The sequence below is a fragment of the Streptomyces sp. NPDC040405 genome, from assembly GCF_055595765.1.
Window position 1 is genome coordinate 530,996 of record NZ_JBVIVI010000001.1, and the last position, 44,832, is coordinate 575,827.

The window sequence follows — 44,832 nt, forward strand, 5'->3', positions numbered from 1 at the left end:
AGGGGTGTGGGGTGGAAGGCCTGTTTTGGGACGGTCCCCAGAAGCAAACAGTCCCCCCCCCGTCGCTCCCCCGCGTCCAGCCGGGGGGGGGGGGGGGGGGGGGGGAGCCCCCCCCCCCCCCCCCGGCCCGGCGGCTCCTCAAATGCGTTGCCGGGCAAGGCAGGCCGAGGCAACATCTCCCGGCATGGGACAACCTGCCGAAACGCTCCGCAGCGGCCGGGCCGAACTGCGGCGTTGGCGCGTGAGCGATCTCGATGCCTTGAGCCGGACGATCGCGGAGTCGCTCGATCACCTCATGCCGTGGATGCCCTGGGCCGCCGACCAGGACCGGCAGCGGACGGCCGCGTTCCTGGAGCGGAGCACAAGGGAGTGGGAGACCGGCGAGGCATACGGCTACGCCATCACCACGGAGGGCACGGTGGTCGGCAGTTGCGCGCTGATGCGCCGGATCGGCCCCGGCGGGCTCGACATCGGGTACTGGCTCCACCCCATGTGGACGGGCCGGGGCCTGGCCACGCTGGCGGTGGCGGCGCTGGTGCGTCAGGGGTTCGCGCTGCCGGGGATCGACCGCATCGAGATCCACCACGACGAGGCCAACCGGGCAAGCGGCGCCGTCCCGCGCCGGCTGGGCTTCACCGAGGTCGAACGCAAGCGGAGCCCCGGCGGCCCGGCTGCTCCTGGCGAGGTGGGAATCGATGTGGTCTGGCGTGTGCGCACCGGGGTGCACATACCCATCGCTTCTGATGAGTAGAAGAACCAGCTCTTGGACTTATGGCCACGCACCCCGACACCCTGAAACACATGGAGACAACGGGGAACATCAAGGACGCGATCGCGGCCGAACGACGCGAACTGGCCGACCTGTTGGACACCCTGACCCCCGCCCAGTGGGACGCCCCCTCGCTGTGCGCCGGGTGGCGGGTGCGGGAGGTGGCGGCGCACATGTCTCAGGGCTTCCGCTACGGGATGCCCCGTACGCTCCTCGAACTCCTCAAGGCGCGCGGCAGCCTCCACCGCATGACCGACCGCCTCGCCCGCCAGGACGCGGCCGCCACCCCTCCCGCCCAACTCGCCGCCCACCTCCGCGACAACGCCGACCACCCCTGGAAGCCCCCGGTCGGCGGCATCACGGCGGCACTGGGCCACGACGTGATCCACGGCCTGGACATCACGGTTGCCCTGGGCCTGGACCGTCGCGTCCCCGAGCCCCGCCTACGCCCCCTCCTCGCGGCCGTTGCCCCCAGAACCCTGAAGTTCTTCGGCGCCGACCTCACCGGCGTCCAGCTCCGCGCCGATGACCTCGACTGGTCGTACGGCACGGGCTCGCGTGTGACCGGCGCCGCCCAGGACCTGCTGCTGGTCGCCTACGGCCGCAAGCTCCCGCCGGGCCACCTGCGCGGCGAACCCAGCGCGCGCTTCGTCACCGCCTGAGCGGCGCCTCGTAGAGGAAGTCGTAATAGTCCTCACTTCCGACGAGGACGGAGGTGAAATACACGGGAAGGCCGCTGGGAAGGCGAGGGACTTCTTGAGAGGTCTGCCGGGTGAATCCCAGCGAGACGCCGGGAATGTGCGAGTATTCGCCATCCCCCGGATCGACGGTCCAGCCACGGTCGGCCGCCCGTCGAAGAATATCGTCGGCGGGCATCTGGAATACGTCGTCACCCTCCAGGAGCACCCGCGTACTCGATTCCCGCCCTTCGCCGGGCCACCACACCTCAACCGCCGTGACGAGTGCCTGCCCCTCCAGCAAAACCTGAATGCCGACGTGATCACAGCTCGTGGAGATATCCGCGGATTCCCGGTGACGACGGTGATGCACCTTGGGCTCTCCCCAAGAAGAGACCGCGGCCACCGCCTCGTCCAACGTCATGCCGAGCCGTACGGGCGCCACCCCGCGCGGTGGATCCAGCACAAGGTCCATCGATGGTTCCCCCGTCACCTTCCGCTTCGAATGTCCTGATATCAGAGAATGGGTGCGTTCGCATCGAACCGGGCCCTTTCTCCACCGAGATCGGGGAGACAATCCGAGAGGAGTTCCCCAGTCATGGCGGAGAGCAGGAAACGGGCACACCCATAGGGATGACGCTCCCACTCGGGGCCGCGTCCTTCGTTGAGCATAGTGGACCAGTCATTGGGTATTTGGCCGGGCTTCGCCCGAGCCAGTAAAGGTAGGCCCCGCTGCCTTCGACATAGGCCCAGGGGATGAGACGGGCACCCTTTCGCGCCAGTTCGACAGGCATCGGCTCACCAACCTCCCAGAGTCCGGCGAGCACTTCCGCACGTCTCGCGGTGAGAGAAAGGAGGTTGTAGTCCTCAACAGGGCAATACGGGTCGAGCAACCATATGGTCTCGTTGAAGACACCTCCCCCGTAGATATGGACGAGCTGCTTGCAGTCGCCGGGCAGCTCCGTCGTGAGTTGTCGCTCGATGGGCCGCCAGTCGCGCAACAGCGGGGTGGAGGGCGGTGTGATGAGCTGGGTGACGCTTTCGACCGCAGGATGCATGGGCCTCTCGTATCACGCCACTTTGCCATGCCCGCTTCACATCCAAGGGGAGCTGCTGGGTACCATCGGCCGTCACACGGGGGACGGGGTTACGGACGATGAAGCAGTTCATGGCGGCGCGCCGCCGGGTGGCGTGGGCCGGGGTCGCCATCGCGGTGGTCGTGGCGGCGGGGTTGGGGACGTGGGCCACGGGTTCGTGGCCGTTCGACGGCAGGGGCACGTACTGCTGGGGGGCGTGGGAAGAGGACAGCGGGCCGGAGTTCCTGAGCGGTGAGGCCGAGCGTACGTCCGAGGAGACCGCGCCGACCGCGGAGCGGCCGCGTGGCCGGTGCACGGTCGCGTTGCATGCCGAGGAAGTCGGCAGCGACGGTGAGAAGAACGTCGACACGACGGAGATCAGGGTCGGTTACGGCTCCGCGCCCGAGGGTGCCGCGCGGCGTATGACGTGGATCGGCGGGTATCTCAGCGGCCGTGCGATGCCGCTGCCGGACGGGCTGCCAGGGGTCACCGACGGGAAACACGCGCTGCTGGTGCTGCCCGAGCGGTGCGATAGGCGGGACGGGCGGCCGACCGCCGTCACGCTGGACGCGAAGGCGGAATCGACCTGGAGCGGCGGCACGTTGCCGGCGGACGCGGGGCTCGGCGATGCCCGTTCCGTGGCCGAGCTGCTCGTAGCGGCCGCCAACCGGGGCATGGAGGCGGCGGGGTGCGCCGGGGCGAAGCCGTTGCGGGTCGTCTCGCCGGTGCTCACCCTGCCCGAGGAGGTGGAGTCCTACCGCTCCCCCATGTGCCGGATCAGGGGGCTGGAGCTGGGCAAGGCGGCGGAGTACCTGGAGTACCAGGTCGGCGCGGTCACCCGGGACCTCCAGTTGTGTTCGGTGCGGACCAGGCCCGGCGGGGACCGGTACTTCGACGCCGTGATGGTCGCCCAGCCGCGGCTCGCCGCGCTGTTCGACGGCGCCACGGGCAGCAAGGCGCCCGCGCGCGGGTGGCGCGGCACGGGGGTGTTCGCCGACGACTACAAGGTCGTACGGGCCGACTGCGCGGGGCGCCCCGCCACCTTTCTGATGCTGGCCCCGTCCCTGCGACGGCAGACCGCGCCGCACTTCGTCGCCTTCACCAACGCCGTGACGCGACGCATCGGTTGCGCGCCCGTCGCACCCGGGGGGTCCGGTCGATGACCGACGTGGAGAGCAGCGACGTGGAGAGCAGTGAGGACAGCCGGTCGTGGTGGCGGCGTCTGACCCGTGGGCGGCTGCGGCTCGGCGTGACCATGGGGGTGGCCGGGGCCGTCGCCGGGGCGTTGCTGGGCGGCGCGGGGGTGGCCTGGCAGGCGGAGGCGGGTCCGTTCGCGGACGACCGGGCCTGCTGGGGTGCGCTCGACCGGGACGACGTGGCGGCGCTGTTCGACGGCAAGACGGACATCAAGACGTCCGAAGTGCCCATCACCTCGGGTCGCGGCGGCAGCGAGGGCCCGTCGGGCATCTGTCGTCTCACCTCGCCGCGCGGCTCGCAGGTCACCGCCCAGGCGCACCGGCTGGACCCCCGGTTCGGCGGCGCGGGCGACCGGTGGGCCGATGAGTACCTGTCCTCCCGGCTCACTCCGCTGGGCGGCGGGCTGCTGGGCATGGCCTCGGACTCCCGGGCGTGGCTGGCGGTGCCCGAGGGCTGTGTCGGCCGGCAGAGCGATATCGACGGCCCCGTCGTGATCGACGTGGACGGCGGCTGGACCATCTACGACGACGGGGTCAATACCGCGGCGCGCGATCAGCTCGCCCGCGCGGTGGTGAAGCTCGTCAACGGCTACATGGCCGACCGGGGGTGTTCCGGCACCCTCGCCGACCCGGTGGACCCGTTGCCGAAGCCCCCGCGGTTCCTGGACGAGAAGCCGGACGCCCTGTGCGGCATCAAGGGGCTGCGCCTCCCCGGCGCGGACAGGCACGATGCACTGGAGCGTCCCCTGGTGACCCGGGGCGCGGGCCCGGTGCGCACCTGCGACCGCGATGTGCTGTTCGGCCACCCGAAGCTGCGGCTGATGACGGTCGAGGACCCCCGGCTGGCCGCGCTCTACGGGTCGCTGTCGCTGGACGGCGCCGCCCACCGGATCAAGGCCCGGGACCGTGACGGGGTCGGCTTCGTCCGCGACGACCTCGGCCTGTTCCAGGCGGAGTGCCAGACCGGCCCGGTCACCTTCCTGGTGCGGGCGGACGACGGCACCCGCCCAGGGGACATCCGTGCGCTCCTCCCCCGCTACGTGGCCGCGGAGGCCGACCGCATCGGCTGCGGGCCGCTCCGGATCACCGTCCCCGGGGACGCCTGACGGCCCACGGCTTCGCGGGCGGGACCTGCCGCACCGCGGGGCCTGTCGCTTAGGCTCGGCTGCGGGCCTTGATCACGGCAGGGCGTGGGACGGAGACACGGGACGGAGGCGGCATCGCATGGCCGTACCGCAGGGACGCAGGAGCAGCACCTTCACCCGGCTGCTACGGCACGGCTTCACCGACCCCTCCGCCGCTCAGCGGCTGCTGGACTCGCCCGAGATGGTGGGCGTGCGGGCCGACTCCGTGCTGTTGGACGCGCTCGGGGGGACCGCCGATCCGGATCTGGCGCTGCTCGGGCTGGTGCGGCTGGTGGAGGCGCTGCCCGAGGAGGCCGGGGACGGGGAGGAGGCGGGGTCGCGGCAGGCGCTGCTGGACACGCTGGTCACCGCCAAGCCGCTGCGGGACCGGCTGCTGGGGGTGCTGGGGGCGTCCGAGGCGCTGGGCGATCATCTGGCGCGGCATCCACAGGCGTGGCATGCGCTGGTGACGTACGAGCCCGCGGATCTGCATCCGACGACGCCCGAGTTCGAGCAGGCGCTGGCCGAGGGGATCTGGGGCGGGCCGGGGGCGGGGATGCCGCGGCCGGACGCGCTGCGCGTCGCGTACCGCCGGGCGCTGCTGGCGATCGCGGCGCGTGATGTCTGCGGGACCACCGATGTCACGCAGGCGGCGGCCGAGCTGGCGGATCTGGCGACGGCGACGCTGCGGGCGGCGCTGGAGATCGCGGCCGAGGAGCAGCCCGAGGACGCCGCGGCGTGCCGGCTGGCGGTGATCGGGATGGGCAAGTGCGGCGGGCGCGAGCTGAACTATGTCTCGGACGTCGACGTGATCTTCGTGGCGGAGACCGTGGACGGCGTGGAGGAGGGCAAGGCCGTGCAGGCGGCCTCCCGGCTGGCCTCGCGGCTGATGCGGATCTGCTCGGATGTGACCGTCGAGGGCACGATCTGGCCGGTGGACGCCAACCTCCGGCCGGAGGGGCGCCGTGGGCCGCTGGTGCGGACGCTCTCCAGCCATCTGGCCTACTACCAGCGGTGGGCCAAGACGTGGGAGTTCCAGGCGCTGCTGAAGGCCCGGCCGGTGGCGGGCGACGGCGCGCTCGGGCAGGCGTACGTGGACGCACTGGCGCCGCTGGTCTGGCAGGCGTCCGAGCGCGAGAACTTCGTACCCGATGTCCAGCAGATGCGCCGCCGCGTCGTCGAGAACATCCCGGTCTCGGAGGTCGACCGGGAGCTGAAGCTGGGCCCCGGCGGCCTGCGGGACGTCGAATTCGCCGTGCAGATGCTGCAGTTGGTGCACGGGCGGTCGGATGAGTCGCTGCGCAGCGGCACCACGCTGGACGCGCTCGCCGCGCTGGCCGCGGGCGGCTATGTGGGGCGCTCGGACGCGGCCGCGCTGGACGAGGCGTACCGCTTCCTGCGCTCCATGGAGCACCGGATCCAGCTGTACCGGCTGCGCCGCACCCATCTGGTGCCGGAGGACGAGGCGGATCTGCGGCGGCTGGGCCGGTCGCTGCACTTCCGTACGGAGCCGGTGGCCGAGCTGGGGACGGCGTGGCGGCGGTACGCGCGCGAGGTGCGGCGGCTGCACGAGAAGCTGTTCTACCGGCCGCTGCTGGACGCGGTCGCCCAGCTGGAGCCGGGCGAGGCACGGCTCAGCTCCCGGGCTGCGGGGCAGCGGCTGGAGGCGCTGGGCTACGCGGATCCGAGCGGCGCCCTCCGTCACCTGGAGGCGCTGGCGTCCGGTGTGTCCCGGAAAGCGGCAATTCAGCGTACGCTGCTGCCCGTGCTACTGGGCTGGTTCGCCGATTCCGCAGACCCGGACGCCGGGCTGCTGGGCTTCCGCAAGGTCTCGGACGCCCTGGGCAAGACGCCCTGGTACCTGAGGCTGCTGCGGGACGAGGGCGCGGCCGCGGAGAATCTGGCACGGGTGCTCTCGGCCGGGCGCCTCGCCCCCGATCTGCTGCTGCGCGCCCCGGAGGCGGTCGCCCTGCTCGGCGATCAGGAGGGGCTGCGGCCGCGCGGGCGCGAACATCTGGTGCAGGAGGTGCTGGCCGCGGTGGGCCGCGCGGCCGGGGCCGAACAGGCGGTCGCGGCGGCGCGCGGGGTGCGGCGGCGCGAGCTGTTCCGTACGACGGCGGCGGATGTGATCGAGAGCGCCCGGCTGGCCAACGGGGCCGTACGGCCGACGGTGAGCTGGCCGCCGCCGGGCGGCGAGGACACGGGCACCACCGACATCAAGGCCGGGCCGTCCTCCGCCGTGCCGTCGAAGGCGCCCGAGGTGCCCCGCGCGCTGCGCGACTCGGAGCCCCACGTTCCGGCCCGCCCCACCGGCCCCGCGACGCACGCCGAGGAGCCGACGGCGGACGCGGCGGCGCTGGCCGACATGGTCGGGGACGCCGTCTCCGACCTCAACGCGGCGACCATCGCGGGCGCGCTGCGCGCCGCGGTCCGCGACACCTGGGGCGACGAGCTGCCCACCCGCTTCGCCGTGATCGGCCTGGGCCGCTTCGGCGGCCATGAGCTGAGCTACGGCTCGGACGCGGACGTGCTGTTCGTCCACGAGCCGCGGGAGGGCGCCGACGAACAGGAGGCGTCCCGGGCCGCGTTCGCCGTGGCCAACGAGATGCGGCGGCTGCTCCAGCTGCCCACCGCCGATCCGCCGCTGCTCATCGACGCCGATCTGCGCCCTGAGGGCAAGTCCGGCCCGCTGGTGCGCACCCTCGGCTCGTACGCCGCGTACTACCGGCGCTGGTCGCTGGTCTGGGAGAGCCAGGCGCTGCTGCGCGCCGAACCGGTCGCGGGCGACCCGGACCTCGGGGCGCGCTTCATCGAGCTGATCGACCCGCTGCGGTATCCGGCCGAGGGGCTGGGCGAGGACGCCATCCGCGAGATCCGCCGCCTCAAGGCGCGGATGGAGTCCGAGCGCCTGCCCCGCGGCGCCGATCCGACCACCCACGCCAAGCTGGGCCGCGGCGGTCTCAGCGATGTGGAGTGGACGGTTCAGCTGCTCCAGATGCGCCACGGCTGGGCGGAGCCGGGGCTGCGCACCACCCGCACCCGGCGGGCCCTGGCCGCGGCGCACGCGGCCGGGCTGATCGGCACCGAGGACGCCCAGACCCTGGACGAGGCTTGGGTGCTGGCCACCCGGGTCCGTAACGGCGTGATGCTGGTCCGCGGCCGCCCGGGCGACACCTTCCCCAGCGACTCGCGCGAACTGGCCGCGGTGGGCCGCTACTTGGGCTACGGCCCGGGGCATGTGGGCGAGATGCTGGACGACTACCGCCGCACAACGCGACGGGCGCGGGCGGTGATGGAGCGGCTGTTCTACGACTACGAGGACTGACGCCCCGTCGCCCGGCAGGGCGCGTCGCGCGGAGCGCCGGGAGGCAGCAACCGGCGCTCGGCGGCGGTGAAGTCGCGGCCGACGGCGGCGCAGAGGCGGCGGAAGGCCCGCTTCGGGTCGAGGTCCATGGTGTAGGTCCAGCCGTCCCCCACCGTGAGGAGGCGGCCGTTGCCGACGGCCACGGTGACCATTTGCTTGGGGAAGGGCAGTTCGGCGACCGATCCCCCGGTGTCGACGTTCCACACGGTGAAGCGGGAGTCGGCCGCGCTCTGGGTGATCAGCCGGTTGCGCGCGCTGAAGCCGACCAACTCGTCGTTGTCACCGATCGGCAGGGGCTGGTTCAGCGCGGTGCCCCGGTCGACGTTCCACACTCGTACGAAGTGGTCGGCGTTCTCCGTCGCCAGGCGCTCCCCGTCGCGGGTGAAGGCGATACTCACCTTGTAGTGGCCGCCGAGGGGCGCCCCCACGACGGGGCCTACCGAGAGGGTCTTGAGACGCTTGCGTGCGCGCAGATCCCATAGCTGGACTTCTCCGTCCCGCAATCCGTCCCGGGTGACCACCGCCATCTGGCCGGGGTGGCCGGGCCTGGCACGGAGTTGTCCGAAGGACGCGAAGGGGTCGGAGGCGTCCTGGGGCCCGACTCGCCCCACATTCACCGGCCGGTTCAGGGGTTTCCCGGTGGCCGTGTCCATCCGTAGCAAGGTGCCCCGCGTGGTGAGAACGGCGACCTCGGTTCCGCGTATCGGCTCCACGGTCTCCAGCTCCTCCGCCGGTCCGCCGGGCAGGACGCCCGCCAGATCCAGGGCGACGCCGCGCCCTGGATCGTCAGTGGAGATCACCTGGAGGCGCTGAGTTTCCCGGCCCCACAGGACGAGCCGTCGTGAGTCGGCCGTCCACAGCGGCGCCCAGCCGTACAGTCCGGGTGCCGAGGGCAGCGTCACCGTTCTGCTCGCTCCCGCACCCCTGGGAATGATCTCCAGCCGTTCCCCGGACACGCTGGCCACGCGCTTGCCGTCGGGGGACGGCTCGTCGTGCGCGTCGGCCACCTCGCCCCCCGGGTCGAGCCGGGGCAACGTTGCCGGTACGGCCCTCGCGGTCATGAGCGCGTCCCCGGCTGCGACGTAGACGGACAGCGTCCCATCGGTGCGTGCCACGGCACCCACGGCGTGCGTCTCGGCCCCGTCGGCGGAGGAGGGCACCGGCACGGTGGTCGCGTACGCAGTGCCGGTACGCAGCGCGGTCAGGGTCAGTACGGCGTAGTACCCGTCGTCGGAGGTCTGTGCCAAGACGCTGTACTCGGCGGTGGCATCCGGTTCCAGGTCCGACGCGGCGGGGGCGTCCGCCACGTATCTGGCCGTGCGGCCGACCTTCAGCACCCGGGAATGGCGGTCCTTACCACCCACCTGGACGAGTTCGCCGCCTCCCCTGATGCCCCCGTAGCCGACCCCGGGCACGGTCCGCACCAGACGGCCCGTACGCAGGTCACGGAGTTCCGCCCGAGAGCCGTCACTTCCGCGGAGCGAGCGGGTGGACACCACCGTTCCGGGATCGGTGGTGAAAGCGGCGTCCGAGTTGTACCCGTCGGGTATCACGGCCGGTCCGGTGGGCAGGCGGCGGCCGGTCCGTACGTCCCAGGCCGAGAACCCGACGCCGCGCTCGTCCTGCGACGTCAGCGTTCTGAGCAGCCGTCGGCCGTCGCTGCTGAAGTCCAGGGTGATGTGGTTGACCTTGAGGCCGGACTCGTCGTCGGTGCGCAGGACGCGCGGTCCGGTGCGCTTTCGCAGGTCCCAGACGCGTACGTCGCCGTCCGCCGTGCCGATGGCGTAGCCGCGGCCGTCCGGGCTGATGGCATCGCCGATGTCGGTCGCCGGGACGCCCGGCAGCCGCCACGGGCGGGGGCGTCCCTCCGGCAGGCCGGTGACCACCGTCACGACGGTGCGCTTGCTCCGCTCCGGGACCGAGTGGATGACCACCGTACGGGCGTCCGGCGTGGCCGTCATGCGCGTGGAGCGGCCCGGCCACAGCGCGGGGTGGCTGCCGGTGAGCCGCTGGCCCCGGACGTACTGGCGCAGCAGGGCCGCCGACGCCTGCGGTGTGCCATCGGTGCGCCACGCGGCGAGGGCGAGTTGCAGGGAGGTGGCGGGCTGGTTGCCCGTGCGGCGGGTGGCGGCCTCGGCGAGCAGGCCGGACGCCTCGGTGCGGCGCTGCTGCTCGATCCGCTGCTGTCCGCTCCAGGCGACGAAGGACAGCGCCGCCGCGACCAGGGCCAGGGTGGTGAGCCCGGCGGCCACGATGCGCCACCGCCGTCTGCCGCGTCGCTCGTGGTGGCGGCTCAGCTCGATGTAGCGGCGTTCCGCCGGGGTGATGTCCTCGGGCTGCCGGGCCAGGCGGTCCGCCGCGGTCCTCAGGGTGCCGCCGCGCAGCAGGTCCGCCGGTTCCTCCCCTTGCTCCCGCCAGCGCCGCAGATCGCCGCGGAGCCGTTCCTGCCACACCCGGAACTCCTGGGAGTCCACGAGCCAGCGGTGGAGGCGCGGCCAGAGTCTCGTCAGCGCCTCGTGGGCCAGGTCGACGATCTCCTCGCCGTCGGGTGCCCGGCCGTGGACCACCAGCTTGGTGGGGCCGAGCCGTCGTGCGAGGGCGCGCAGGTCGGGTTCGAGGTCGGCCGTACGGGCGGGCAGGCGCGAGAAGCCGCCGCTGTCGGCGGGGCGGGTGAGCTGGGCGAACAGCCGCCGGGCGGTGGGCTCCTCGGCCTCGGTGAGGTGTTCGCGGAAGACGTCCTCGGCGTAGCCGACCAGGGCTCCGGGCACGCCGCCGAGGGCGTCGTAGGCGGCGTGGGTGAGCATCGACCGGCTGCGCCGTTCCCACAGCCGGGTCAGGGCGAACTCGACCAGCGGCATCCGCCCGGGCTCTTCCGCGGCGTCGGCGGCTATCCGCTCGGGCAGCCCCGGCTCGAACCACAGGCCGGGGACGGCGTCGACCGGGGCGGTGATCGCGCGCAGCAGGTTGTGCGAGGACAGCGGGGCGAGGAAACGGGTGGCGTCGCTGAGCACGTCCGCCGTGCGCGGGGTCACCAGGGTGTCGAGGGTTTCGGGCCGGGCGGTGACGACGATGCGCACGGCGCGCTCCTGGGCGGCCGAGCCGCGTGGCCCGGCCTCGCTGCCGAGGGCGATCAGGAGGTCGAACAGCTCGCGGGCGGCGGCGGGTTCGGAGGTGGCGTACTCCTCGAACTGGTCGACGAAAAGCACATGCCCGCCCGGCCCGCCCCGAGCGGCCAAGCGCAGCCCCAGCCCGGCGGCCACGCCGTCCGCCGCATGCCGAACGCCCGGCGCGGGGATGGCGTCAGGCTCAGGGGCAGCGCCCGCCGCATGCCCGCCACCCGGCGTGGAATCGGCACCCGATCCGGGGACGGCGTCCGCCGCACGCCCGGCACCCAGCCCAGGAACCGCATTCGGCCCGGGACCGGCGGCCACCCCATGACCGGCACCCGGCCCGGAACCGGCATCCTCCGCTCGCCCAACCGCCGCGGCCCCCTGGAGCAGTTCGGCCAGCTCCGCCGCCCTCCGCAGCCGTTCCACCTCACCGGCGTCCGGCTCCAGCAGCGGGATCACGGTACGGGCGAGGGCGGCCGCCGGGCGCGCCCCGGGGACCGGGCGGAGTTCGGAGACGGTCGCCCCCGCCGCCCGTAAAGCGGGCAGCAGACCGGCCCGGACCAGGGAGGACTTACCGCATCCCGACGGGCCGACGACCACGGTCAGCATCCTGCGGTCGAGGGCGTCGCGCAGTCGGCGGGCGTCGTCCTCGCGCCCGTGGAAGTACTCCTCGTCCTCCTCCCGGAACTGCGACAGTCCCCGGAAGGGGCAGCGCGGGCGCAGCACCCGCTCGTCGACCAGCGACGCGGACGGGATGAGATAGGCGGTGGTCGAGGCGTCGCCCCGCTGGACGGCGACGGTCATGCCGACGACGCCGCCCTGTTCCTCGTCCCACACCGGGGAGCCGCTGAAGCCGGGCGATACGCGGCGGCCCGCCGACTCGGCCTCCATCTGCAGCCAGCCCGCGCTCTGCGGCCCGCGCAACGTCCCGGCCGCCCATACGCCCTGTTCGGCACCCCGGGGATAGCCCAGTACGCGGAAGCCGTGGCCCCACACCTGGGTGCCGTCCACCAGGGGCACCGGACGGGCGCCGGGGACCGGGCGGTCCAGTCTCAGCAGCGCGACGTCGCCGCTGCCGTCGTCGGCCCACCGCCAGGTCACGACGGTGGCGCGGGCGTCCGGTACGGCCCCTTCCGCATCCCGTAGCAGCGGGAAGTCCAGCGCCACCGCACCGGCCGGGGGCTCCTCGGGGACGTCGGACCGGTCGAGGGCCCGGGCGACCACATGGGCGCAGGTGCACACCACGTCCGTGTCCACGAGGAATCCGGCACCGACCACGGCCCCGGACGGTGTACGGATCCGCACCAGCGCGGACGTCAGGACATCCTGTTCGCGAACAGCCGTCACCTCATGCCCCCGGCCCCCGTCGTGTCAGCCCCGCGCAACCCCATGGCTGCGGCGCGTCACGGACTTCACGGTAGCCGACCCCGCCGCCGCCGTCGCCACTTCGGCCCGACGGCGGCAGGGGTGACGTGGCATCAGCCCGGCGAGCCCGCCCCGGCCCGTTCCCCCTCGCCCTGAGCCGGGGGCTTGACCGCGATGACGGGGACGGGGCTCTGCAGCAGCAGCCGCTGACTCACGCTGCCCAGCAGGGCCTTGCCCACCGGGGAGCGCCGCCGGATGCCGATGACGAGCCGGTCGACGCCGGGGCGGGCGTCGATCTCGTCCAGGACGGCGTCGACGGGGTCCCGGTCGCCGGGGCCGCTGCGCTCGACGAATGTGATGGTGAGGTCGTCGGGCAGGCCGGAGTGGTCCAGCGCCGACAGGCGCAGGTTGACGACCACCAGATCGGTGCCCAGCAACCGGGCTTCGGCGATGCCCGCGAGCAGCGCCTGGTCCCCTTCGCGGCCCTCGGCGACGGCAGTCATGACGGTCATGTTGGGTGAACCCTTCTCTCAAGCTCTCAAGACGGGGCAGGCGGATCAGGAGTAGCGCGCGCGGAAGTCGTCCTCCAGCTCCTCCAGCGAGCGGTCCTTGGTCTCGGGGACGCAGGTCCCGATGAAGATGAGGGCCAGCACGCCGAAGGCGGCGAAGCCGAAGAAGGTATTCGAGATGCCCAGGGCCTTCACGACGGGCGGGAAGCCGAGGGCGACCAGCGCGTTCGCCATCCACAGCACGAAGATGCTGATGCCGATGGCCATGCTGCGGATCTTCAGCGGGAACATCTCGGAGAGGATGAGCCAGACCAGCGGGCCGATGGTGGCCTGCATGGAGAAGACGAAGAGCACGACGAACACGAGGATGAACCAGGCCTTCAGGCTGCCGTCCGGCATCAGCAGCGCGGAGAGGCCGACGAGCAGGTGGAACGTCGTGGTCAGGGCGAACCCGCCGAGCAGCATGGTGCGCCGCTTGATCTTGTTGATGACCGCCAGGCCGACGGTGATGCCGATGACGCTGAAGGCGCCGTTCAGGGTGTTCGCGATGATGGCGGAGTCGCCCGAGAACCCGGCGTCGCCGAGGAGTTGCGTGCCGTAGTACATGACGGAGTTGATGCCGGTGAACTGCTGACAGATGCCCAGCGCGGCCCCGATCAGGATGAGCACGCGGACCCAGCGCACCCCGAGGTCCACCGCACCGGCGGTCTTGGCGGCGCGCTCCTCCTCGGCGAGCCGGTGGACCTCGGCCATCTCGGCCTGGGCGCGCTCGGCGGTGCGGACCTGGGAGAGGACCGCGAGCGCCTCCTCGTCCCGGCCCTGGGCGACCAGCCAGCGCGGGCTCTCCGGCAGCCGCAGCATGCCGATGAACAGCCCGATCGCGGGCAGGACGGCGACCAGGAGCATGAGCCGCCAGATGCCGTCGGTCTCGCCCCAGATGTTGAAGATGAGCGCGTTGATGACGAACGCGGCGAACTGGCCGCTGACGATCATCACCTCGTTGCGGGTGACGATGCTGCCGCGACGCTCGACCGGGGCGATTTCGGCCAGGTAGACCGGCACCGTCGCCGAGGCGCCGCCCACGGCGAGCCCGAGGATGAACCGGAACAGGGCGAGGACCTGCCAGTTCGGCGACAGCACACAGCCCAGGGTGCCGAGCATGAACACCACGGCCAGCATGATGATGTTGTGGCGGCGGCCGTACCGGTCGGACAGGGCTCCGCCGATCATGGCGCCGAAGGCCGCACCGAAGACCAGGATGCTGACGACCACTCCCTCGGTGAACGCGGTCAGACCGAGATCGTCGGTGAGCGGATCGAGCGCCCCGTTGATCACGCCGGTGTCGTAACCGAACAGCAGGCCGCCGAAGGTCACGATGACGGAGACCAGACCCAAGCGTCGCGAGTGGGGGCCCGGTGCGTCCGGAGGCAGTCCGTGGGAGGCGGGGCTTGGGCTGGTCCTGGTCATGCCTGTGGCTCCTCTTGGCGCGTTCGTGAGGGAGGTGGGGCAGGGAGTCCTGGAATCAGGGAGTCTGGTTCGGCGGCGGGGCAGCGGTGGCCTCGGCGGGTGCGGTTGTCCCGGTGCCGAGTGGGTGCGGGCAGGGTTCAGCCGCTGCGGACAGCGCCCACTCGTCGTGTGTGACGAACCGCCGGGCGCTTGTTCGTACTACTGGTACGTACTAGTTCCCGGTACTATGAGCCGCGGGGTTATCCATGTCAATACATGAAGACATGAAGGCGGGAGGCGCACATGCGGGATCCAGGGGTCACCGACCGTCCGGGCGAGCGCGGATCTCCCCCGGGGCGCCCGAAGCGCCCCACCATGTCCGACGTCGCCGCGCGCGTCGGAGTCTCACAGGCCCTCGTATCCCTGGTGTTCCGCAACCAGCCCGGCGCGAGCGCCCTGACCCGCCAGCGCGTATTCCAGGCGGCCGAGGAGCTGGGCTACCGCCCCGACACCGCCGCCCAGCTGCTGCGCCGCACCCGCAGCCGCCAGCTGGGCGTGCTGTTCACCATGCGCCACCCGCACGACGTGGGCCTTGTCGAGGCCCTCTACCCCGCCGCCCAGAAGCACGGCTACAGCCTCGCGCTCAGCGCCATGGTCGCCACCCGGGACGAACGTCAGGCCGTGGAGCAGTTGCTCGGGCTGCGCTGCGAAGCCATCATCATCATCGGCGGCGAGTCCAGCCCGGAGCACCTGGCCACGGTCACGGGCCACACGCCCCTGATAGAAATCAGCCCGTGCACCCGGGCCGCCGGGGTGGACGTCGTCCGGACCGCCAACAGCAAGGGCATACGCCAGGCCGTCGACCACCTCACCGGGCTCGGCCACCGCGCCATCACCCACATCGACGGCGGCTCGATGCCCGCCGCCGACGAGCGGCGGCGCGGATACCGCACCGCCATGCGGCGCCACGAACTGACCGAGCACATCCGGATCCTCCCCGGCGACTACACCGAGGAGTCCGGGGCCCGGGCGGCCCGGGAACTGCTCCGGGAGGGCGAGCTTCCCACCGCGGTCATCGCGGGCAACGACCGCTGCGCCCACGGCGTGCTCAACACGTTCCTGCGCGCCGGGCTCACCGTGCCGACGGACGTGTCCATCGTCGGCTACGACGACAGCCAGCTCGCCCAGCTGTCCTTCATCGACCTCACGTCCGTGCGCCAGGACGCCGCCGAGGTGGCCCGGCTCGCCGTCGAGGCGGCCGTCGAACGGCTCGACGAGGGGCGCACCGTCGACCGGGACATCATCCTCAACCCCACCCTCGTCGTCCGCGGCAGCACCGGCCCGCCCCGCGTCCGGTGACCCGGCGCGGGGCGGCGGCCGCGGATCACAGCACCGGCAGGCTCTTGCGCAGCTCGAAGGGGGTGACCTCGGAGCGGTACTCCTCCCACTCCTGCTTCTTGTTGCGCAGGAAGAAGTCGAAGACGTGCTCGCCCAGCGTCTCGGCGAGCAGCTCGCTGCGCTCCATGAGGGTGATGGCCTCGCCGAGGTTCTGCGGCAGCGGCTCGATGCCGAGCGAGCGGCGCTCGGCGTCGGACAGCGCCCAGACGTCGTCGTCGGCGCCGGCCGGGAGCTCGTAGCCGCCCTCGATGCCCTTGAGGCCCGCGGCCAGCAGGACCGCGTAGGCGAGGTAGGGGTTGGCGCCGGAGTCCAGGGAGCGGACCTCGACCCGGGTGGAGCCGGTCTTGCCGGGCTTGTAGAGGGGGACCCGGACCAGGGCGGAGCGGTTGTTGTGGCCCCAGCAGATGTACGAGGGCGCCTCGCCGCCCGCGCCCGCGGTGCGCTGGGAGCCGCCCCAGATGCGCTTGTACGAGTTGACCCACTGGTTGGTCACGGCGGAGATCTCCCCGGCGTGCCGGAGCAGCCCGGCGATGAAGGAGCGGCCGACCTTGGAGAGCTGGAACTCGGCGCCCGACTCGTAGAACGCGTTCCGGTCGCCCTCGAAGAGGGAGAGGTGGGTGTGCATGCCCGAGCCGGGGTACTCGGAGAACGGCTTCGGCATGAAGGTGGCCTGGACGCCCTGCTCCAGCGCGACCTGCTTCATGACCAGGCGGAAGGTCATGATGTTGTCGGCGGTGGAGAGCGCGTCGGCGTAGCGCAGGTCGATCTCCTGCTGCCCGGGGGCGCCCTCGTGGTGGGAGAACTCGACCGAGATGCCCATCGATTCGAGCATGGTGATCGCCTGGCGGCGGAAGTCCATGCCGATGTTCTGCGGGGTGTGGTCGAAGTAGCCGGAGGAGTCGGCGGGCACCGGGCGGGTGCCGTCCATGGGCTTCTGCTTGAGCAGGAAGAACTCGATCTCGGGGTGGGTGTAGAAGGTGAAGCCGAGGTCGGAGGTCTTGGCGAGGATGCGCTTGAGCACGTAGCGCGGATCGGCGAAGGAGGGGGAGCCGTCCGGCATCAGGATGTCGCAGAACATCCGGGCGGTCCCCGGGGCCTCGGCGCGCCAGGGCAGGATCTGGAAGGTGCTGGGATCCGGCTTGGCGATCATGTCGGACTCGTAGACCCGGGCGAAGCCCTCGATCGCGGAGCCATCGAAGCCGATGCCCTCGTCGAAGGCGCCCTCCAGCTCGGCGGGCGCGACGGCCACGGACTTGAGGAAGCCGAGGACGTCGGTGAACCACAGCCGCACGAACCGGATGTCGCGCTCTTCGAGGGTACGGAGCACGAACTCCTGCTGCTTATCCATGGTCCCCTATCCTTGCAGGTCAAACGGCTCTTTCGACGGGCGCGGGGCACCTCGACGTCCCCAGTATCACGCGGCGGGGTTTCGGCGAGGTTTCGGGATCCGTCCGGACCCGCTCCGCGCGCTCCGACACGATGTGTGCATCGTACGCATCTGCGGTCCGCTCACGGACCCGTGCGTTCCGCGGCACAGCCACGCCCCGGCTCCGCGCTACCCCCTTTCATACCCCTTGGGGGTAAGCTGTCGAATTGTCACGATCATCAGAGAATGAGACCGGGGAGACGGCGGTGCCCGAACACCACCGGCTGCTGGTGCAGCGCATATAGCGGCGCGGCCGCCTGCCTCCCGCCCCGATGCGGCGCGGGACGCGGCGGACGCGCCGATTCGCTCATGCGCACATTTCCCACCAGCATTGGGGTGCTCACTCATGCATGAACCCTCTCGCCGCGCCGTGCTCGGCGCGGGAATCGCTGCCGCGGGCGGCGGTCTGCTCGGCGCCTGCAGTCCCTCCGGCGACGAATACGGAATGGACAACTCCGGCCTGGGCGGGCAGGCGGGGCCGGCCGCGGCGACCCCGTCGGAGTACATCTCCCCGCACGGCCCGGAGGTCCGGGACCGCGAACAGCGGCGGGGGCCCGGCCCGGTCCGGCGGGTCCGGCTCACCGCCACCGCCACCACGCTGGACCTGGGCGCCCGCCAGGTGAAGTCCTGGGCGTACGAGGACCAGCTGCCCGGCCAGGCGATCCGGGTCACCGCGGGCGAAACCCTCGCCCTCACCCTCGTCAACCAGCTCCCGGAGCCCACCACGCTGCACTGGCACGGCATCCGGCTGCGCAACGACATGGACGGCGTCCCGGGCATCACCCAGCCGCCGGTCAAGACCGGCGCGGCCTTCGACTACCGCTTCACGGCGGTCAACCCGGGCACGTACTGGATCCACCCGCACACCGGCGTCCAGCTCGACCGGGGGCTGTACGCGCCGCTGATCGTCGAGGACCCGAAGGAGCCGCTGAAGTACGACAAGGAGTGGATCGTCGTCCTCGACGACTGGCTCGACGGGGTGGGCGGCCGCACCCCCGACAAGGTGCTGCGGCAGCTGAACGGCGGCCGGACCATGGCCCACGGGATGGCGACGGGCGCGAGCGGTACGCCGCTGATGTCCCGGCACGGCGGCAAGCCGTCCCCCGCCCCCTCCCCCGCCCTGCTGGCCGGTGCCACGAGCGAGCTGCTGGGCGGGGAGGCGGGCCACGTCGCGTACCCGTACTACCTCATCAACGGGCGCACCCCCGACTCCCCGCAGGTCTTCCGGGCCAAGCGCGGCGACCGCATCCGGATCCGGATCATCAACGCGGGCGGCGACACCGCCTTCCGGGTGGCGCTCGGCGGCCACAAGATGACCGTCACCCACACCGACGGCTACCCCGTGCGGCCCACCACCACCGACGCGCTGCTGCTGGGCATGGGCGAGCGGTACGACGTGGTGGTGACCGCGAAGAGCGGGGTGTTCCCGTTCGCCGCCCTCGCCGAGGGCAAGAAGCGGTCCACGCTGGCCGTGCTCCACACCAGCGGCAAGGGGGCGAAGAAGTTCAAGCGCCCCAAGGAGCTGAACGGCAAGCTGGTCCGGGCGGACCAGCTGAAGGCCGCGGAATCGGTACGGCTGGAGTCGCGCCCGCCGGACCGCACGATCCGGCTGCGGCTCACGGGGTCGATGCGGAAGTTCGACTGGGCGATCAACGGCAGGCCGTACGACCCGTCGCAGCGCTACCCGGTGCGGCTGGGCGAGCGGGTGCGGCTCACCTTCATCAACGGCACCCCGATGTGGCACCCCGTCCATGTGCACGGCCACACCTACGGGCTGGCGGACGGCGGGGCGCGCAAGGACACCACGATCGTGCTGCCGCACGGGAAGGTGAGCGTCGACCTCGACGCGGACAACCCGGGGCTGTGGATGCTCCACTGCCACAACGTCTACCACTCGGAGTCGGGGATGATGACCATCCTCGGTTACCAGAAGTAACCCAGGCCAGGGCCGGGTCCGGCCCCAGCGAGGAGACCTCGGACACGCACCGGCCATCGCGTCAGACAGACGATTACACTGGGCGCCGTGCCTCAACTTCGCCTCGCTCTGAACCAGATCGACTCGACCGTCGGCGACCTCGCCGGGAACGCCGAGTCGATAGTCCACTGGACCCGGCACTCCGCCGAGCAGGGCGCCCATTTGGTGGCGTTCCCCGAGATGGCGCTGACCGGGTACCCCGTCGAGGACCTCGCGCTGCGCTCCTCCTTCGTCGACGCCTCGCGCGCCGCGCTGCGGGCGCTCGCCGAGCGGCTGGAGGCCGAGGGCCTCGGCGAGCTGCCGGTGGTCGTCGGCTACCTCGACCGCAGCGAGCGGGCCCGGCGGTACGGCCAGCCCGCCGGCTCCCCGCAGAACGCCGCCGCCGTGCTGCACCGCGGCTCCGTCGTCCTCACCTTCGCCAAGCACCATCTGCCGAACTACGGCGTCTTCGACGAATTCCGCTACTTCGTGCCCGGCGACACCATGCCCGTCGTCCGCGTCCACGGCGTCGACGTCGCCCTCGCCATCTGCGAGGACCTGTGGCAGGACGGCGGCCGGGTGCCCGCCGCCCACTCCGCCGGGGCCGGGCTGCTGCTGTCGATCAACGCCTCGCCGTACGAGCGCGAGAAGGACGACACCCGGCTGGACCTGGTCCGCAAGCGCGCCCAGGAGGCGGGCTGCACCACCGCGTACCTGGCGATGATCGGCGGCCAGGACGAGCTGGTCTTCGACGGCGACTCGATCATCGTCGACCGCGACGGCGAAGTGATCGCCCGCGCCCCGCAGTTCGCCGAGGGGTGCGTCGTGGTCGACCTCGACCTGCCCGCCGCCGACCCGGACGCGGTCCCGGAGGGCGTGGTGGACGACGGGCTCCGCATCGACCACCGCACCCTCTCCGCCGACCCGCTCCCGGCCTACGACCCCGAGCCGGGTCTCGCGGGCGGCGAGGCGGAGCGACTCGGCGACGACGAGGAGATCTACACCGCGCTGGTGGTGGGCCTGCGGGCGTACGCCGCGAAGAACGGCTTCCGCAGCGTGCTGATCGGGCTCTCCGGCGGTATCGACTCCGCCCTCGTCGCGGCGATCGCGTGCGACGCGGTCGGCGCGCAGAACGTCTACGGCGTGGCCATGCCGTCCCGCTACTCCTCCGAGCACTCGATCGCCGACGCGGCGGAGCTGGCGCGGCGCACCGGGCTCAACTTCCGCACCGTCCCGATCGCCCCGATGTTCGACGCCTACATGGGCTCGCTGAACCTCACCGGCCTCGCCGAGGAGAACCTGCAGTCGCGGCTGCGCGGCACGATGCTGATGGCGATCTCCAACCAGGAGGGCCACATCGTCCTCGCCCCGGGCAACAAGTCCGAGCTGGCGTGCGGATACTCGACGCTCTACGGGGACTCCGTGGGCGCGTACGGCCCCATCAAGGACGTCTACAAGACGTCCATCTTCCGGCTGGCGAAGTGGCGCAACCGCGCCGCGGGCGAGCGGGGTCAGACCCCGCCCATCCCCGAGAACTCCATCACCAAGCCGCCGAGCGCCGAACTGCGGCCGGGCCAGGTCGACACCGACTCCCTCCCGGACTACGACGTGCTCGACCGCGTCCTGGAGCTGTACGTGGACCGCGACCAGGGCCGCCGGGAGATCGTCGCGGCGGGCTACGACGATGAGCTGGTGACGCGGATCCTGCGGCTGGTCGACACGGCGGAGTACAAGCGCCGCCAGTACCCGCCGGGCACGAAGATCTCCGCCAAGGGCTTCGGCAAGGACCGCCGCCTACCGATCACCAACCGCTGGCGCGAACACGGCTGACCCCCAGGGGGCTCCGCCCCCTGACCCCCGCCGGGGCTCCGCCCCGGCCCCCGAACTGCCCACGCCGTGGAAGGCCGAAGCCAGCCCCTCCGGCGATTGAGCAGCCAGGGCCCGGGCGGAGAAGCCCCACACCCCAGCCCCTCCGGCGATTGAGGAGCCGGGGCCGGGGCGGAGAAGCCCCACATGCCAGCCTCTCCGGCGATTGAGGAGCGGGGTCCGGGGCGGAGCCCCGGTTACGCCGGGTGGAAGTCGAGCGGCGCGGGCGGCGGCAGCGGGGCCGGCGGGTCGGCCGGGTGGGCGCGGAGGGACTGGAGCAGCAGGGCCACCAGGCGGCGGGACGCCGCGCGCGCGTCGGCGGGGGACTTCGTACCGATGCCCCCGTTGGCCATGATCAGCAGCTTGATGTCGTCCGGCACGAAGTCGGCCCGCAGCTGCCCGCTCTGCTTGGCGCGCCGCGTCAGCTCGGCGAAGCGGCGCAGATGGTGGTCGCGGACCCGCTCGAAGTCCGTGGCCAGCGAGTCGGGGAGGGTGGCGAGGAGGGCGGCGGTGAAGCCGCGGTCCTCGGCCTGCATCGCGCACACGTTCTCGATGAAGGTGCGGAAACCGTGCCAGGGGTCGGGGTCGGCGAGGGCGGCGTCGAGGGTCGCCACGCAGTGGGCCAGCTGATCGGCGAAGGTCTCGGCGACCAGGTCCCCCTTCGCGGGGAAGTGGCGGTAGAGCGTCGCGGGTCCGACACCGGCGCGGCGGGCGATCTCCCGCATGGGCACATCGAGCCCGTGAGCGGCGAAGGTGTCCGCGGCGACCGCGATGATGTGGTGGCGGTTGCGGCGGGCGTCGGAGCGCTTCCGAGACAGTTCGTCGGTCATGCTCTCTCACTTTACGCCGAAACGGACGCCCTGTTCCGATTCGTTGTTAGCGTCCACCACATGTTTGCGCTTCAGTACTCAGAGTTGGGCCCGCCGGACGTACTCACCGTCGGCGAGGCCGAAGAACCGCACGCCGGGCCCGGCGAGATCCGTATCGCCGTACGGGCCGCCGGGGTCACCCCGGCGGACCACAAGCTGCGCTCGGGGGCGATCCCCGAAGAGACGCTCCCCGAAGAGCTGCGGCCCGGGCTCGCCCTGCCGCGCATCCCCGGGATGGACGCCGCAGGGGTCGTGGACGAGATCGGGGAGGGTGTCACGGGCGTCGCGGTCGGGGACGCCGTCTTCGGGATGGTCGGCTTCAGCCGGTTCGGGGGCGCGGCGGCCGAATTCGCCGTGCTGGCCGCCTGGGCGGCCAAGCCGGACGCGCTGAGCTGGGAGGAGGCGGCCGGCGCGGCGGGCAACGCGGAGACCGCCACCCGCGCGCTGGACCTGCTGGGCGTCACCGCGGGTACGACGCTGCTGATCGAGGGCGCGGCCGGGGGCGTCGGCACGGCGACGATCCAGCTCGCGGCCGCCCGCGGGGCCACCGTGATCGGTACGGCCCGGGAGGCGAACCACGCGTTCCTCACCGGCCTCGGGGCGACGCCCACCACGTACGGCCCCGGCCTCGCGAAGCGGGTCGCGGCGCTGGCGCCCGGCGGGGTCGACGCGGTGCTGGACGCGGCGGGCTCGGGCTCGCTGCCGGATCTCATCGCCGTCGCGGGCGACGCGAAGCGGGTGGTGTCGGTGGCCGACCTGGGCGCGCACGAGCACGGCGTCCATCTGACCTGGGCGGGCAGCGGCGACGCCCCCGGCCTCGACGGGCTCGCGGTGGCGGCGGCCCTGGCCGCCGAGGGCCGGTTCCGGGTGCCGCTGCACGAGGTGTTCCCGCTGGCGGACGCGGCGAAGGCGCATGAGCTGAGCGCCACCGGCCGGGTGCGGGGGAAGGTCGTGCTGTCGGTGCCGTAACGACGGAGAAGCACGAACGCGCCCCGCCACATGGCGGGGCGCGTTCGTGCGGAAAAGAGACTCAGCGCACCTCGGACAGCGCGGGCACCGAATCACTGCCCGCGACGACCCGGGACTTCTGCGAGGACCCGCGGTCCAGGAATCCCGCGGTCACCGCTATCGCCAGGCCGATCACCGCGAGCACCGCGCCGACCAGGGTCGGGGAGGTCCAGCCCCAGCCCGCCGCGATGGCGACGCCGCCGATCCAGGCCCCGCCCGCGTTGGCGAGGTTGAACGCGGAGTGGTTGGAGGCGGAGGCGAGGGTCGGGGCGTGCTTCGCCTTGTTCATGACGAGCATCTGCAGCGGGGTGGTGGTCATGAAGCCCACCGCGCCGAGCAGGACGACCGAGACCAGCGCCGCCCACTTGATGTGCACGGTGAAGTTGAACACCACCAGCATCACGGCCAGCGCGGTCAGCGACCCGTACAGCGTGGGCCGCAGCGCGCGGTCGGTGAGGGGCCCCGCGACCAGCGCGCCGAGCGTCATGCCGATGCCGAAGAGCGCGAGCACGATCGTGACGGAGGACTCGGCGAAGCCGGTGACCTCGGTCATCATCGAGGCCAGGTAGCTGTAGACGGCGAAGACACCGGCGAAGCCGAAGACCGCGGTGAGCAGGCCGAGCAGCACCTGCCGGTCGCCGAGGGCGCGCAGTTCGTGGGCGAGGCCGCCGTGCTGGTCCCGCGGCACCTGCGGGACGAGCCGGGCGAGCGAGGCCATGGCCACGACGCCGATGCCGGTGACCACCAGGAAGGTGGCGCGCCAGCCCAGACCCTGGCCGAGCGCCGTGCCCACCGGGACGCCGACGATGTTGGCGATCGTCAGGCCCAGGAACATGGTGGCGACCGCGCGGGCCTGCTTCTCCTCGCTCACCAGCCGGGAGGCGACCACCGCGCCGACCCCGAAGAACGCGCCGTGCGGCAGCCCGGCGAGCACCCGCCCGGCCAGCAGCAGCCCGAAGGAGGGGGCGAGCGCGGAGGCGAGGTTGCCGACCGTGAAGAGCCCCATCAGCAGGACGAGCATGCGTTTGCGCGGGATGCGCGCACCGAGGGCGGTGAGCAGCGGCGCTCCGATGACGACGCCGATGGCGTAGGCGGAGACGAGGTAGCCAGCGGTGGGCACCGAGGTGCTCAGATCGTCGGCGACGTTGGGCAGCAGGCCCATCATCACGAATTCTGTGGTGCCGATACCGAAGGCAGAGATCGCGAGAGCGAGCAGTGCCAGGGGCATGAGAGACCTTTCACAAGCCGAAGGAGGGGGTCGTGCGTATGTTCTCTATCGGAACAAAGTCTCTCACGCGCTTTATTTCCTGAGCACCATCCTCAAGGTGAACAGCTTGTTAGATCTTCGATTGGCAGGCTCAGAGCGTGACCGACGCCGCGACCGGAAGGTGGTCGCTGCCGGTCTGCGACAGTGTCCAGGCCGAGACCGGGTTCACCCCGCGCACCATGATCTGGTCGATGCGGGCCATCGGGAACGAGGCGGGCCAGCTGAAGCCGAAGCCGTCGCCCGCCGCGCCCTGCGCGGAGCGCATCTGCGAGGTGACCGGGGCCAGCGAACGGTCGTTCATCGTGCCGTTCAGATCGCCGAGCAGGATCACCTTGTCCAGCGGCTCGTCACGGATGGCCTCACCCAGCGCGTCGGCGCTCGCGTCGCGCTGCCCGGCGGTGAAGCCCGCGTTGAACTTCACGCGCACAGAAGGAAGATGGGCAACGTATACGGCGACGTCACCGCTCGGCGCGGCGACCGTGGTGCGCAGCGCCCGGGTCCAGCCCATCTTGATGTCGACCGGCTTGGTCCCGGACAGCGGGTACTTGCTCCACACCCCGACCGTGCCCTGCACCGCGTGGTAGCGGTAGGTGCCCGCGAGGGCCTTCGCGTACGTCGGCGCGGCCTTGGCGGTCACCTCCTCCAGCGCCACCACCTGCGCGCCCGAGGCGGCCACGTCCTTCGCGGTGGTCACCGGGTCGGCGTTGTCGGCGTTGACGTTGTGGGTGACGACGGTCAGGTCGCCGTCGCCGCCGGACTTGTCGGAGAACATCAGCCCGCCGAACAGGTTCAGCCAGACCATGACCGGCAGCACCAGCGCCACCAGGGCGCTCGCCGACCGCCGCACCAGGCCGAGCACCAGCAGCAGCGGAAGGAACACCCCGAGCCACGGCAGGAAGGTCTCCAGCAGGCTGCCGAGGTTGCCGACGCGGTTGGGGATGTCGGCGTGGAAGACCATGATCAGCGCGAGCAGGATCGCGAACGCCGCGAGCACCAGACCGCGCCGCCAGATTCCGCGGCTTTGCCGGAGCCGGTCGCGCAGGTGACCGAACCGGGAGCCGGTCCGCTGGGGTGCGTCCCCGGACTGTCCCGTCTCCTGCGTGTACGCCTGCACCATGCGTCGTCCGTCCCTCACTTGCCGCTGCCCGCCTGTTCGCTCAAGACCCTAGGCGATGACCAGGGCATTCCCGACGCCCCCACCGGGCGTCCCTGCCCGGTGGACGCCCGGGCGGTACGCGGGGGTTCCGCACCCCGCGACAACGGGGGCGGTTGTGACGCAACAGGCACAAAGACATCGGGACGCGTCGTCCGTCATACGCTCGCATACGGCGTCTCAGCCGCGCGCCGAGACCCCCTCCAGCACGGTGTCCACGATCCGCTCGGCCAGCCCCTCCGGCAACTCCCGCCGCTCGTGCAGGATCGCGCGCGCCAGCATCGGCCCGGTGAACAGATCGGCCAACAGCTCGGGGTCGGTGTCGGAGCGGATCTCACCGCGGTCGACGCCCCGCCGCAGCACCGAGCGCAGCCGTTCCCGGCGGACCTCGATGACCTGCTCGTCGTACGCCCGCCACAGCTCCCGGTGGGCCTGCGCCTGGGCCAGGACGCTGCGCATCAGGGCGTAGTCGCGCTTGGCCAGCCCGCGCCGCCGCATGAACTCCAGGAGGGTGACGAGGTCGTCGCGGACCGAGGCCCCGGCCGGTTCGGGGCACGGCTCCTCCAGCGACCGCAGGACGTCCAGCATCAGCGCGTCCTTGCCGGGCCAGCGGCGGTAGACGGTGGCCTTGCCCACACCGGCCGCGCGCGCGATCCCCTCGATGGACAGCGCGCCGACGGACGAGCCCTCCTCCAGCAGCCGCAGCGTGGCCTCGATGATCGCGGCGTCGGTGGCGGCGCTGCGCGGCCGCCCGCGCGCGGGAAGCCCGCGCGCCCGGAGCGCGCGCGCCGGAACACCGGCCGGGGGTGCGGTCATCGGTCGGCCCCCGCCCCGGCCCTCTCCCGCGGCTGCCCGCTGCCGGGGCCGCCGCCGTCCGCGCCCTTGCCGGGCAGGAAGGCCGCCACGACCAGCGCGCCGAACAGGGCGACACCGGACGAGCCGAGCGCGGTGAGGTGCATGGCGTGGATGAAGGAGTCGTGCGCGGGCCCCAGCAGCACGTGCCCCGCGGGCCCCAGGCGGTCGGCGAGAGCGAGGGTGGCCTCGACGGACTCGCCCGCCGAATGCCGTACGGAGGCAGGCAGTCCGGGGACGGCGGCCAGGGTGCCCTGGATGCCCTCGCGGTACGTGGCGGAGAGCACCGAACCGAGGACGGCGACCCCGAGCGCGCCGCCGACCTGCCGGAAGGTGTTGTTCAGGGCCGAGCCGGAACCGGCCTTCTCGCGCGGCAGCGCCTGCATGATCGCGGTGGTGACCGGCGGCATGATGTGCGCCATTCCCGCGCCCTGGAAGAAGAACAGCGCCTCCAGCACCCACAGCGGCGAGTCGACGTCCAGCAGCAGGAACCCGGCCATGGTGGCGGCCACCAGCAGCATCCCGCCCGTGCACACGGCGCGGGCGCCGAACCGCTCCACGACCAGCCGGGCGCGCGGCGCGAACAGCAGCTGCGCGACGGCCAGCGGCAGGAGCAGCAGCCCGGAGTCCAGGGCGCTGAAGCCGCGCACGCTCTGGATGTAGAAGACCATGAAGAAGGTGACGCCCATGAGCGCGAAGAAGACCAGCGCGACGGCGGCGATGGCGGCCGAGAAGGCGGGATTGCGGAAGTAGTCGACATCGATGGCCGGATGGTCGCTGCGCTTCTCGTGCCAGACGAACAGGCCCAGGACGAGCAGTCCGGCGCCGATCGTGGCCAGCACCTGGGCGTCGGCGAAGTCGGCGAGCTGGCCGCCCTTGATGATCCCGTACACCAGCAGCACCAGGCCCACGACGGACAGCAGCACGCCCAGCGGGTCCAGCCGTCCGGGCGCCGGGTCCCTGGAGTCGGGGATGAGCAGCACCATCGCGACGATTCCGGCGGCCACGACGGGGACGTTGACGAAGAAGACCGAGCCCCACCAGAAGTGCTCCAGCAGCAGCCCGCCGGTGATCGGCCCGATGGCGATGGCGAGGCCGACCGCGGCGACCCAGATGCCGATGGCCTTCGCCTGCTCCTCGCGCTCGAAGACGTTCACCAGGATGGCCAGGGTCGCGGGCATCACGAACGCCGCGCCCAGGCCCATCAGCGCCCGGAAGCCGATCAGCTCGCCGGGCGAACCGGAGAAGGCGGCGAGCACCGAGCCGATGCCGAACACGGCCATGCCGCCGAGCAGCACCTTCTTGCGGCCGAGCCGGTCGCCGAGGAGCCCGGCGGTGAACAGCAGCCCCGCGAAGACCAGCGTGTAGGCGTTGATGGCCCACTCCAGCTGGCTCTGGGTGGCGCCGAGCCCGGTGGGCTTCGGGGTGGCGATGGTCTTCATCGCCACGTTGAGTATCGAGTTGTCCAGGACGACGACCAGGACGCTGATCATGAGGACGACCAGGATCGCCCACCGTCTGCGGTGGATCGCCTCGGCGGTCGGTGCTGCTGCCATGCGGCCCAGGCTAGAACCGTTTCGATACGGTCCCGTCTCGTATGGGAAAGACTTTGCGAGCCTTTGTCCATCGAATGTCCATCCGTGCGTGAATGTCCCCACTTTCGAAGCGTCGGGGAGCGTGCCAGCATGGGGGTGGTCCGGGGACGCCGTCAGGGCGCCTCGAGATGACGAACAGGAGCCGTCGTAATGACGCACGTCAGCCCTGCGCAAAAGCCGGAAACCCCGTCGCCGAAGGCGCTCTACGGGGGAACGAGTTCCCGGCGCATCACCGTCCGGGACCTCGCCGCCGCCAAGGAGCGCGGCGAGAAGTGGCCCATGCTCACCGCGTATGACGCGATGACCGCCTCCGTCTTCGACGAGGCGGGCATCCCCGTCATCCTGGTCGGCGACTCGATGGGCAACTGCCATCTGGGCTACGAGTCCACCGTGCCCGTCACGATGGACGAGATCGCCCTGCTGTCCGCCGCCGTCGTACGCGGCACCAAGCGCGCCCTCGTCGTCGGCGACCTGCCCTTCGGCTCGTACCAGGAGGGCGCGGTCCAGGCGCTGCGCAACGCCACCCGGCTGCTCAAGGAGTCCGGGGTGGGCGCGGTCAAGCTGGAGGGCGGCGAGCGCTCCGCCCACCAGATCGATCTGCTCGTCCAGTCCGGCATCCCGGTCATGGCGCACATCGGCCTCACCCCGCAGTCCGTCAACGCGTACGGCGGCTACCGGGTGCAGGGGCGCGGTGAGGAGGCCGCCCAGCAGCTGCTGCGCGACGCCAAGGCCGTGCAGGACGCGGGCGCCTTCGGCGTCGTCCTGGAGCTGGTCCCGGCCGAGCTGGCCGCCGAGGTCACCCGCTCGCTGAACATCCCGACCATCGGCATCGGCGCGGGTGTGGAGTGCGACGCCCAGGTGCTGGTGTGGACGGACATGGCGGGCCTGACCGGCGGCCGGGTACCGCGCTTCGTCAAGCAGTACGCGCAGCTGCGGGAGGTGCTGGGCGGTGCGGCGCGCGCCTTCGCCGAGGACGTCGTCGGAGGGGCGTACCCGGCCGAGGAGCACTCGTTCCACTAGCCCCGAAGAGCGCCTGAAGAGCGCCCGAAGAGCCACTGCGGCACATCGACAGCCCGCCGAAATTCCCCCGTCGGCGGGCTGTCTGCCGCTTGTCGGTGATCTGTCGGCAGCGGGTGTCACTCTTACGACATGACGCGACAGGAACACAAGATCAGGGACGGAAACGCCGTCGAAGTCCGGGGGCTGGTCAAGCACTTCGGCGACACCAAGGCGGTCGACGGAGTCGATCTGGACGTGCCGGAAGGCACCGTCCTCGGTGTGCTCGGCCCCAACGGTGCCGGGAAGACCACCCTCGTCCGCTGTCTGTCCACCCTGCTGGTGCCGGACGCCGGTACCGCCCTCGTGGCGGGGTACGACGTGGTGCGGCAGCCCCGGCAGCTGCGCCGCACGATCGGTCTGACCGGGCAGTACGCCTCGGTCGACGAGAAGCTTTCCGGCTGGGAGAACCTGTACATGATCGGGCGGCTGCTCGATCTGTCCCGCAAGGACGCCCGGGCGCGCGCGGACGCCATGCTGGAGCGGTTCTCGCTGACGGACGCCGCGAAGCGGGCCGCGTCCACCTACTCCGGCGGTATGCGCCGCCGCCTGGACCTGGCCGCCTCCATGATCGGCCGGCCCTCGGTGCTCTATCTGGACGAGCCGACGACCGGTCTTGACCCGCGCACCCGCAACGAGGTGTGGGACGAGGTCCAGCGCATGGTCGCCGAGGGTTCCACGGTGCTGCTGACCACCCAGTACATGGAGGAGGCCGAGCAGCTGGCGAACGATCTCCTGGTCATCGACCGCGGCAAGATCATCGCCGAGGGCCGGGTGAACGAGCTGAAGGCCAAGGTCGGCGGCCGCACCCTGCAGATACGCCCCGCCGACCCCGGGGAGCTGAACCGCATGGTCGGCGCCATCGCGCAGGCCGGGCTGGACGGCGTCGGCGGCGTGACCGCGGACGTGGAGGAGGGCCTGGTCAACGTGCCGATCGTCAGCGACGAGCAGCTGACCGCGGTGATCGGGCTGCTCGGCGAGCGCGGCTTCGCGATCGCCGGGATCGACACCCATCTGCCCAGCCTGGACGAGGTGTTCCTGGCCATCACCGGCCAGAAGACCTCCACGCCCGAGGACACGAAGAGCGACAAGACCCTTGAGGAGGTTGCCGCGTGAGTACGGCGACGATGACCGCACCCGGCAAGGCCCTGCCCGACGAGGGGCGGATCGGGCTGCGCGCCAATCTCCGGCACATCGGCGCGCTGGTGCGCCGGAACGTCCTGCAGATCAAGCAGGACCCGGAGTCGATGTTCGACGCCCTGATGATGCCGATCGTCTTCTCGCTGCTGTTCACCTATGTCTTCGGTGGCGCGGTGTCGGGCGGCGACCGGAGCGAGTACGTCAACTACTTCATCCCCGGGATGATGGCGATGGGCGGACTCAACATCGCGATGTCGGTCGGCACGGGCGTCAACGACGACTTCCGGAAGGGGGTGATGGACCGCTTCCGTACGATGCCGATCGCCCGGTCCTCGGTGCTGATCGCCAAGCTGATCGTGGAGACCGGCCGGATGCTGGTGTCCACCCTCATCCTGCTGGTCATGGGCTTCATCATGGGCTTCGAGCTGAAGACCGGCCCGGTCGAGCTGCTGGCCGCGGTGGTGCTGGCCCTGATCTTCGGGTCCGCGCTGACCTGGATCTTCATGCTGCTGGGGCTGTCCCTGAAGACGCCGCAGGCGGTGCAGGGCATCGGCTTCATGGTGATCATGCCGCTGCAGTTCGGCTCGTCGATCTTCGCGCCGACCAACACCATGCCGGGCTGGCTGCAGTCCTTCACCGACTACAACCCGCTCTCCCAGCTCGCCGACGCGGCGCGGTCGCTGACCAGCGGCCACGGCCCGATCGCCCATCCGGTGACCGTCGCCCTGGTGTGGGCGCTGGTCATCACGGCGATCACCGCGCCGCTGGCGGTGCGGAAGTTCCGTACCAAGACGTGAGCGGTGGAGTTCATACGAGGGCGGTTGCCTCCTTCACGGTGAGGCCGCCGCCCTCCTCGTACGCCCGCTCGTAACTCCCGTCGTCCAGCCACTCCCGCGCCGCCGCCTCGCCCGCCGCCCGGTCCGCCCGCTCCTTGGCGGGGATCCGCTGGATGCCGGGCCGCAGCGCGTCGTACGCGCCGAACAGCCGCGCCGCGTCCGCTGCCCGTTCCGCGCCGCCGAGGGCGGCCAGCGCGCACCCGGCGGTCAGCAGCTGGACCACGGGCACCTGCGGGGCGACCACCTGGGTCATGAAGTCACCGGTCTTCACGAGCGCCCCCTTGATCCGGGTGAGCGCCTCCCCTGGCTGCCCCTCCATCAGGTCCAGCCAGGCCATCAGCCCCTCGACCACGCCCTGGAACAGATCGAGCGCCCGGCTGCTGAACTCCTCGTGCAGCACCGTCAGATGTTCCCGGGCCTCGGCCAGCCGGCCCGTGGCACCGCACCGGTAGGACAGGTGCATCCGGACGTACGTCGCGGCCTCGGCGCCCGACTGCGGCGCCTCCGCCAGCAGCTCGCGCAGGATGCGCTCGCCGTCCGCCGCCTCCGTCTCGTCCCCGTGCTCGACGTACAGCCCCGCCAGCCGGGCCCGCAACAGCGTCACCTGGGCATGCGCGTCCAGCTCCTCGGCGTAGCGGATCGCCGCGCGGTAGTCGTCGGCCGCACCCCGCCCGTCGCCGATCAGCTCCAGGGTCTCGCCGCGGCCGGCCAGCGCCTCGGCCACGCCCCAGGCGTCACCGAGGCTGATGAACAGCTCCAGGCTCTCGTCGGCGTCCCGGCGCGCCTCCTCCCCCTGAATGCCGCCGTGGCGCTGGGTCATCACCTTGGCCCGCATCTGGAGGGTGAAGGCCAGCTCCCAGGTGTAGCCCAGCTCCCGGCTGGTGCGCACCGACTCGTCCACGACCTCCCGCATCAGGTCGAGGTCGCCCGTCAGCAGCACCGCGAAGAACCACATGACGCCCGGGAGGCGGCAGTTCTGCGGCAGCCCCGGGCGGTATGCCTCGACGATGCCCCGCATCTCCCGCCAGGACTCCTCGTCGGCCATGGCGTTCATGTTGCCTTCGAGGTTGGCCAGCGCGTACAGCCGCACCCCGCGCCGCGCCTCCTCCAGCAGCTCGGGCTCCATCGGCGGCGGGGCGGCCGTGCAGCTCGTGTACAGCGGTGGCGCGGGCGCGGCGGGCGAATGGAACGGGTTGGGGCCCAGCCCCGCCGCGGCCATCGCCCAGTGGCGTGCATCGCCGCGGTGGCCGCGCAGATTCCAGAACCAGCCGAGCGACAGCACTAGGCACAGCGCCTCCTGCTCGTCGCCCGCCGTGACGGCCCGGCGCAGCGCGGTGCGCAGGTTCTCGTGCTCGGCCTCCAGCCGGGGCAGCCAGACGCGCTGTTCGCGGCCGCGCAGCAGGGGGTCGGCGGTACGGGCCAGCTCCCGGTACGCGACCAGGTGGCGCCGTTCGACCACCGCCCGCTCCCCCGTCTCGTCCAGCCGCTCCGCCGTGTACTCGGCGACGGTCTCCAGCAGCCGGTACCGCATCTCGCCGTCCGCCCCGGGCGCGGCGACCACCAGCGACTTGTCGACCAGGGAGCCGAGCAGCGCGGCGACGTCCCGGGGGTCGACCGGGCTGCGGTCGCGCGGGTCGCCGCAGACCGCCTCGGCCGCCGGGAGGCCGCAGCCGCCCGCGAAGACGGAGAGGCGGGCGAGGACGGTGCGCTCGCGGGCGTCGAGGAGGTCCCAGGACCAGTCGACCACGGCGCGCAGCGTCTGCTGGCGGGGCAGCACGGTGCGGCTGCCGCTGGTCAGCAGGCGGAACCGGTCGTCCAGGCGGTCGGCGAGCTGCCTCGGGCTGAGCAGCCGCAGCCGGGCCGCGGCCAGTTCGACGGCGAGCGGCAGCCCGTCGAGGCGGCGGCAGATCTCGGCGCACGCCGCCGGATCGTCTTCGGCGCGGAAGCCGGGGCGGGCCGCCGCGCCGCGCTCCTGGAACAGCCGGAGCGCGACCGGGTCCGGCAGCGGCTCCACCGCGCGCACCAGCTCGCCGGGGACCGCGAGCGGTTCGCGGCTGGTGGCCAGGACGGTGACGCCGGGGCAGCGGGCCAGCAGGGAGTCGGCGAGCCGGGCCGCGGCCTCGACCAGATGCTCGCAGTTGTCGAGCACGATCAGCATCCGGCGCGGCTCGCAGTGCTCCACGAGCCGCGTGAGCGGATCGTGGGCGGTCGGGTCGGCCGCGGCGCGCAGCCCCTCGGCGGCGCTGCCGCGGATGACGGTCTCGCGCGCGCCGAGCGCGGTGAGCACGGTCTCGGGCACGGTCTCCGGGTCGTCCACGGGGGCGAGTTCGGCCAGCCACACCCCGTCCGGCCAGCCCTCGGCGACCGACTCGGCGGCCTCCTGGGACAGCCGGGTCTTCCCCGCGCCGCCGGGCCCGAGGAGCGTGACCAGCCGGTGCGCGGCCAGATCGGTGCGCAGCGCCGCGAGGTCGGTCTCCCGGCCGACGAAGCTGGTGAGCCGGGCGCGCAGATTGCCGCCGCGCCGCCCGGCCCGCTGCGGCGCCGGTGCCTCCGGCGGCTCGGGCTGGCTGGGCTGTCCGGGCTGTCCGGGCTCCAGCAGCTCCGCGTGCAGGGCGCGCAGCTCGGGGCCCGGGTCCGCGCCCAGCCGGTCGGCGATCTCCACCCGGATCGCCTCGTACGCGGCCAGCGCCTCCGCCGCGCGGCCGGTGTCCCGCAGGGCACGGATGCGCAGCGCGTGCAGCGGCTCGTCCAGGGGGTGCGCGTCGCACAGCTCGACGAGCGCGGGGAGGGTCTGGGCGGCGTCGCCGAGGGCGAGACCGGCGGCGATGCGGCCGCGCCGCGCGTCCAGCCGCTGGGCCTCGGCGCGGGCGGCCGCGGCCATCCCGTCGGGAAGGTCGGTGAGCGCCGGGCCGCGCCACAGGGCGAGGGCGTCGTCGTAGCGGGCGGCGGCCTTGGCCGGGTCGCCGTCGGCGAGGGCGCGGGCGCCCTCCTCCGCGAGCCGTTCGAAGCGGTGCAGATCGACGTCGTCGGGCTCGGCGCACAGCCGGTAGCCGCCGGTGCCGGACGCGATCGCCTCCTTGCCGACGGCGCGCCGCAGCCGCCCGACGAGGGCCTGCAGCGCGCCGTTCTCGTCGGCGGGCGGGTCGGTGTCCCAGACCTCGGCGATGAGCGCGCCGTTCGTCCGCAGCCGCCCCGGGGTCAGGGCGAGCGCGGTCAGCAGCGCGCGCAGCCGTGTGCCGCCTAGGTCGACGGGGGTGCCGTCGTCGCGGTGGGCCTGGGTGGTGCCGAGGATGGCGTAGCGCACGGCCCCATTGTTGTCGATGCCGCGCGCGGCGGGACATCGGCCTCAGGCCCGGACCACCCGGACGAACTGCGAGGAGTCGAGGACGAGTGTCTGGTCGTCCACGGGGATCTCGATCTTCTCGCCGAAGTCGCCGGTCACGGTGTGCCGGTAGGTCCCGTCCTGCGGGCGAGTCAGCAGCGTCCAGCGGGCCGTGAGGACGTTGACGACGAGGTACGCCTCGATACCGCGCAGGGCGTAGTGACTGGCCTTGGTGCTGTAGTCACGCTCCTCGCTCTCCGGCGAGACGATCTCCACGACGAAGCGGAGCAGGTCCTCCGGAAACCGGCTGGCGTCATCGAGGCACTTGTCACTCGGCACGGCCGACACGTCCGGCTCCGGGCTGTACCCCTCCCGGGGCGGGACCACGCTGAACTCGCCCACCGCTGTCCAGCCGGGCAGACCTTCCTCGATCTGGCTTGCGATGCGCCGCTGGGTCCTCCAGTGCGCTTGGGTAATAGGTACCAACGTCAGTCCGTTCCTGGTCAGCCGCAGCCGCATGCTTCGGGGCAGACGGATCTGCTCATGCAATTCCACCGCCCTGTCCTCCATGATCGTCATGCTTCCTCCCTGGCCAGGTTGCTCTCAGATTAGCCGCTGGAGCCCGCGGCCGCGTGGCGCTGATCACGTCTGATTCCTCTCGCCCGGAACTCCGCGCACACCGATCGTCGTTCTTCGGTCAGTGCCCACCACCCCGTACGGAGATCTCACTCGATGACCACCGCCATCAGCCGCCGCGAGCGGCGGATCAGCCCTGTGTTCCTCGGCCTGGTCGCGATCATGGTCGTGTCCGCATGGGCGGTGTGGACGGACTACTCGGCCAGCCCCGGCTTCGCCGTCTTCCTCTTCGTGGTCTCCGGCTGGATCGTCTCGCTGTGTCTGCACGAGTACGCACACGCCCGCACCGCGCTGCACGGCGGTGATCTGTCGATCGGCGCGAAGGGCTATCTGACCCTCAACCCGCTGAAGTACACGCATGTGGCGCTCAGCATCGTGCTGCCCGTGATCTTCGTGATCATGGGCGGGATCGGGCTGCCGGGCGGGGCGGTCTTCATCGAGCGGCACCGGATCCAGGGCCGCTGGCGGCACAGTCTGATCTCGGCCGCGGGACCGCTGACGAACGTGCTGTTCGCCGCCGCGCTCACCGCCCCGTTCTGGCTCGGCAGCGGGGACCAGGTGCCGACGGTCTTCCGCTTCGCGCTCGCGTTCCTGGCGCTGCTCCAGGTCACCGCCGCGATCCTGAACTTCCTGCCGGTTCCGGGGCTGGACGGCTACGGGGTGATCGAGCCGTGGCTGTCCCACCGCGTCCGGCGGCAGGTCGAGCCGTACGCGCCGTTCGGGCTGCTCGCGGTCTTCGGCATCCTGTGGATACCCGAGGTCAACCAGGTCTTCTTCGAGGCGGTCGACGCGATCATGCGGGGGCTGGGGGTGTCGCAGTTCGACACCTACTTCGGCCAGGAGTTCTTCCGCTTCTGGCAGGGCGCGCCGCAGTTCCCCGGGATCAGCTCGTAGCGCCCGTGGCGCCCGTGGCGCCCGTGGCCTCGCGCTCGGCCTCGCGCTCCGCCTTGGCCCTGCGTACGTAGTACCAGGCCATGTTGGACGAGATCCCGGCGAGGAGGACCCACACGACGCCGAGCCAGCTGCCCCGCGCGAACGAGACGACGGCCGCGGCGACGGTGAGGGCGCAGACGAGGAGGGCGTAGAGAGCGAGGCGGGGCATGGGGGTGGCTCCTGTGGGGTCCTGTCGGGGGGTGGCGCTTCCGACATTGTCGCCCATGCCCCGCCGGGGCCCGCGGGTCGGCCTCAGAGGTCCGTGACGCGCAGGCCCGCGTGGGCCTTGTAGCGGCGGTTGACCGAGATCAGGTTGGCCACCAGGGACTCGACCTGGTGGGCGTTGCGCAGGCGGCCCGCGAAGACTCCCCGCATGCCGGGGATGCGGGCGGCCAGGGCCTGCACCAGATCGGTGTCCGCGCGGGACTCGCCCAGCACCATCACATCCGTGTCGATCTCGGCGATCTCCGGGTCCTGGAGCAGCACGGCCGACAGATGGTGGAAGGCGGCGGTGACCCGGGAGTCCGGGAGCAGGGCCGCGGCCTGCTCGGCGGCGCTGCCCTCCTCCGGCTTCAGGGCGTACGCGCCCTTCTTGTCGAAGCCCAGCGGGTTGACGCAGTCGATGACGAGCTTGCCGCTCAGCTCCTCCCGCAGCGACTCCAGCGTCTTGCCGTGACCCTCCCACGGGACCGCGACGATCACGATGTCGCTGCGCCGCGAGCACTCGGCGTTGTCCGCGCCCTCGATGCCCAGCTCCGCCCCGCCCAGCTCCTCGGCCGCGGTCTGCGCGCGCTCGGCCGCGCGCGAGCCGATGATCACCTTCTGACCGGCCCGGGCCAGCCGGTAGGCGAGGCCGCGGCCCTGGTCGCCGGTTCCGCCGAGCACGCCGACGACCAGTCCGGAGACGTCCGGGAGGTCCCACGGGTCCTTGGCGGGAGCCTTCTTGGCGGGGGCTTCGTTCGTGGCGGTCGTGCCGTCAGGAGTAGTCATGACAGCGATACTGTCACGCCCACGTCAGGCCTTCACGCTCCCCTCCGTCAGCCCCGTGCGCCAGTACCGCTGGAGGACGCCCATCAGCACCATCAGCGGCAGTACGGACAGGAAGGCGCCCCCGACCGTGTACTGGTACAGCTCCGGCTGCCGGTCCGCGTACCCCGTCCAGGAGGTCAGGCCGAGCTGGATCGGATAGAGGTCGGAGTCGGAGAGCATGACCAGCGGCAGAAAGAAGTTGTTCCAGATGTGCACGAACTGGAACAGGAAGACGGTGACCAGGGCCGGGGTCATCAGCCGCAGCCCCACCGTGGAGAAGATCCGCGCCTCCCCCGCCCCGTCGATCCGCGCCGCCTCCATCAGCGAGTCGGGGACGGCGGCCGCCGCGTAGATCCGGCAGAGGTAGACGCCGAAAGGGCTGACGATGCTGGGGATGAGGACGGCCCAGTAGGTGTTGGCCAGGCCGATGCGGCTGAAGAGGAGATAGAGGGGCAGGGCGAGCGCGGTGCCGGGGATGAGGACCCCGGCCAGGATGACGTTGAAGATCCCCTCCCGCCCGGGGAAGCGGAACTTGGCGAGGGCGTACCCCGCGGCGGCCGACAGCAGCGTGGCGGCGAGGGCGCCGACGCCCGCGTACATCAGGCTGTTGGCGAACCACCGGACGTAGATGCCGTCGTCGTACGTCAGTACCTGGCGCAGACGGCCGAAGAGGTCCGGGTCGTGGAACCAGAAGCCGAACGTGCCGAAGAGGTCGCTGCTGGACTTGGTCGAGGAGACGACGAGCCAGTAGACGGGCGTGAGGAAGTAGACGGCGGCGACGGCGAGCAGCGAGACGGTGATGATCCGGTACCGCAGCTGGGGCCGGACGGCGCCCGGGCGGCTCTCCTCGCTCACCGGTCCTCCCCGCCCCTGCCGCGCTGGCCCACCAGCCGCAGGAAGCCGAAGGACAGCACGCACGCCACGAGCGCGAGCAGCACCGCCTCGGCCGCGGCGATGTGCTGGTTGTTGCTGGTGAACGCCTCGTTGTAGGCGGCCAGGTTGGGGGTGTAGCCGGAGTCGATCGAGTTGCTGAGCGGCTTGAGCACCTTGGGCTCGGCGAAGAGCTGGAGGGTGCCGATGAGGCTGAAGACCGTGGTGAGCACGAGGGCGGGCCGGATCAGCGGGAGCTTGATGTGCAGGGCGATCTGCCAGGCACTCGCGCCGTCGATCTTCGCGGCCTCGTACAGCTCCCCCGGTACGGCCTTGAGCTGGGCGATCAGCACCAGCATGTTGTAGCCGGTGAACTGCCAGGTGACGATGTTCGCGATGGACCACAGCACGGTGGAGCGGCCGAGGAAGTCGACGTCCCAGCCCGCCGAGTGCGCCATCTCCACCAGCGGGCTGATCCCCGGTACGTAGAGGAAGCCCCACAGGATCGAGGCGATCACGCCGGGCACCCCGTACGGCAGGAAGAAGGCGGTGCGGAAGAAGCCGACCCAGCGCGCCGACGCCGCCTCCAGCAGCAGCGCGAGCGCGGTGGCGAACGCGATCATCACCGGGATCTGGACCGCGCCGAAGAGCAGCACCCGCCCGAATCCGGCGGTGAAGCGGCCGTCCTGGAGGGCGTGGGTGTAGTTGGACAGGCCCGCCCACACGTCGTGGGTCTCGCCGCCGAGGCCGAGCGGCCCGGTGCGCTCGACCTTCAGCAGGCTCTCGTAGAGCGCGAAGCCGATGGGGGCGATGAAGCAGAGCAGGAACAGCACGAGGAACGGCAGCAGGAAACCGGCCGCCGCCCGCGCGCCGCGCGCCTCGGCGCGGGTGAGGCGGCGTACCCGGCTCGTCCCCCCGCCCGCCGCCGCGCCGGTCGCCCGGCTCGTCATCCGGCCTCCGCCTTCAGGCCCTTTTCCTTGAGGTCGCTGATCGTGTCCCGCTGCACCTTCTTCAGCACGGACCGGAACGACGACCCGTCGCCGATGGCCGCCGTGAAGGCGTCGCCGAGCCGCTGGTAGAGGGTGTCGGTGGCCGGGCCCCACCGCCAGCTGGTGTCCACGCCCTTGCTCGCCGCGTCGAACACCTTGCTGTACGCCTGGCCGCCGAAGAAGTCCTTGTGGACGTCGAGGTCGGAGGTGGCGTAGCCCTGCTTGGCGCCGGGGGTGCCGTAGCCGTTCTCGATCAGCAGCTTGATCGACTCGGGGTCGGTGTTGAGCCAGACCGCGAAGTCCAGGGCGTCTTTGGGGTACTTGGACTTGGCGAAGACGGCGGTCGTGGAGCCGCCCCAGTTGGCGTACGCCGCCTCGCCCCGCTTCCACTGCGGCATGGGGACGACCCGCCACTTCCCGGCCGTCTTGGGCGCGTTGCCGACCAGCAGCGCGTCACCCCAGCTGGCGCCGAGCCAGGAGGCCATGGCGCCGGTCTGGACGTCCTTGTACCAGGCGTTCTGCCGGTCCGGGATGGTCTTGATCAGCTTGCCCTTGACCAGCGCGTCCCAGTAGTCGGCGACCTTACGGGTCGGCTCGTCGTCGATCGAGACGGTCCAGGTGTCGCCCTCGGCGCCGAACCAGCGGGCCCCGGCCTGCCAGGCGAGGCCAGCGAAGCGGTTGCCGTTGGTCGCCGAGAACGTCTCGATCCAGGCGCCCTTCTTCCGTATCGCCTTGGCCGCCGCCTCGTACGCGTCCCAGGTGGCGGGCGGCTCGATCCCCCACTTGTCGAACAGGTCCTGACGGAGGAACAGCCCCATCGGCCCGGACGCCTGCGGTACGGCGTACACGCCCTTGCCGAACACCGACTGCTGCCACTGCCAGCCGATGAACTTGTCCTTGTACCGGTCGACGCCGTACTTGGTGAGGTCCAGCAGCCCGTTGTCGATCAGGAAGCTGGGCACCACCGGGTATTCGATCTGGCCGAGGTCTGGCGGGTTGCCCGCCTTGATCGCGGCGTGCATCTTCGCGTACTGGGCGCCGTCGACCGCCGACACCTTCTCGACCTTGACCCTGACCTCGGGGTTCTTGCTGTTCCACAGGTTGACGGGCTTGTCGATGCCCGGCACCCAGGACCAGAAGGACAGGGTGATCTTCTGACCCTTCTTACGGCCCTTGGGCTCGTCGCCCCCGTCGTCGTCCCCGCCGCACCCGGTGAGGGCGAACCCGGCCGCCGCGGCGGCCGCTCCGCCGAGGACGGCACGCCGTCCCGGACCCATGATCTCTGACATGCTCATACCAGCTCCTCCACCGGAATGCGCCGGAATGTGATGGTCGAGTAGGCGCTGAAGTCGCCGGTCTCGTAGAGCAGTCCGACCGTGTCCTGATCGATCCTGACCAGGTCGGAGTAGGCGGCGGGCAGCCCGTCCACGGTGTGCGCCGGCTGCCAGGTGACCCCGCCGTCGCGGCTCGCCCGCACCGTCATCAGGGCCCGGAAGCCGGGCGCGGCGGGACCGGAGTAGAGCAGGACGTCCGGGTCGCCCAGGTGCAGCACGCAGCCCTCGACCACGGGCGTCACCAGCCCGGCCTGCGGCCGGAAGGGGGTGGCCAGGGTGGCGCCGCCGTCGTACGAGCAGGCGTCGGCGCGGGTGCCGGGCGCGGTCGCGTCGTTGCGGGTGTTGAAGTAGACCCGGCCGTCGGGGAGTTCGGCGGCGGTCGTCTCGTTGACGTTGATGTAGCCGTCCGGGTTGTCGTCCACGTACCCGATCCGCCAGGTCTCGCCGTCGTCGTCGCTGAGCAGGTCGTGCCCGCCGTTGTACCGGCCCTCGGTGCCGGTGTCGCCGGGGACCGTCGGGGGGAGGGAGTGGTTGGCCGGTACGACGATCCGGCCCGCGTGAGCGCCGTGGCGTAACCGCAGCGCGTGGCCCGGGGTGGTGGCGTACCAACGCCACTCGGGGCGCTTGGTCTGCGCGGTGATCTCGCGGGCCGCGCTCCAGCTCACGCCGTCGTCGTCGCTGACCGTCAGCCACACCCGCCGCCCGTCCGCCGCCGACACCTCACCGCGGCGGATCCGGTCCTCGGTCGCCGAGGCGGCGCTGCGGACGTGCACCAGGACGACCCGGCCCGCGTGGGCCCCGTCCGCCAGCACAACGGGCGCGGGATTCCCCGCCGTTCCGTCCCCGTTGCGGGCGACGACCTGCTGCGCGCCCCAGGTCCGGCCCCCGTCGGCGGACCGCTTCAGCACCAGGTCGATGTTCCCGTGGTCGGCGGAGGACCCCACCCGCCCCTCGGCGAAGGCCAGCAGCGTCCCGGCGCGCGTCACCACCACCGCCGGAATGCGGTAGCTCGCGTATCCCCCGGCCCCAGCCCGGAACGGGACGGAAACCTCGTACGGGCGTGCCATGCGGACCCTCCCGATGCGCCGTTGCAATCGATCGAGTGCTCAGCCACAAAAATGGGACGTAGGACGTCCCTTGTGTCCGGCGACCATAGGGTTTGCCTCACAGAGCGTCAAGAGACGGCGCAATGAACAGTTGTGGCGGCGGCGCGCCGCTAATGCCCTCGAAGGGGTGAGCGCCCGCCATTCCCCCGGCGGCGGCCCCTCGCGCACGGCAGGATCCGGGAGCCATGGACGCCGTACGGGTCGCGCTGCTGCGCGAAGTGCTCGCCGGAACCGAGTGGTTGCAGTCCACCCGCCGCTTCGCGGGCTCCCTGCGGGCCTCGGTGGGCTCGCGCGAGGGCGGATTACTGCTCGTGGGCAGCGAGGAGTACGAACCCTGGCACCTGGCCGCGCACCTCGACGACGAGGCCGCCTGGTCCGGACTGCCCGAGCTGTCCCCCACCCTGGTCCGCCACCGGGTCCCCGCGGACCGCGCGGTCCCGGCCCATCTCGCGGTCGGCCTGGGCCGTCTGGAGGCCGCCGGACGCGGCGAGACGCTCCTCGTCGTCACCCCCGGCGACCCGGGCGCCGGACTGCTGGAACGGGTCAACGACGCCCGCCGCGGCGGCGCCACGGTCCTCGCCCTCGACGGCGGCGACCCCGAACTGCGCGCCCTGGCCCACGACGCGCTCTCCGCCCCCGAGGGCGCCGACCTCGACCTCGACACGGTCCAGCACCTGGTCAGCGCGGCCGCCGGGGAGAACACCCTCCCCACCCGCCCCGGCCGCCGCCGCTTCCGCGACCGTCTGGCCCGCCTCGCCGACCAGTTGACGTCGCCACCCCCGCCGGGCTGGTAGGGCAGGAGGAAGTGCCCCCGGGTCTTCCCTTTCAGCCCTCTCGGGCGTCCGGCGGGGTGGGCACTCTGGGCGGACGGCATCGCACCGGAACCACCACAAGGAGCGAGTTTGCAAGCCCGTGCCTCGATCTCGGACGCGGAGAGCAAGAAGTCCGAGCCGCCCGCCCGGACCGCCCCTTCGGCGGCGCCGCCGACGCGTGCCGGCGGCGCCGAGGGCGCCGGTCTCGCGGCTCTGCAGCGCACCGCCGGAAACGCGGCTGTCACGCGCATGCTCCAGCGTTCCTCGGTCCACGATGTTCTGCGGGGGTCCGGCAGCCCGCTGGACGGGCCGGTGCGGCAGGAGATGGAGAGCCGGCTCGGCGCCGACTTCGGCGATGTACGCGTGCACACGGACGGCGCCGCCCGCGCCTCCGCCACCGAGGTGGGTGCCCGCGCGTACACCTCGGGCAGTCACATCGTGCTCGGTGACGGCGGTGGCGACCGGCACACCCTGGCCCACGAGCTGACCCATGTGATCCAGCAGCGCGAAGGGCCGGTCGCGGGCGCCGACAACGGAGCCGGGCTCCGGGTCTCCGACCCCAGCGACCGCTTCGAACGCGAGGCCGAGGCGAACGCCACCCGCGCGCTCGCGGGCCCGGTCCCGTCCGCCGAACCCGCCTCGGAACACGCGGAGGAGCAGGAGCACGCCGACGGCGGCTAGGGGGTGTCCTGTCGGTCAGCCCGGCATGATCGGCGAGACACCCCCTAGGTCCCCGGGGCGTCGTCCTGCCAGCGGGGGTCGTTCTGCCACTGGGCATTGCGCTCCTGCGCCGTCTCCAGCGCGTGCGCGGCCTCCTCCCGGCTGGCGTACGGACCCAGGCGGTCCGCCGCCCGGCATTCCGGGCCCTCCTCTACCTTGTGGTGCTTGACGCAGTAGTACCACTCGCCCGGCTTTCCGACGGGACCCTTCCTGAACAGCGCCATCCCGGCCTCCGTCTCGATACTTCACGCCGCGGTCTTCCTCGCGGCCATGGTGCCCGATCCGGCGCCGATACACTCGCTGATATGTCTGGCCAGTCACTCCTTGTTCCGGGGAAGCTCTCCCCCACCCGCCCCGTCCCCGCCTCCATCCCACGGCCCGAGTACGTCGGGAAGGAGGGCCCCGCACCGTATGAGGGGCCCGAGGTGCAGGACGCCGAAACGATCGAGCGGATGCGGATCGCGGGGCGGATCGCCGCGCGGGCCATGGAGGAGGCCGCGAAGCTGATCGCGCCGGGGGTGACGACGGACGAGCTGGACCGGGTCGCGCACGAGTACATGTGCGACCACGGAGCGTACCCGTCCACCCTCGGCTACCGCGGCTTCCCCAAGTCGCTGTGCTCCTCGGTCAACGAGGTCATCTGCCACGGCATCCCGGACACCACCGTCCTGCGCGACGGCGACATCGTGAACCTCGACGTGACCGCCTTCATCCACGGCGTGCACGGCGACAACAACGCCACCTACCTGTGCGGCGACGTGGACGAGGAGTCGCGGCTGCTGGTGGAGCGGACGCGGGAGTCGCTCACCCGCGCGATCAAGGCCGTCAAGCCGGGCCGGAAGATCAACATCATCGGCCGGGTCATCGAGTCGTACGCCAAGCGCTTCGGCTACGGCGTGGTCCGCGACTTCACCGGCCACGGCGTCAACACGTCCTTCCACTCCGGCCTGATCGTGCCGCACTACGACAGCCCGCACCACACGACCGAGATCAAGCCGGGCATGACGTTCACGATCGAGCCGATGCTGACGCTCGGTACGTACGAGTACGACATGTGGGAGGACGGCTGGACGGTCGTCACCAAGGACCGCAAGCGGACGGCTCAGTTCGAGCACACACTGGTGGTGACGGACACCGGGGCGGAGATCCTGACGCTCCCCTGAGCGGGCGGAGCGCCGGAGGTTTTACCGACAGCACGTCGGGAAAGGGTGAAGTTAGGTCGCCCTAACCTACCCCGGAGGCCGTCTTGGACGCCACGCCCACGCCCTTCTCCGCGCTCCTCCGCGCCGCCTCGCACGAGCAGCACACCCGGGTCGCCGGGTCGGCCTTCATGGGCGATCTGCTCGGCGGGCGGCTGGGCGTGGACGCGTACCGGCAGTACACGGAGCAGCTCTGGTTCGTGTACCGGGCCCTGGAGGCGGTCCCGGCCGGGCTCGCCGAGGACCCGGTCGCGGGTCCGTTCATACGACTCGACCTGGCCCGCACCGGGGAGCTGGAGCGCGATCTCGCGCACCTCGGCGGCCCGCGCTGGCGCTCCGGTCTGGAGCCGCTGCCCGCCACGGCGGCGTACGCGGCCCGGATCGAGGAGTGCGCGCGGGACTGGCCGGCCGGGCTGGTCGCCCACCACTACACCCGTTCCATGGGCGACCTCTCCGGCGGCCAGATGGTCCGCGGGGTGGCCGAGAAGACGTGGGGCTTCGACCGCAAGGGCGACGGGGTGCGGTTCTACGTCTTCGAGTCGATCCCCAACCCGGCCGCCTTCAAGCGGGAGTACCGCGCCCTGCTGGACGCGCTGCCGGTGGACGACCTGGAGAAGCAGCGCGTGGTCGACGAGTGCAAGCACGCCTACGGCCTCAACGGCGCGATCCTCGGCGAACTGGGCCGCCGCTTCCCGCTCAGCGCCTGAAGCAGGTCCACGGCGTGGGGGGGGGGGGGGGGGGGGGGGGGGGGGGGGGGGGAGGGGGGGGGGGGAGGGGGGGGGGGGGGGGTGGGGGGGGGGGGGGGGGGGAAAAAGAAGAAAAAAAA

35 protein-coding genes and 1 pseudogene are annotated in these 44,832 nt (G+C 72.0%); 17 read left to right on the forward strand and 19 right to left on the reverse strand.

The window, feature by feature from the left end:
- The first annotated feature begins 184 nt into the window (after nt 1-184).
- Entirely contained in the window at nt 185-751 is a 567-nt protein-coding gene (locus ACZ59A_RS02445; RefSeq protein ID WP_470952451.1) for a GNAT family N-acetyltransferase, read from the forward strand.
- Between the two features lie 50 nt (nt 752-801).
- Nucleotides 802-1,431, forward strand: a complete 630-nt coding sequence (locus ACZ59A_RS02450) for a maleylpyruvate isomerase family mycothiol-dependent enzyme (RefSeq protein ID WP_470952454.1) — start codon at nt 802-804, stop codon at nt 1,429-1,431.
- Here ACZ59A_RS02450 and ACZ59A_RS02455 read toward each other — a convergent pair.
- Complete coding sequence (locus ACZ59A_RS02455; RefSeq protein WP_470952457.1) at nt 1,421-1,921, reverse strand: hypothetical protein; 501 nt, start codon at nt 1,919-1,921, stop codon at nt 1,421-1,423. The two genes, ACZ59A_RS02450 and ACZ59A_RS02455, sit on opposite strands and share 11 nt — an antisense overlap.
- Nucleotides 1,922-2,602: 681 nt before the next feature.
- Here ACZ59A_RS02455 and ACZ59A_RS02460 point away from each other — a divergent pair.
- The 3 genes from ACZ59A_RS02460 to ACZ59A_RS02470 all read left to right on the forward strand — a co-directional run bounded on the left by ACZ59A_RS02460 (nt 2,603) and on the right by ACZ59A_RS02470 (nt 8,167).
- On the forward strand, nt 2,603-3,685 hold the full coding sequence (locus tag ACZ59A_RS02460; RefSeq protein WP_470952460.1) for a hypothetical protein: 1,083 nt from the start codon (nt 2,603-2,605) through the stop codon (nt 3,683-3,685).
- The gene (locus tag ACZ59A_RS02465) at nt 3,682-4,824 is read left to right on the forward strand and encodes a hypothetical protein (protein ID WP_470952463.1); all 1,143 of its coding nucleotides are present in this window, start codon (nt 3,682-3,684) and stop codon (nt 4,822-4,824) included. The genes ACZ59A_RS02460 and ACZ59A_RS02465 overlap by 4 nt, the downstream gene beginning before the upstream one ends.
- Nucleotides 4,825-4,942: 118 nt before the next feature.
- A complete protein-coding gene (locus ACZ59A_RS02470; protein WP_470952466.1) occupies nt 4,943-8,167 on the forward strand; it encodes a bifunctional [glutamine synthetase] adenylyltransferase/[glutamine synthetase]-adenylyl-L-tyrosine phosphorylase in 3,225 nt (1,074 codons plus the stop codon).
- Here the strand turns inward: ACZ59A_RS02470 and ACZ59A_RS02475 are convergent.
- From ACZ59A_RS02475 to ACZ59A_RS02485, 3 genes are all read right to left on the reverse strand, one after another.
- Nucleotides 8,155-12,663: an nSTAND1 domain-containing NTPase gene (locus ACZ59A_RS02475; protein ID WP_470952468.1), complete on the reverse strand. Its 4,509-nt coding sequence runs from the start codon at nt 12,661-12,663 to the stop codon at nt 8,155-8,157. The two genes, ACZ59A_RS02470 and ACZ59A_RS02475, sit on opposite strands and share 13 nt — an antisense overlap.
- Nucleotides 12,664-12,794: 131 nt before the next feature.
- Complete coding sequence (locus ACZ59A_RS02480) at nt 12,795-13,193, reverse strand: universal stress protein (RefSeq protein ID WP_470952471.1); 399 nt, start codon at nt 13,191-13,193, stop codon at nt 12,795-12,797.
- Nucleotides 13,194-13,238: 45 nt separating this feature from the next.
- Nucleotides 13,239-14,657: a sugar porter family MFS transporter gene (locus ACZ59A_RS02485; RefSeq protein ID WP_470952474.1), complete on the reverse strand. Its 1,419-nt coding sequence runs from the start codon at nt 14,655-14,657 to the stop codon at nt 13,239-13,241.
- A gap of 354 nt (nt 14,658-15,011) precedes the next feature.
- Here ACZ59A_RS02485 and ACZ59A_RS02490 point away from each other — a divergent pair, with 354 nt between their 5' ends.
- Nucleotides 15,012-15,995 (forward strand): LacI family DNA-binding transcriptional regulator, encoded by a 984-nt coding sequence (locus ACZ59A_RS02490; protein ID WP_470952476.1) that lies wholly within the window; start codon nt 15,012-15,014, stop codon nt 15,993-15,995.
- A gap of 25 nt (nt 15,996-16,020) precedes the next feature.
- Here the strand turns inward: ACZ59A_RS02490 and glnA are convergent, their stop codons facing one another.
- On the reverse strand, nt 16,021-17,382 hold the full coding sequence (glnA, locus tag ACZ59A_RS02495) for a type I glutamate--ammonia ligase (protein WP_468053616.1): 1,362 nt from the start codon (nt 17,380-17,382) through the stop codon (nt 16,021-16,023).
- A 424-nt stretch (nt 17,383-17,806) separates the two neighbouring features.
- Here glnA and ACZ59A_RS02500 point away from each other — a divergent pair, with 424 nt between their 5' ends.
- Both ACZ59A_RS02500 and ACZ59A_RS02505 read left to right on the forward strand, forming a co-directional pair.
- Entirely contained in the window at nt 17,807-19,396 is a 1,590-nt protein-coding gene (locus ACZ59A_RS02500; RefSeq protein WP_470952479.1) for a multicopper oxidase family protein, read from the forward strand.
- Nucleotides 19,397-19,483: 87 nt separating this feature from the next.
- A complete protein-coding gene (locus ACZ59A_RS02505; protein ID WP_470952482.1) occupies nt 19,484-21,244 on the forward strand; it encodes an NAD+ synthase in 1,761 nt (586 codons plus the stop codon).
- Between the two features lie 233 nt (nt 21,245-21,477).
- On the opposite strand, the gene ACZ59A_RS02510 is transcribed toward ACZ59A_RS02505, so the two are convergent.
- Nucleotides 21,478-22,110: a TetR/AcrR family transcriptional regulator gene (locus ACZ59A_RS02510; protein WP_470952484.1), complete on the reverse strand. Its 633-nt coding sequence runs from the start codon at nt 22,108-22,110 to the stop codon at nt 21,478-21,480.
- A gap of 60 nt (nt 22,111-22,170) precedes the next feature.
- On the opposite strand from ACZ59A_RS02510, the gene ACZ59A_RS02515 reads away from it, so the two are divergent.
- The gene (locus tag ACZ59A_RS02515; RefSeq protein ID WP_470952487.1) at nt 22,171-23,118 is read left to right on the forward strand and encodes an NADP-dependent oxidoreductase; all 948 of its coding nucleotides are present in this window, start codon (nt 22,171-22,173) and stop codon (nt 23,116-23,118) included.
- A gap of 61 nt (nt 23,119-23,179) precedes the next feature.
- Here ACZ59A_RS02515 and ACZ59A_RS02520 read toward each other — a convergent pair whose 3' ends face one another.
- The 4 genes from ACZ59A_RS02520 to ACZ59A_RS02535 all read right to left on the reverse strand — a co-directional run bounded on the left by ACZ59A_RS02520 (nt 23,180) and on the right by ACZ59A_RS02535 (nt 27,985).
- On the reverse strand, nt 23,180-24,385 hold the full coding sequence (locus ACZ59A_RS02520) for an MFS transporter (RefSeq protein ID WP_470952490.1): 1,206 nt from the start codon (nt 24,383-24,385) through the stop codon (nt 23,180-23,182).
- 130 nt (nt 24,386-24,515) lie between these two features.
- Nucleotides 24,516-25,541: an endonuclease/exonuclease/phosphatase family protein gene (locus ACZ59A_RS02525; RefSeq protein ID WP_468053628.1), complete on the reverse strand. Its 1,026-nt coding sequence runs from the start codon at nt 25,539-25,541 to the stop codon at nt 24,516-24,518.
- Between the two features lie 216 nt (nt 25,542-25,757).
- Entirely contained in the window at nt 25,758-26,393 is a 636-nt protein-coding gene (locus ACZ59A_RS02530) for a TetR/AcrR family transcriptional regulator (protein WP_470952493.1), read from the reverse strand.
- Nucleotides 26,390-27,985, reverse strand: coding sequence for an MFS transporter (locus ACZ59A_RS02535; RefSeq protein ID WP_470952496.1), 1,596 nt, complete (start codon nt 27,983-27,985; stop codon nt 26,390-26,392). Before ACZ59A_RS02535 ends, ACZ59A_RS02530 begins: the two co-directional genes overlap by 4 nt.
- A 189-nt stretch (nt 27,986-28,174) precedes the next feature.
- On the opposite strand from ACZ59A_RS02535, the gene panB reads away from it, so the two are divergent.
- From panB to ACZ59A_RS02550, 3 genes are all read left to right on the forward strand, one after another.
- Nucleotides 28,175-29,044 carry a 3-methyl-2-oxobutanoate hydroxymethyltransferase gene (panB, locus tag ACZ59A_RS02540; protein ID WP_470952499.1) on the forward strand — a complete coding sequence of 290 codons (870 nt, stop codon included), beginning with the start codon at nt 28,175-28,177 and terminating at the stop codon, nt 29,042-29,044.
- 129 nt (nt 29,045-29,173) lie between these two features.
- The gene (locus ACZ59A_RS02545; RefSeq protein WP_470952502.1) at nt 29,174-30,196 is read left to right on the forward strand and encodes an ATP-binding cassette domain-containing protein; all 1,023 of its coding nucleotides are present in this window, start codon (nt 29,174-29,176) and stop codon (nt 30,194-30,196) included.
- Nucleotides 30,193-31,017, forward strand: coding sequence for an ABC transporter permease (locus tag ACZ59A_RS02550; RefSeq protein ID WP_470952505.1), 825 nt, complete (start codon nt 30,193-30,195; stop codon nt 31,015-31,017). Before ACZ59A_RS02545 ends, ACZ59A_RS02550 begins: the two co-directional genes overlap by 4 nt.
- Nucleotides 31,018-31,027: 10 nt before the next feature.
- Here ACZ59A_RS02550 and ACZ59A_RS02555 read toward each other — a convergent pair whose 3' ends face one another.
- Together ACZ59A_RS02555 and ACZ59A_RS02560 are read right to left on the reverse strand one after the other, a co-directional pair.
- Nucleotides 31,028-34,360, reverse strand: coding sequence for an ATP-binding protein (locus tag ACZ59A_RS02555; protein ID WP_470952508.1), 3,333 nt, complete (start codon nt 34,358-34,360; stop codon nt 31,028-31,030).
- 42 nt (nt 34,361-34,402) lie between these two features.
- Nucleotides 34,403-34,957: a Uma2 family endonuclease gene (locus ACZ59A_RS02560; protein ID WP_470952511.1), complete on the reverse strand. Its 555-nt coding sequence runs from the start codon at nt 34,955-34,957 to the stop codon at nt 34,403-34,405.
- Nucleotides 34,958-35,110: 153 nt separating this feature from the next.
- Between ACZ59A_RS02560 and ACZ59A_RS02565 the strand changes: the two genes are divergently transcribed.
- Nucleotides 35,111-35,908 (forward strand): site-2 protease family protein, encoded by a 798-nt coding sequence (locus tag ACZ59A_RS02565; RefSeq protein WP_470952514.1) that lies wholly within the window; start codon nt 35,111-35,113, stop codon nt 35,906-35,908.
- On the opposite strand, the gene ACZ59A_RS02570 is transcribed toward ACZ59A_RS02565, so the two are convergent.
- The 6 genes from ACZ59A_RS02570 to ACZ59A_RS02595 form a co-directional block, all read right to left on the reverse strand.
- A complete protein-coding gene (locus ACZ59A_RS02570) occupies nt 35,898-36,116 on the reverse strand; it encodes a hypothetical protein (protein ID WP_470952517.1) in 219 nt (72 codons plus the stop codon). The genes ACZ59A_RS02565 and ACZ59A_RS02570 overlap by 11 nt on opposite strands.
- 83 nt (nt 36,117-36,199) lie before the next feature.
- Entirely contained in the window at nt 36,200-36,937 is a 738-nt protein-coding gene (gene npdG, locus ACZ59A_RS02575) for an NADPH-dependent F420 reductase (protein ID WP_470952520.1), read from the reverse strand.
- 24 nt (nt 36,938-36,961) lie between these two features.
- The gene (locus ACZ59A_RS02580) at nt 36,962-37,831 is read right to left on the reverse strand and encodes a carbohydrate ABC transporter permease (RefSeq protein ID WP_470952522.1); all 870 of its coding nucleotides are present in this window, start codon (nt 37,829-37,831) and stop codon (nt 36,962-36,964) included.
- Nucleotides 37,828-38,796: a carbohydrate ABC transporter permease gene (locus ACZ59A_RS02585; protein WP_470952524.1), complete on the reverse strand. Its 969-nt coding sequence runs from the start codon at nt 38,794-38,796 to the stop codon at nt 37,828-37,830. The genes ACZ59A_RS02580 and ACZ59A_RS02585 overlap by 4 nt, the downstream gene beginning before the upstream one ends.
- Nucleotides 38,793-40,130, reverse strand: a complete 1,338-nt coding sequence (locus tag ACZ59A_RS02590; protein WP_470952526.1) for an ABC transporter substrate-binding protein — start codon at nt 40,128-40,130, stop codon at nt 38,793-38,795. Before ACZ59A_RS02590 ends, ACZ59A_RS02585 begins: the two co-directional genes overlap by 4 nt.
- Complete coding sequence (locus tag ACZ59A_RS02595; RefSeq protein ID WP_470952529.1) at nt 40,127-41,236, reverse strand: sialidase family protein; 1,110 nt, start codon at nt 41,234-41,236, stop codon at nt 40,127-40,129. Before ACZ59A_RS02595 ends, ACZ59A_RS02590 begins: the two co-directional genes overlap by 4 nt.
- Nucleotides 41,237-41,460: 224 nt before the next feature.
- Here ACZ59A_RS02595 and ACZ59A_RS02600 point away from each other — a divergent pair, with 224 nt between their 5' ends.
- Together ACZ59A_RS02600 and ACZ59A_RS02605 are read left to right on the forward strand one after the other, a co-directional pair.
- Nucleotides 41,461-42,069: a hypothetical protein gene (locus ACZ59A_RS02600; RefSeq protein WP_470952531.1), complete on the forward strand. Its 609-nt coding sequence runs from the start codon at nt 41,461-41,463 to the stop codon at nt 42,067-42,069.
- Nucleotides 42,070-42,177: 108 nt separating this feature from the next.
- A pseudogene (locus ACZ59A_RS02605) lies at nt 42,178-42,726 on the forward strand (eCIS core domain-containing protein); the annotation flags it as partial.
- An 86-nt stretch (nt 42,727-42,812) separates the two neighbouring features.
- On the opposite strand, the gene ACZ59A_RS02610 reads toward ACZ59A_RS02605, so the two are convergent.
- Nucleotides 42,813-43,031, reverse strand: coding sequence for a hypothetical protein (locus ACZ59A_RS02610; RefSeq protein WP_468053658.1), 219 nt, complete (start codon nt 43,029-43,031; stop codon nt 42,813-42,815).
- An 81-nt stretch (nt 43,032-43,112) separates the two neighbouring features.
- Here ACZ59A_RS02610 and map point away from each other — a divergent pair, with 81 nt between their 5' ends.
- The gene (map, locus tag ACZ59A_RS02615) at nt 43,113-43,970 is read left to right on the forward strand and encodes a type I methionyl aminopeptidase (protein WP_468053660.1); all 858 of its coding nucleotides are present in this window, start codon (nt 43,113-43,115) and stop codon (nt 43,968-43,970) included.
- Nucleotides 43,971-44,053: 83 nt separating this feature from the next.
- Nucleotides 44,054-44,713 carry a biliverdin-producing heme oxygenase gene (locus ACZ59A_RS02620; RefSeq protein ID WP_470952535.1) on the forward strand — a complete coding sequence of 220 codons (660 nt, stop codon included), beginning with the start codon at nt 44,054-44,056 and terminating at the stop codon, nt 44,711-44,713.
- Nucleotides 44,714-44,832 lie beyond the last annotated feature (119 nt).

Bases quoted from the DNA above. Each gene is read 5' to 3' on its own strand.
- panB (WP_470952499.1), top strand. From the start codon at position 28,175: ATGACGCACGTCAGCCCTGCGCAAAAGCCGGAAACCCCGTCGCCGAAG.
- ACZ59A_RS02525 (WP_468053628.1), bottom strand. From the start codon at position 25,541: ATGGTGCAGGCGTACACGCAGGAGACGGGACAGTCCGGGGACGCACCC.
- ACZ59A_RS02585 (WP_470952524.1), bottom strand. From the start codon at position 38,796: ATGACGAGCCGGGCGACCGGCGCGGCGGCGGGCGGGGGGACGAGCCGG.
- ACZ59A_RS02490 (WP_470952476.1), top strand. From the start codon at position 15,012: ATGTCCGACGTCGCCGCGCGCGTCGGAGTCTCACAGGCCCTCGTATCC.
- npdG (WP_470952520.1), bottom strand. From the start codon at position 36,937: ATGACTACTCCTGACGGCACGACCGCCACGAACGAAGCCCCCGCCAAG.
- ACZ59A_RS02470 (WP_470952466.1), top strand. From the start codon at position 4,943: ATGGCCGTACCGCAGGGACGCAGGAGCAGCACCTTCACCCGGCTGCTA.
- ACZ59A_RS02500 (WP_470952479.1), top strand. From the start codon at position 17,807: ATGCATGAACCCTCTCGCCGCGCCGTGCTCGGCGCGGGAATCGCTGCC.
- ACZ59A_RS02560 (WP_470952511.1), bottom strand. From the start codon at position 34,957: ATGACGATCATGGAGGACAGGGCGGTGGAATTGCATGAGCAGATCCGT.
- ACZ59A_RS02545 (WP_470952502.1), top strand. From the start codon at position 29,174: ATGACGCGACAGGAACACAAGATCAGGGACGGAAACGCCGTCGAAGTC.
- ACZ59A_RS02510 (WP_470952484.1), bottom strand. From the start codon at position 22,110: ATGACCGACGAACTGTCTCGGAAGCGCTCCGACGCCCGCCGCAACCGC.
- ACZ59A_RS02450 (WP_470952454.1), top strand. From the start codon at position 802: ATGGAGACAACGGGGAACATCAAGGACGCGATCGCGGCCGAACGACGC.
- ACZ59A_RS02595 (WP_470952529.1), bottom strand. From the start codon at position 41,236: ATGGCACGCCCGTACGAGGTTTCCGTCCCGTTCCGGGCTGGGGCCGGG.
- ACZ59A_RS02460 (WP_470952460.1), top strand. From the start codon at position 2,603: ATGAAGCAGTTCATGGCGGCGCGCCGCCGGGTGGCGTGGGCCGGGGTC.
- glnA (WP_468053616.1), bottom strand. From the start codon at position 17,382: ATGGATAAGCAGCAGGAGTTCGTGCTCCGTACCCTCGAAGAGCGCGAC.
- ACZ59A_RS02515 (WP_470952487.1), top strand. From the start codon at position 22,171: ATGTTTGCGCTTCAGTACTCAGAGTTGGGCCCGCCGGACGTACTCACC.
- ACZ59A_RS02485 (WP_470952474.1), bottom strand. From the start codon at position 14,657: ATGACCAGGACCAGCCCAAGCCCCGCCTCCCACGGACTGCCTCCGGAC.
- ACZ59A_RS02445 (WP_470952451.1), top strand. From the start codon at position 185: ATGGGACAACCTGCCGAAACGCTCCGCAGCGGCCGGGCCGAACTGCGG.
- ACZ59A_RS02520 (WP_470952490.1), bottom strand. From the start codon at position 24,385: ATGCCCCTGGCACTGCTCGCTCTCGCGATCTCTGCCTTCGGTATCGGC.
- ACZ59A_RS02455 (WP_470952457.1), bottom strand. From the start codon at position 1,921: ATGGACCTTGTGCTGGATCCACCGCGCGGGGTGGCGCCCGTACGGCTC.
- ACZ59A_RS02565 (WP_470952514.1), top strand. From the start codon at position 35,111: ATGACCACCGCCATCAGCCGCCGCGAGCGGCGGATCAGCCCTGTGTTC.
- ACZ59A_RS02610 (WP_468053658.1), bottom strand. From the start codon at position 43,031: ATGGCGCTGTTCAGGAAGGGTCCCGTCGGAAAGCCGGGCGAGTGGTAC.
- ACZ59A_RS02465 (WP_470952463.1), top strand. From the start codon at position 3,682: ATGACCGACGTGGAGAGCAGCGACGTGGAGAGCAGTGAGGACAGCCGG.
- ACZ59A_RS02590 (WP_470952526.1), bottom strand. From the start codon at position 40,130: ATGAGCATGTCAGAGATCATGGGTCCGGGACGGCGTGCCGTCCTCGGC.
- ACZ59A_RS02600 (WP_470952531.1), top strand. From the start codon at position 41,461: ATGGACGCCGTACGGGTCGCGCTGCTGCGCGAAGTGCTCGCCGGAACC.
- ACZ59A_RS02570 (WP_470952517.1), bottom strand. From the start codon at position 36,116: ATGCCCCGCCTCGCTCTCTACGCCCTCCTCGTCTGCGCCCTCACCGTC.
- ACZ59A_RS02530 (WP_470952493.1), bottom strand. From the start codon at position 26,393: ATGACCGCACCCCCGGCCGGTGTTCCGGCGCGCGCGCTCCGGGCGCGC.
- ACZ59A_RS02535 (WP_470952496.1), bottom strand. From the start codon at position 27,985: ATGGCAGCAGCACCGACCGCCGAGGCGATCCACCGCAGACGGTGGGCG.
- ACZ59A_RS02480 (WP_470952471.1), bottom strand. From the start codon at position 13,193: ATGACCGTCATGACTGCCGTCGCCGAGGGCCGCGAAGGGGACCAGGCG.
- map (WP_468053660.1), top strand. From the start codon at position 43,113: ATGTCTGGCCAGTCACTCCTTGTTCCGGGGAAGCTCTCCCCCACCCGC.